54 protein-coding genes and 3 pseudogenes (1 of these 57 only partly in view) are annotated in these 56,535 nt (G+C 56.9%); 32 read left to right on the plus strand and 25 right to left on the minus strand.

From position 1 onward, the window contains the following. From ACIOYV_RS00280 to ACIOYV_RS00295, 4 genes are all read right to left on the minus strand, one after another. Nucleotides 1–51, minus strand: the 5' end (the start) of a protein-coding gene (locus tag ACIOYV_RS00280) for an MFS transporter (protein WP_401319815.1). 1,329 nt of this gene lie to the left of the window's left edge; only the first 51 of its 1,380 coding nucleotides appear in the window; its start codon is at nucleotides 49–51; its stop codon lies off the left edge, out of view. A 115-nt stretch (nucleotides 52–166) separates the two neighbouring features. Beyond that, entirely contained in the window at nucleotides 167–1,027 is an 861-nt protein-coding gene (locus tag ACIOYV_RS00285; protein WP_163913857.1) for a CAP domain-containing protein, read from the minus strand. Nucleotides 1,028–1,983: 956 nt separating this feature from the next. After that, nucleotides 1,984–3,288 carry an ATP-binding protein gene (locus ACIOYV_RS00290; protein ID WP_401319819.1) on the minus strand — a complete coding sequence of 435 codons (1,305 nt, stop codon included), beginning with the start codon at nucleotides 3,286–3,288 and terminating at the stop codon, nucleotides 1,984–1,986. Continuing rightward, complete coding sequence (locus ACIOYV_RS00295) at nucleotides 3,285–4,025, minus strand: response regulator (RefSeq protein WP_054055184.1); 741 nt, start codon at nucleotides 4,023–4,025, stop codon at nucleotides 3,285–3,287. Before ACIOYV_RS00295 ends, ACIOYV_RS00290 begins: the two co-directional genes overlap by 4 nt. Nucleotides 4,026–4,322: 297 nt before the next feature. Here ACIOYV_RS00295 and ACIOYV_RS00300 point away from each other — a divergent pair, with 297 nt between their 5' ends. The 3 genes from ACIOYV_RS00300 (at nucleotide 4,323) to ACIOYV_RS00310 (ending at nucleotide 6,263) form a co-directional block, all read left to right on the plus strand. Continuing rightward, complete coding sequence (locus ACIOYV_RS00300) at nucleotides 4,323–4,586, plus strand: DUF2790 domain-containing protein (protein WP_401319822.1); 264 nt, start codon at nucleotides 4,323–4,325, stop codon at nucleotides 4,584–4,586. Between the two features lie 39 nt (nucleotides 4,587–4,625). Beyond that, complete coding sequence (locus ACIOYV_RS00305; protein WP_401319825.1) at nucleotides 4,626–4,880, plus strand: hypothetical protein; 255 nt, start codon at nucleotides 4,626–4,628, stop codon at nucleotides 4,878–4,880. Between the two features lie 171 nt (nucleotides 4,881–5,051). Next, on the plus strand, nucleotides 5,052–6,263 hold the full coding sequence (locus tag ACIOYV_RS00310; RefSeq protein ID WP_401319828.1) for a cytochrome c biogenesis protein DipZ: 1,212 nt from the start codon (nucleotides 5,052–5,054) through the stop codon (nucleotides 6,261–6,263). A gap of 18 nt (nucleotides 6,264–6,281) precedes the next feature. Here ACIOYV_RS00310 and ACIOYV_RS00315 read toward each other — a convergent pair whose 3' ends face one another. Together ACIOYV_RS00315 and ACIOYV_RS00320 are read right to left on the minus strand one after the other, a co-directional pair. After that, entirely contained in the window at nucleotides 6,282–6,740 is a 459-nt protein-coding gene (locus ACIOYV_RS00315; protein ID WP_401319830.1) for a GNAT family N-acetyltransferase, read from the minus strand. Between the two features lie 41 nt (nucleotides 6,741–6,781). Next, the gene (locus tag ACIOYV_RS00320; protein WP_401319833.1) at nucleotides 6,782–7,771 is read right to left on the minus strand and encodes an AraC family transcriptional regulator; all 990 of its coding nucleotides are present in this window, start codon (nucleotides 7,769–7,771) and stop codon (nucleotides 6,782–6,784) included. Nucleotides 7,772–7,951: 180 nt separating this feature from the next. On the opposite strand from ACIOYV_RS00320, the gene ACIOYV_RS00325 reads away from it, so the two are divergent. Both ACIOYV_RS00325 and ACIOYV_RS00330 read left to right on the plus strand, forming a co-directional pair. Then, nucleotides 7,952–8,242 (plus strand): DUF4242 domain-containing protein, encoded by a 291-nt coding sequence (locus ACIOYV_RS00325; RefSeq protein WP_054614168.1) that lies wholly within the window; start codon nucleotides 7,952–7,954, stop codon nucleotides 8,240–8,242. Nucleotides 8,243–8,275: 33 nt separating this feature from the next. After that, on the plus strand, nucleotides 8,276–9,088 hold the full coding sequence (locus ACIOYV_RS00330) for a class I SAM-dependent methyltransferase (protein ID WP_401319836.1): 813 nt from the start codon (nucleotides 8,276–8,278) through the stop codon (nucleotides 9,086–9,088). 327 nt (nucleotides 9,089–9,415) lie between these two features. Here ACIOYV_RS00330 and ACIOYV_RS00335 read toward each other — a convergent pair. Then, nucleotides 9,416–9,847 (minus strand): annotated as a pseudogene (locus ACIOYV_RS00335) (GNAT family acetyltransferase); the annotation flags it as partial. A 159-nt stretch (nucleotides 9,848–10,006) separates the two neighbouring features. Here ACIOYV_RS00335 and ACIOYV_RS00340 point away from each other — a divergent pair. Beyond that, a complete protein-coding gene (locus tag ACIOYV_RS00340; RefSeq protein ID WP_401319838.1) occupies nucleotides 10,007–10,606 on the plus strand; it encodes a SagB/ThcOx family dehydrogenase in 600 nt (199 codons plus the stop codon). Nucleotides 10,607–10,643: 37 nt separating this feature from the next. Here ACIOYV_RS00340 and ACIOYV_RS00345 read toward each other — a convergent pair whose 3' ends face one another. From ACIOYV_RS00345 to ACIOYV_RS00360, 4 genes are all read right to left on the minus strand, one after another. After that, the gene (locus ACIOYV_RS00345; RefSeq protein WP_401319840.1) at nucleotides 10,644–11,102 is read right to left on the minus strand and encodes a GNAT family N-acetyltransferase; all 459 of its coding nucleotides are present in this window, start codon (nucleotides 11,100–11,102) and stop codon (nucleotides 10,644–10,646) included. A gap of 159 nt (nucleotides 11,103–11,261) precedes the next feature. Next, entirely contained in the window at nucleotides 11,262–11,648 is a 387-nt protein-coding gene (locus ACIOYV_RS00350) for a DUF488 domain-containing protein (protein ID WP_163913869.1), read from the minus strand. A gap of 6 nt (nucleotides 11,649–11,654) precedes the next feature. Continuing rightward, nucleotides 11,655–12,377, minus strand: coding sequence for a phosphatidylcholine synthase (pcsA, locus tag ACIOYV_RS00355; RefSeq protein WP_054055209.1), 723 nt, complete (start codon nucleotides 12,375–12,377; stop codon nucleotides 11,655–11,657). Nucleotides 12,378–12,695: 318 nt separating this feature from the next. After that, nucleotides 12,696–13,061 (minus strand): VOC family protein, encoded by a 366-nt coding sequence (locus tag ACIOYV_RS00360; RefSeq protein WP_401319842.1) that lies wholly within the window; start codon nucleotides 13,059–13,061, stop codon nucleotides 12,696–12,698. 177 nt (nucleotides 13,062–13,238) lie between these two features. Between ACIOYV_RS00360 and ACIOYV_RS00365 the strand changes: the two genes are divergently transcribed. The 3 genes from ACIOYV_RS00365 (at nucleotide 13,239) to ACIOYV_RS00375 (ending at nucleotide 16,092) form a co-directional block, all read left to right on the plus strand. Further along, nucleotides 13,239–13,964: a tellurite resistance TerB family protein gene (locus ACIOYV_RS00365; protein ID WP_163913873.1), complete on the plus strand. Its 726-nt coding sequence runs from the start codon at nucleotides 13,239–13,241 to the stop codon at nucleotides 13,962–13,964. Between the two features lie 506 nt (nucleotides 13,965–14,470). Then, nucleotides 14,471–15,598 (plus strand): saccharopine dehydrogenase family protein, encoded by a 1,128-nt coding sequence (locus tag ACIOYV_RS00370; protein WP_401319843.1) that lies wholly within the window; start codon nucleotides 14,471–14,473, stop codon nucleotides 15,596–15,598. Nucleotides 15,599–15,600: 2 nt separating this feature from the next. Beyond that, on the plus strand, nucleotides 15,601–16,092 hold the full coding sequence (locus ACIOYV_RS00375; RefSeq protein ID WP_401319846.1) for a DUF2269 family protein: 492 nt from the start codon (nucleotides 15,601–15,603) through the stop codon (nucleotides 16,090–16,092). Between the two features lie 435 nt (nucleotides 16,093–16,527). On the opposite strand, the gene ACIOYV_RS00380 is transcribed toward ACIOYV_RS00375, so the two are convergent. From ACIOYV_RS00380 to ACIOYV_RS00395, 4 genes are all read right to left on the minus strand, one after another. Continuing rightward, nucleotides 16,528–17,202, minus strand: a complete 675-nt coding sequence (locus ACIOYV_RS00380) for a DUF3313 domain-containing protein (protein ID WP_401319848.1) — start codon at nucleotides 17,200–17,202, stop codon at nucleotides 16,528–16,530. 122 nt (nucleotides 17,203–17,324) lie between these two features. Continuing rightward, nucleotides 17,325–17,603 (minus strand): DUF3303 domain-containing protein, encoded by a 279-nt coding sequence (locus ACIOYV_RS00385; protein ID WP_401319851.1) that lies wholly within the window; start codon nucleotides 17,601–17,603, stop codon nucleotides 17,325–17,327. 221 nt (nucleotides 17,604–17,824) lie between these two features. After that, nucleotides 17,825–18,226 carry a hypothetical protein gene (locus tag ACIOYV_RS00390; RefSeq protein WP_054055226.1) on the minus strand — a complete coding sequence of 134 codons (402 nt, stop codon included), beginning with the start codon at nucleotides 18,224–18,226 and terminating at the stop codon, nucleotides 17,825–17,827. Between the two features lie 112 nt (nucleotides 18,227–18,338). Further along, nucleotides 18,339–18,653 (minus strand): DUF2388 domain-containing protein, encoded by a 315-nt coding sequence (locus tag ACIOYV_RS00395; protein ID WP_054055228.1) that lies wholly within the window; start codon nucleotides 18,651–18,653, stop codon nucleotides 18,339–18,341. Between the two features lie 223 nt (nucleotides 18,654–18,876). Between ACIOYV_RS00395 and ACIOYV_RS00400 the strand changes: the two are divergent. The 3 genes and pseudogenes from ACIOYV_RS00400 to ACIOYV_RS00410 all read left to right on the plus strand — a co-directional run. Then, a pseudogene (locus tag ACIOYV_RS00400) lies at nucleotides 18,877–19,632 on the plus strand (MCP four helix bundle domain-containing protein); the annotation flags it as partial. Between the two features lie 132 nt (nucleotides 19,633–19,764). Next, on the plus strand, nucleotides 19,765–20,490 hold the full coding sequence (locus ACIOYV_RS00405; RefSeq protein ID WP_401322515.1) for a methyl-accepting chemotaxis protein: 726 nt from the start codon (nucleotides 19,765–19,767) through the stop codon (nucleotides 20,488–20,490). Nucleotides 20,491–20,556: 66 nt separating this feature from the next. Further along, nucleotides 20,557–21,222, plus strand: coding sequence for a polysaccharide lyase family 7 protein (locus ACIOYV_RS00410; protein ID WP_054055232.1), 666 nt, complete (start codon nucleotides 20,557–20,559; stop codon nucleotides 21,220–21,222). 135 nt (nucleotides 21,223–21,357) lie between these two features. On the opposite strand, the gene ACIOYV_RS00415 is transcribed toward ACIOYV_RS00410, so the two are convergent. After that, on the minus strand, nucleotides 21,358–21,789 hold the full coding sequence (locus tag ACIOYV_RS00415) for a nuclear transport factor 2 family protein (RefSeq protein WP_163913887.1): 432 nt from the start codon (nucleotides 21,787–21,789) through the stop codon (nucleotides 21,358–21,360). A 182-nt stretch (nucleotides 21,790–21,971) separates the two neighbouring features. Here ACIOYV_RS00415 and ACIOYV_RS00420 point away from each other — a divergent pair, with 182 nt between their 5' ends. Genes ACIOYV_RS00420 through ACIOYV_RS00430 form a run of 3 tightly spaced genes read left to right on the plus strand, consistent with a single transcriptional unit; the run spans nucleotide 21,972 to nucleotide 23,356 of the window. Beyond that, nucleotides 21,972–22,193 carry a hypothetical protein gene (locus ACIOYV_RS00420; protein ID WP_163913889.1) on the plus strand — a complete coding sequence of 74 codons (222 nt, stop codon included), beginning with the start codon at nucleotides 21,972–21,974 and terminating at the stop codon, nucleotides 22,191–22,193. A 12-nt stretch (nucleotides 22,194–22,205) separates the two neighbouring features. Then, the gene (locus tag ACIOYV_RS00425; RefSeq protein WP_401319855.1) at nucleotides 22,206–22,637 is read left to right on the plus strand and encodes a DNA methylase; all 432 of its coding nucleotides are present in this window, start codon (nucleotides 22,206–22,208) and stop codon (nucleotides 22,635–22,637) included. A gap of 53 nt (nucleotides 22,638–22,690) precedes the next feature. After that, nucleotides 22,691–23,356, plus strand: a complete 666-nt coding sequence (locus tag ACIOYV_RS00430) for a DUF72 domain-containing protein (RefSeq protein ID WP_401322518.1) — start codon at nucleotides 22,691–22,693, stop codon at nucleotides 23,354–23,356. 146 nt (nucleotides 23,357–23,502) lie between these two features. On the opposite strand, the gene ACIOYV_RS00435 is transcribed toward ACIOYV_RS00430, so the two are convergent. Beyond that, nucleotides 23,503–23,964 carry a lysozyme inhibitor LprI family protein gene (locus ACIOYV_RS00435; RefSeq protein ID WP_401319857.1) on the minus strand — a complete coding sequence of 154 codons (462 nt, stop codon included), beginning with the start codon at nucleotides 23,962–23,964 and terminating at the stop codon, nucleotides 23,503–23,505. Nucleotides 23,965–24,568: 604 nt separating this feature from the next. Here ACIOYV_RS00435 and mqo point away from each other — a divergent pair. The 5 genes from mqo to ACIOYV_RS00460 all read left to right on the plus strand — a co-directional run bounded on the left by mqo (nucleotide 24,569) and on the right by ACIOYV_RS00460 (nucleotide 30,112). Continuing rightward, nucleotides 24,569–26,221, plus strand: coding sequence for a malate dehydrogenase (quinone) (gene mqo, locus ACIOYV_RS00440; RefSeq protein ID WP_401319859.1), 1,653 nt, complete (start codon nucleotides 24,569–24,571; stop codon nucleotides 26,219–26,221). A 253-nt stretch (nucleotides 26,222–26,474) separates the two neighbouring features. Continuing rightward, nucleotides 26,475–27,014: an adenylate kinase gene (locus ACIOYV_RS00445; RefSeq protein WP_401322520.1), complete on the plus strand. Its 540-nt coding sequence runs from the start codon at nucleotides 26,475–26,477 to the stop codon at nucleotides 27,012–27,014. 46 nt (nucleotides 27,015–27,060) lie between these two features. Further along, entirely contained in the window at nucleotides 27,061–27,501 is a 441-nt protein-coding gene (locus tag ACIOYV_RS00450; RefSeq protein ID WP_401319861.1) for an NUDIX domain-containing protein, read from the plus strand. 280 nt (nucleotides 27,502–27,781) lie between these two features. Further along, entirely contained in the window at nucleotides 27,782–29,191 is a 1,410-nt protein-coding gene (locus ACIOYV_RS00455) for a DUF1254 domain-containing protein (protein WP_401319862.1), read from the plus strand. A 204-nt stretch (nucleotides 29,192–29,395) separates the two neighbouring features. Further along, nucleotides 29,396–30,112, plus strand: coding sequence for a class I SAM-dependent methyltransferase (locus tag ACIOYV_RS00460; RefSeq protein ID WP_401319865.1), 717 nt, complete (start codon nucleotides 29,396–29,398; stop codon nucleotides 30,110–30,112). Between the two features lie 326 nt (nucleotides 30,113–30,438). Here the strand turns inward: ACIOYV_RS00460 and ACIOYV_RS00465 are convergent, their stop codons facing one another. The 5 genes from ACIOYV_RS00465 to ACIOYV_RS00485 all read right to left on the minus strand — a co-directional run bounded on the left by ACIOYV_RS00465 (nucleotide 30,439) and on the right by ACIOYV_RS00485 (nucleotide 36,985). After that, a complete protein-coding gene (locus ACIOYV_RS00465) occupies nucleotides 30,439–31,188 on the minus strand; it encodes a substrate-binding periplasmic protein (RefSeq protein ID WP_401319867.1) in 750 nt (249 codons plus the stop codon). A 389-nt stretch (nucleotides 31,189–31,577) separates the two neighbouring features. After that, nucleotides 31,578–34,598 (minus strand): EAL domain-containing protein, encoded by a 3,021-nt coding sequence (locus ACIOYV_RS00470; RefSeq protein ID WP_401319870.1) that lies wholly within the window; start codon nucleotides 34,596–34,598, stop codon nucleotides 31,578–31,580. Then, nucleotides 34,586–35,605 carry a substrate-binding domain-containing protein gene (locus tag ACIOYV_RS00475; protein ID WP_401322523.1) on the minus strand — a complete coding sequence of 340 codons (1,020 nt, stop codon included), beginning with the start codon at nucleotides 35,603–35,605 and terminating at the stop codon, nucleotides 34,586–34,588. Before ACIOYV_RS00475 ends, ACIOYV_RS00470 begins: the two co-directional genes overlap by 13 nt. A 454-nt stretch (nucleotides 35,606–36,059) precedes the next feature. Then, a complete protein-coding gene (locus ACIOYV_RS00480; protein WP_401319871.1) occupies nucleotides 36,060–36,680 on the minus strand; it encodes a hypothetical protein in 621 nt (206 codons plus the stop codon). A 17-nt stretch (nucleotides 36,681–36,697) separates the two neighbouring features. After that, complete coding sequence (locus ACIOYV_RS00485; RefSeq protein ID WP_401322526.1) at nucleotides 36,698–36,985, minus strand: hypothetical protein; 288 nt, start codon at nucleotides 36,983–36,985, stop codon at nucleotides 36,698–36,700. Between the two features lie 170 nt (nucleotides 36,986–37,155). Between ACIOYV_RS00485 and ACIOYV_RS00490 the strand changes: the two are divergent. From ACIOYV_RS00490 to ACIOYV_RS00515, 6 genes and pseudogenes are all read left to right on the plus strand, one after another. Continuing rightward, nucleotides 37,156–37,674 (plus strand): annotated as a pseudogene (locus ACIOYV_RS00490) (malate:quinone oxidoreductase); the annotation flags it as partial. Between the two features lie 592 nt (nucleotides 37,675–38,266). Then, the gene (locus tag ACIOYV_RS00495) at nucleotides 38,267–41,176 is read left to right on the plus strand and encodes a TrlF family AAA-like ATPase (protein ID WP_401319873.1); all 2,910 of its coding nucleotides are present in this window, start codon (nucleotides 38,267–38,269) and stop codon (nucleotides 41,174–41,176) included. Nucleotides 41,177–41,220: 44 nt separating this feature from the next. Then, on the plus strand, nucleotides 41,221–41,622 hold the full coding sequence (locus ACIOYV_RS00500) for a hypothetical protein (RefSeq protein ID WP_401319875.1): 402 nt from the start codon (nucleotides 41,221–41,223) through the stop codon (nucleotides 41,620–41,622). 311 nt (nucleotides 41,623–41,933) lie between these two features. Further along, on the plus strand, nucleotides 41,934–42,245 hold the full coding sequence (locus tag ACIOYV_RS00505; RefSeq protein ID WP_401319878.1) for a DUF6124 family protein: 312 nt from the start codon (nucleotides 41,934–41,936) through the stop codon (nucleotides 42,243–42,245). A gap of 213 nt (nucleotides 42,246–42,458) precedes the next feature. Next, on the plus strand, nucleotides 42,459–43,331 hold the full coding sequence (locus ACIOYV_RS00510) for a helix-turn-helix domain-containing protein (protein ID WP_401319880.1): 873 nt from the start codon (nucleotides 42,459–42,461) through the stop codon (nucleotides 43,329–43,331). A gap of 148 nt (nucleotides 43,332–43,479) precedes the next feature. After that, nucleotides 43,480–44,757, plus strand: coding sequence for a DUF1479 domain-containing protein (locus ACIOYV_RS00515; protein WP_401319882.1), 1,278 nt, complete (start codon nucleotides 43,480–43,482; stop codon nucleotides 44,755–44,757). 160 nt (nucleotides 44,758–44,917) lie between these two features. Here the strand turns inward: ACIOYV_RS00515 and ACIOYV_RS00520 are convergent, their stop codons facing one another. Then, nucleotides 44,918–45,166: a hypothetical protein gene (locus ACIOYV_RS00520; RefSeq protein WP_290029171.1), complete on the minus strand. Its 249-nt coding sequence runs from the start codon at nucleotides 45,164–45,166 to the stop codon at nucleotides 44,918–44,920. Nucleotides 45,167–45,469: 303 nt separating this feature from the next. Here ACIOYV_RS00520 and ACIOYV_RS00525 point away from each other — a divergent pair, with 303 nt between their 5' ends. The 6 genes from ACIOYV_RS00525 to katG all read left to right on the plus strand — a co-directional run bounded on the left by ACIOYV_RS00525 (nucleotide 45,470) and on the right by katG (nucleotide 54,670). Continuing rightward, entirely contained in the window at nucleotides 45,470–47,200 is a 1,731-nt protein-coding gene (locus ACIOYV_RS00525; protein ID WP_401319884.1) for a PAS domain-containing sensor histidine kinase, read from the plus strand. Continuing rightward, entirely contained in the window at nucleotides 47,185–47,574 is a 390-nt protein-coding gene (locus ACIOYV_RS00530) for a response regulator (protein WP_054055281.1), read from the plus strand. The genes ACIOYV_RS00525 and ACIOYV_RS00530 overlap by 16 nt, the downstream gene beginning before the upstream one ends. Nucleotides 47,575–47,583: 9 nt before the next feature. Further along, nucleotides 47,584–49,698 carry an EAL domain-containing protein gene (locus ACIOYV_RS00535; protein ID WP_401319887.1) on the plus strand — a complete coding sequence of 705 codons (2,115 nt, stop codon included), beginning with the start codon at nucleotides 47,584–47,586 and terminating at the stop codon, nucleotides 49,696–49,698. Nucleotides 49,699–49,914: 216 nt separating this feature from the next. Continuing rightward, a complete protein-coding gene (locus ACIOYV_RS00540; RefSeq protein ID WP_401319890.1) occupies nucleotides 49,915–50,982 on the plus strand; it encodes an NAD(P)-dependent alcohol dehydrogenase in 1,068 nt (355 codons plus the stop codon). A 194-nt stretch (nucleotides 50,983–51,176) separates the two neighbouring features. Continuing rightward, nucleotides 51,177–52,028, plus strand: a complete 852-nt coding sequence (locus tag ACIOYV_RS00545) for a TylF/MycF/NovP-related O-methyltransferase (protein ID WP_401319893.1) — start codon at nucleotides 51,177–51,179, stop codon at nucleotides 52,026–52,028. 386 nt (nucleotides 52,029–52,414) lie between these two features. Next, nucleotides 52,415–54,670 (plus strand): catalase/peroxidase HPI, encoded by a 2,256-nt coding sequence (gene katG / locus ACIOYV_RS00550; protein ID WP_265039394.1) that lies wholly within the window; start codon nucleotides 52,415–52,417, stop codon nucleotides 54,668–54,670. Between the two features lie 551 nt (nucleotides 54,671–55,221). Here the strand turns inward: katG and ACIOYV_RS00555 are convergent. Then, nucleotides 55,222–55,428 (minus strand): hypothetical protein, encoded by a 207-nt coding sequence (locus ACIOYV_RS00555; RefSeq protein WP_265039392.1) that lies wholly within the window; start codon nucleotides 55,426–55,428, stop codon nucleotides 55,222–55,224. Between the two features lie 61 nt (nucleotides 55,429–55,489). Then, nucleotides 55,490–56,512, minus strand: a complete 1,023-nt coding sequence (locus ACIOYV_RS00560; RefSeq protein ID WP_401319896.1) for an AbrB family transcriptional regulator — start codon at nucleotides 56,510–56,512, stop codon at nucleotides 55,490–55,492. Nucleotides 56,513–56,535 lie beyond the last annotated feature (23 nt).

Raw genomic sequence — 56,535 nt, forward strand, 5'->3', positions numbered from 1 at the left:
GGTGAGTTTGCCGGGGGCGGCGGTCGGGAGCTGCGAGGCAGGCTGAGTCATACGGCGCGACCGCCCAAGGCAAGGAGTGAAAGACGGATCATGCTGATTCCCCGTGTGCAGGCGTTGCGCAAGGACCTCACTCTACCTAAATCCGTGGACGGTTCGCGAGCCTGACTTACTTCGCGCCGAACAGCATCGTCCAGTACACGCCCTCGTCGCTGCGTGCATCGGTGGCGAAGGCTGCGCCGACCTGGGTGAACATCGGGTTCATCAGGTTGGCGCAGTGCCCGGGGCTGGCGAGCCATCCGGCCATCGCCTTGCTCGGTGAACTCTGGCCAGCGGCGATGTTTTCGCCGATCTGCCGACCACGGAAACCCGCAGCCCTGGCGCGGTCCGCCGGCATTTCACCGTCGGGGTCCTGATGCGCGAAGTAGTTGCCGTAGGCCATGTCTTTGCTGTGACCTTGCGCGGCGGCGCCCAACGCGGCGTTCCAGCTCAATGGCCGGGCGGCGGCGAAGCGTCGGCCGCCACACATCCGCGACTTTGCCCGTGCTGCGTTGACTTCGGCCAGCAACGTTTTGCTGGCTGATCGGACATCGCTGACCTGATTGTCGAGCACCGGCCGCGCCAGCACGATTTGCCATTCGCTGCGGGCGCGACTGATGCCGATGTCGGCGTACTGCGCATCGAGCAGCGCGCCGCAGTAGTTGTCCTGCAACTCATCGAAGGCGTCCTCGGCATCCCGCGCGCCGACCAGGCGGATCGTGCGCACGGTCACCGCTTGATAACCGTTCTGCTTCAAACCCTCGCGCAAGGCACCGCCATAACCGAGCGGCAGCGCGAGGTTCGACTTCAGCACCAAGGGCTTCAAGCCCTGGACCGGACGTGTCGAACAGCCCCGAGGGTGGGCGCGGTAATTGTTGATCTCCGACACCAGTTGTCGTTCCTCACTGGCGTGGGCGGGCGTGGCGAACAGGGGAAATAACGGAACAAGACAGAGCGAAACAACGCGAAAAGACAAGGCGATCTGGCGCATGAGGCGAACGGCTCTGATGAGATGACGACGGTACTGACGACCATGGGGCCGAGAGAGCGCTAGTCGTTGGGCGGACGAGCGCATTTCAGGGCAGGTCTAAGACTGCGGTTTTCAAATCTGGTTCATGGGAGGGGAAGGCAAATTTTGGGTGTGGCTGGACCGCCGCAGATCCCCTGTGGGAGCGGGCTTGAACGCGATAGCGGAGTGTCAGTTGACATGCATTTTGGATGTGCCGGCCTCTTCGCGGGCAAGCCTCGCTCCTACAGGGGTGAGTGTCGATCAGGAATGTTGTGCCTGCCGCAGATCTCCTGTGGGAGCGGGCTTGCTCGCGAAGACGGAGTGTCAGCCGACATCCATTTTGAATGTGCTGGCCTCTTCGCGGGCAAGCCTCGCTCCTACAGGGGTGAGTGTCGATCAGGAATGTTGTGTCTGCCGCAGATCCCCTGTGGGAGCGGGCTTGCTCGCGAAGGCGGTGTGTCAGTCGACATCCATTTTGAATGTGCCGGCCTCTTCGCGGGCAAGCCTCGCTCCTACAGGGGTGAGTGTCGATCAGGAATGTTGTGCCTGCCGCAGATTCCTTGTGGGAGCGGGCTTGCTCGCGAAGGCGGTGTGTCAGTCGACATGCATTTTGGATGTGCCGGCCTCTTCGCGGGCAAGCCTCGCTCCTACAGGGGTGAGTGTCGATCAGGAATGTTGTGCATGCCGCAGATCCCTTGTGGGAGCGAGCTTGCTCGCGATAGCGGAGTGTCAGCCGGCATCCATTTTGGATGTGCTGGCCTCTTCGCGAGCAAGCCTTGCTCCTACAGTTGATCGGGGTCGATCAGTAGTGTTGTGCCCGCTGCAGATTCCCTGTGGGAGCGAGCCTGCTCGCGAAGGCGGTGTGTCAGTCGACCTCCATTTTGAATGTGCTGGCCTCATTGCGAGCAAGCTCGGCTCCCACAGGGGAGCTGCGGGGTTTATTTGCTTGCGGGCAACCGCAGTTCTGCGCACAAGCCGCCGCCTTCTCGGTTGCTCAGGGTCAGTGAGCCGCCAATCGCCAGGGCCAGTTGCTGGGCAATGGCCAACCCTAACCCGGTGCCGCCAGTGCTGCGGTTGCGTGAGTTTTCCACGCGGTAGAACGGCTCCATCACCTGCGCCAGTTCGTCCTCGGCAATCCCCGGCCCACGGTCCATGACTTTCACCGACAAGCTGCCATCGACCTTTTTTGCCACCTGCAACTCCGCAGCCCCGGCGAATTTCAGGGCGTTGTCCGTCAAGTTCACCAGCACCCGGCGCAACGCGTGAGGGCGGGTGTCGATCACGGCTGAGGTCTTGCCACTCAATTGCACGTCTTTGCCCATGTCCTGATAGTCGAACACCAGGCTGTCGAGAAACGAATCCACATCCGTACGCCGGCTCTCTTCGGTCGCGCCATGCACGCTGCGGGCATACGCCACGCCTTCGCGCACCAGATGCTCCATCTCGCCGAGGTCATTCCACAGTTTGTCTTTCTCGCTGGAATCGTCCATGAATTCCGCCCGCAGTTTCATGCGCGTGATCGGGGTTTGCAGGTCATGGGAAATCGCCGCCAGTAGTTGCATGCGTTCCTTGAGATACGCCGCGATCCGCGCCTGCATGGCATTGAACGCCATGGCGGCATGGGCGACTTCGGTCGGGCCTTTTTCGTCCAGCAGCACCGCGTGGGTGTTGGGGTCGAGGGTTTCCACGGCCACGGCGAGGCGGGTGAGGGGACGGATGGCGATGCGCACGGCCAGCCAGGTGCAGGCGAGCATCAGCGCCAATTGGCCCAACAGTACGATCGGCAACCACGGCGACAACGGCACCATCGCCGGCCGCACATCGATGGTCACCGGGCTGCCGTCCGCCAGTTTCAGGTGCACCTGAAAGTGTTTCTGCGGCCCGGGGATATCGGTCACGGTCATCGGATAATCCATGCCAATGGCGTCTTTGATCGAGGTCACGGCGATCGGCGTATCACGCATGGCCGTGCCCGGTGAACCTTCGTCCAGCAGATAGCGATAATTGCGTCGTTCCAGCTGTTTCAGCCAACCCGCACGTTCTTCCGCCGGCAAGCGGTCAAGAATGGCAATCGACGTCGAGACGTCGGTTTCCAGATTGCCGAGCATGGTGTTTTTCGAACTTTCGTAACGCTCGTAGTACTGAGCGCCGAAGGACAGTGCCTGGGCGAGAATCAGGCCAACCAGAAAGATCAGCGACAGCCGTGACGCCAGGGTGCGCGGCCAACGCATCGAGAGGTTCATGACGACGCCCCGATCACTTCCACCGGCAGGGAAAACACATAACCTTCGCTGCGCACGGTCTTGATATAGGCCGGCTCGCGCGCATCGTCGAGCAAGCGTTGGCGCAAGCGGCTCACCAGCAAATCGATGGAACGGTCGAACAAATCGGCATCGCGACCCTGGGTCAGGTTCAGCAACTGATCGCGGTTGAGCACCCGTTGCGGATGATCGAGAAACACCCGCAGCAAGCGGTATTCCGCGCCACTCAGGGCGACCATGGTGCCGTCGCTGTCGAGCAGGTGCCGGGCCGACGTGTCCAGGCGCCAGCGCCCGAAGGCCAGCAGCCGACCGCTTTCGGTGACCACCAGGTTCGGCGGCAGCATGCGGGTACGGCGCAGCACGGCGTTGATTCGCGCCAGCAATTCACGGGCGGCGAACGGTTTGACCAGGTAATCGTCGGCGCCCATTTCCAGGCCGATGATGCGGTCGGTTTCGTCGTTGCGTGCGGTGAGCATCAGCACTGGCGTGGCTTTGTGTTTACCGGCGCGTAACTCGCGGCAGAGCATCAGCCCATCGTCGCCGGGCATCATGATGTCGAGCACGATCAGGTCCACCGGCGTCGACTCCAGGAACGAGCGCATCTGCCGCCCATCCGCCACGACCGTGGTGCGCAGGCCATTCTTCTTCAAGTAGTTGCCTACCAGCTCTCGAATCTCGCGGTCATCGTCCACGATGAGAATGTGATCGACGTGTTCCATGGGGCCAAGCCTCTATCTATAGGGAATGTTGCGCAGTCTATCGAGCCTTTGCCCGTTCGCCTGCCGCCCTTTGTATTCCAGTGTATCTGGCGTATCGACGGATACACGCAGACGCAAAAACGTGAAATTTCCGGGGATTTGTATCGCTGTGTATCGGGCGGCGGCTTTGATACGTAACGATTTACTCAGGCCTTTTCCCGACACAGACGGGATACCTCCCGAGCTTCTAATGGGTTCCATCGAGGCAAACCAACCCGCCTCGGCCCAACCAATCATTGAAGCCTTGAGGGAACCACCATGAACACCAAAGCCGTCTACGCCGCTTGCCTGTTTGCCGCCCTGAACATCTGCACGTTGTCGGCCCGTGCTGAAGCCGATGTCACCCCGAAAACCTACACCTACGGCACGCATTTGGACATCCAGAAAGTCGTGTCGCTGACACAGGACGCTGGCCCTTCCTGCGGGATTGTGAATGCCCGGCTGACTTACCTGGACTCCCAGGGCAAAACCCAGGCCCTGGACTACAGCAAGTTTTCCGATGACTGCCACGAAGGCAACTGAGCCTTTCTCCCGATCCCCATTTGAAACAGGAAGAACACCATGATCAACGTGACTCGCTATTTGACCGCCATTGCCTTCTCCGTTGCCGGCGCGGCTGCGCATGCCAACGCTGCGGTTGAACAGGATAGCTGTGGCAGTGCCACGTGCTTCCAACTGACGCCGGTGGCGCACAAGGACAGCAACGCGTTCCTGGCCGAGGATGGTTACAGCCGCACGCCGCAGGGGCAGATGGTGGCGGAGAACGGCTCTGACCGGACGCCACAAGGGCAGTTGCTGGATAACCAGACGGCCTGATGCCAGGCCGCGATTTTTTGTACACCCATGTCCCCTGTGGGAGCGAGCCTGCTCGCGAAGGCGGAGTGTCAGCTGACATTGATGCCGGATGTGCCGGCCTCTTCGCGAGCAGGCTCGCTCCCACAGGGGATGTGTGGTGGCCGCCCAATCCAATTTTTCCAAGGTGATCCCATGTTCCTCATCGCATTCCTCGGCGGTATTTTGACCGTCCTCAGCCCCTGCATCCTCCCGGTCGTGCCGTTCCTGTTCGCCGGCGTCGAGCGCACCCGCTCTTCGATCCTGCTCACCCTCGGCGGCATGGTCCTGACCTTCGCCCTGATCTCCAGCCTGGCCGTGGTCAGCAGCGAATGGGTGGTCCAGGCCAACAACACCGGTCGGCATGTGGCGCTGATCGTCATGGCGCTGTTCGCCCTGTCGCTGATCTCCGCCCGTGTCGGCGGCTGGCTGGCGCGTCCATTCGTGCTGCTGGGCAATCGCCTCGACCCCAACACCCGCAAAATGTCCGGCCCGTTGAGTTCGCTCATGACCGGCGTCGCTACCGGTTTGCTCTGGGCACCGTGCGCCGGGCCGATCCTCGGCGTGATCCTCACCGGCGCCATGCTGCAAGGCGCCAACGCGCAAACCAGCCTGCTGCTGGTGGCCTACGGTTTGGGCAGTGCGTTGTCGCTGGGTACCTTGATCTTCGCCGGTCGCGGCTTGGTCAATCGCCTGAAAGCGTCGATCCCGGTCACCGGTTGGCTGCGTCGGGTTGCCGGTGTGGCAGTGCTGGGTGCGGCGGCAGTGATTTCCACCGGCGCCGACAAAACTCTGCTGGCCGGCACCTCGTCGGAAGGCGTCAGCACCCTTGAGAAAGGCGTGTTGGAAACCGTGCCGAAAGTGGTCGATTACTTCGTCAGCAAGGTCAAGGCCGACACGTCCATGGACAACGCCGAAGGCCCGATGCCTTCGCTCAACGGCGCGGTGGAATGGCTGAACTCGCCGGCCCTGACCAACGAGTCCCTGAAAGGCAAAGTGGTGCTGGTCGACTTCTGGACCTACGACTGCATCAACTGCCAGCACACCTTGCCGTACGTGAAGGACTGGGCGAAGAAATACGAGAAGGACGGCCTGGTGGTAATCGGCGTCCACACCCCTGAATACGGCTTCGAACGCATCATCGACAACGTCAAGGATCAGGTGAAAAAACTCGGCATCACCTACCCGGTGGCCATCGACAACAACTACGCGATCTGGCGCAACTTCGACAACCAATACTGGCCAGCGCACTACCTGATCGACGCCAAGGGGCAGGTGCGTTACACCCACTTTGGTGAAGGTCGCTACGACACCCAGGAACAGATGATCCAGCAGTTGCTGCAAGAGGCCAAAGCCCCCGCGGCCTGACCCCTCGACATCAATGGCTCACAGGTCTCGCACCATGAGCCATTGTTCTTTGTGCCACGCCCGAAAACTTTCCAGCAGCGTCCAGCCACGCTTGGCGTAGTAGTCGCGCTTGTCCTGGGTATGCAGGTAGATTCGCGCCACACCATTGGCTTTGGCGTGATCGCAAATCCCCTCGATCAACTGTTCCGCCAAGCCCTTGCCCCGCGCTTCGGGGCTGACGAACACACACGCCAGCCAAGGGCCGAGGTCCGGTCGATGCGCCAGATCAGACCTGGCCAGCGCTGCGCCGCCCAACAGGTGATCGCCATCCAGCGCAATCAGGCATTTCCAGTCGTCATTGGTTTGGCCGACCGCGAACTCCCGTTGCCAGTCGGCCAGCAGTTGCTCGGCGTATTCGTAGTGGAATTGCCGATGAATCCACGCGGCGAAGGTGTCGCTGTGCTGCGGGTGATGGGCGAGCCAGTCCAGGCGGGGCATGTCCGATTCCTTTCAACGGTGGGCGGACATAAAAGCCGATTTCAGGGCGCGCAGGCAATCCCCGATTTGCTTTCTGTGGCGGCTTGCCCGCGTCGCCACGCCGCTGGCGGCGCACCGAACTCACGACGAAATGCGCGGCTGAACGCGGTATCGGTTTGGTAACCGACTTCCTCGGCAATCCGCGCCAATGAAGTGTTGCTGCGGCGTAACAGATTGGCTGCCAGCAACATCCGCCATTGGGTCAGGTACTGCATTGGCGAACTGCCGACCAATTGCTGGAAGCGCTCTGCCAACACCGACCTTGAAGTACTGGCGGTGCGCGCCAGTTCTTCCAGGGTCCAGCAATGACTGGGCTTGGTGTGCAGCGCATTCAGCGCGGCACCGACAATCCGGTCGCTGACGCCTGCCAGCCAACCGGTGCGACCTTCGCCGTGTTCGTTCATGTACAGGCGCAGCACTTCGATGAACAGCACCTCGGCCAGTTTCGCCAGCACGCCTTCGCCGCCCGGCCGTGGCGAGCGCGCCTCGGCCAGTGCGTAGCGCACCGAAGATTCCAGCCACATACCGGTATTCGAGCCGCGCACATTGACCCGGATCACTGGCGGCAACCCGGTCAGCAGCATCCCCGCCAGCCGCGTATCGCACGCCAGATAACCGCACACCAGCCGCGTGACGGCTCCGCCTCCGCCATAACTCAGCTGCCGTGGACGTCGCGCCAGCACCACGTCCAGACGCGCGCCGGTGGCGGGTTTAAGTCCGGGTTCAGAGCACATGCGATGCGCATCGCCCTGGGGGAACACCACCACATCACCGGCATTCAGCAGCAGCGGCGGATCATCGCCGAGTTCGACGTAACACTCGCCTTCGGTGACCAGGTGAAAGATCACCACCCGCTCGGCGCCCGGCTCAAGAAACGGCGCGGCCGAGTCGGCGCTGGGCGACTGATAACACCAGGGCGCGGTGAACCGGGCATTGATGAAAATCGCGCCGATCAGGCGCACGACACGCAGGGTTTGGGAGAGGGCGTCCATGGTGATTGCTCATTTTGGGCGAGTAGTCTGATTGTGAGCCGGTTGTCGCGCGGCGTGAAACCTCCGGACGATCGGACAGTGTTGGCCGACGATCGGGCAGGACGCAGGCCCGCGCTGGCGCGATAGTTGAACCACAGGGTCACTGCCGGCCTTGTACTGATAAGAAGAAGAGAGGTTGCCATGCCGAAGTTCGTCATAGAGCGAGAAATCCCAGGCGCCGGAGCACTGTCGGATCGGGATCTGAAAGCCATTTCGCAGAAGTCCTGCCGTGTATTGCGCGAGTTGGGCCCCGAGGTGCAATGGCTGCAGAGTTACGTCACCGGCGACAAGATCTACTGCGTGTACATCGCGCCGAACGAAGAGCTCATCCGGGAACATGCCAGGCAGGGCGGTTTCCCGGCGAACAGCGTGTCGCAGGTCAGAGGCATCATTGATCCCACCACGGCGGAAGAGTCGTCCGTCAGAGCCTGATTTCTGTTCAAACCCGCGAGGGAGCCACACCTCATGAGTACACCCATTGATCTTACTGCCCTGAAAAACCGTCAGATGGCCGCATGGGCCAGTGGCGACTACGCCGTGATCGGCACCACGTTGCAGATCGTCGGCGAGGAGCTGGCCGAAGCCTGCGACCTGCGTTGCGACGAACTGGTGCTGGACGTCGCCGCCGGCAATGGCAATGTCACGCTGGCCGCTGCCCGTCGCGGCTGCAAAGTCACTTCCACCGACTATGTGGCAGCGCTGCTCGAACGCGGTGAAGACCGCGCACGGGCCGAGCGGCTGGAGGTGATTTTCCAGGTGGCCGACGCCGAAGCGCTACCGTTTGACGACGCCAGTTACGACGCGGTGCTCTCGACCTTCGGCGTGATGTTCGCGCCGGATCAGGCCAAGGCCGCTTCGGAACTGGCGCGGGTGGTCCGCCCCGGCGGCCGCATCGGCCTTGCCAACTGGACGCCGGAAGGCTTTGTCGGCCAGATGTTCAAGACCCTCGGCCAACACCTGCCGCCACCACCCGGCGCACAACCGCCGTCGAACTGGGGCAATGAGGCCTGGTTGCACACGCACTTCGACGAACACGACTTCCAGACCCAGGTCACGCGCCGCACCTTCAACTTCCGGTATCGCTCGGCCGCGCACTTCATCGACACCTTCCGCAGCTGGTACGGACCGGTGCACAAAGCCTTCGCGGCACTGCCGGCGGACGGCGCCGCAGCACTGGAAAAGGACTTCACCGCACTGCTGAACAGGATGAACCGGGCAGGGGAAGGGTCGCTGGTGGTACCGAGTGAGTACCTGGAAGTGGTCATCACCCGGCGTTGAAGACTGGCAACACAATCCCCCTGTGGGAGCGAGCCTGCTCGCGAAAGCGCCGGTTCAGTCGATATTGATGTTGGCTGACACACCGCCATCGCGAGCAAGCTCGCTCCCACATTTGGTCCGGGGCCAGCCGCAGATTTTTGTGCAACATACCAATCCCCTGTGGGAGCGAGCTTGCTCGCGAAAGCGCCGGTTCAGCCGGTATTGATGTTGGCTGACACACCGCCTTCGCGAGCAGGCTCGCTCCCACATTTGGTCTGCGTTAGCTGCGGATTTTTGTGCAACACACCAATCCCCTGTGGGAGCGGGCTTGCTCGCGATGGCGGACTCTCAGGCGCTGGGGATGTTGGCTTCCAACTTCTTCCCCATGCTAATTCGCGGCTCTACCCCATAACCCAGCGACTCATAAAAGCTCTTCACTTGCTCATTGGTGCTGACGATCTGCAGATTGATTTTCATGCAGCCGTGAGCCGTCAGGGCCTGTTCGGCATGGCGAACCAGTCTGGCGCCCAGGCCTTGCCGGCGTTGCGCCGGATGCACAGCCACCGAGTAAAGCCAGCCGCGATGGCCGTCGTATCCCGCCATCACCGTGCCCACGACCACCTCTCCATCCAGCGCCACAAAAAACAACCCATCAGCGACAGCCCGTTTCTTGTCGATCACCAGGCTTGGGGTGTTGTGCGCGGTCTCGTAGCCGAACGCGGTTTCCCAGAGTTCGATAACCGAGGCGCGATGGTGTTCATGGGTGTAATCAACAATCGGGAACATGGCGAATCCTTTCACTGTGAGGGGGCCGACGCTATCGTCATGGGAGGTGTTCTGTCCACCCGACCACTCGGCGAAATAAATCTGGCTCAACAACAGCTACATACCGGATGAACTGCTTTAATCGAAGTTCTGAAAAATCAGGACGCAGCCGCAATGGACGCTCCAACCGCAACAACGCTGCAGAACCTGCTTGCCCGCCGACGCAGCGTTCGGCGCTACACCGACGAAGCGGTCCCATTGAGCGCCTTGCTTAACATCCTGTCTGCCGGACAGGGCCGCACCTCTGCAGAGGGAAAACGTGCCGCGCCCTCGGCCCATGCTCTGTATCCGCTAACGCTGGGCGTCATTGTTCGTCGGGTTGAAGGTTTGCAACCGGGCTTCTACGCATTCGAACCCGAGTCGGCACAGCTCAAGCTGTCGGGTCCGGGCCTTGAGGCCGGAGTCCTGAACGACGCCGCACTGGGCGACGAAACCTGGCTGGAGGACGTCGCTGTCGTGGTGGCGATTATCGGCAACCGGGAATTGGCACTCCAGCATTTTGCTGAACAACAAACCGATGGACTGCGGGGCGCGCGTTATATCGATTTTGAAGCGGGCGCGGTCGCGCAGAACATGTACCTGGCGGTGACGGCCGAGGGGCTGGGATCAGTGGTGGTGATGGGGTTCGACGATGCCGCGATGAAAAGTGCGCTGGAACTGGATGAATCCAGTCACCCGGTGGCGCTTTTTTGCGTGGGCCGGTCGGCAGACTGATCGGCTCCCGGAGTTGTTCTGCGGTGTACTTCTAAATTCAGTCCGGGCTCAAACGCTGCGCCATGATGATCGTGCGTTCGACACCGTGGAACTCATCGCGGATTTTTTGAAAACCCAACTTCAGGTAAAAACCTTCAGCGGTGATGGAAGAGGGCACGCGCAGGATTTTGATGTTGGCGTCGTTGGCGATGGATTGCAGGGTTGTCATCAACTGTCGGCCGATTCCGCTTCCTTGATGATCGGGGGCGACGAACACGCTGCGAATGATGTCGTGATCGAGGCTGGCGGTGGCCACAACTTGATGGTCAAGGGTCGCCACGAAGACTTGGCGTTGGCTCAGCAAGAGAAGGATGGATTCGGTAGAGAAGCTTGTTTCTACCTGAGCAATGATCTCGGCCGAATAGTCTTGGGCATTGGATTGGCGCAGGGACTGGATGATGACCTGGCTTATGGCGGCTGCGTCTTGCGGGTTGGCGGGGCGGATCTCGGTGTTCATTTGGCTACATTCCTTTGTGGCGAATCTCCCGGTCTGGCGCAATCAAATGTGGGAGCGGGCTTGCTCGCGAATGCGGTGGTTCAGTCGAGATTGATGTTGGCTGACACACCGTCTTCGCGAGCAAGCTTGCTCCCACAGGGGATTTGGGGTGTCAGGGAGTTAGATTATCTCGGCGCCGCGCGCTTGCAGCAACTCACGCAAAACCGAGCGGTGACAATGCGCCTCATCCTCGCAATAACACCCCACCGCCAGTGACGTTTGGTGCGACAACGCCGCCAACAAATCCAGCAGTTGGCTTGGCGCAGGGTGATTCATTTCAGCCTTGAATTTGCGCTTGAACGCGTCCCAGGCCTTGGCATCTTCAGCCGCTTTCGCCTCGGCGACCAGTTCCGGGCTGGGGGACAGTAGCGGCTGCCAGACATCATAAAAATCACGGCTGGCGAACTCGGCTTTCGGTACGCCCCGAGGCGGGCGGCGCACCGTGCCCAAACGCAGGCCTTCGTCGGGCCCTCGCGGTGAGCCCAACCGCACGATGTGGATGGCCATGCCGGTTTACTTGTGTCGCGAGCCGTCAAACCATTCCATCGCCGTGCGCCAGATGCAGATGCCCAGGAAGTACGCCGACATCAGCAGCCAAAGCCCCATCACCATCGGGTTGATCACCGGGTGGTTGACCACCAGCGACAAGCTGCACAGCAGCCAGATGGCGGTCACAGCAATATTGATAGGCATGAACTTGCGTACGCGGAACGGGTGAAGGAATTTCATCCGGGTCACGGTCAGCAGGGCCAGGCCGATCACGGTCAGCAGTGTGATCCACGGCGACGGGCTAATGATGTACAGGCACAGCGCGACGACGTTCCAGGCAGCGGGGAAACCCTGAAAGTAGTTGTCCTTGCTTTTCATGTTGACGTTGCAGAAGCAGAACAGCGACGAGACCAGGATCAGCGACACGGTCAGCAGCAGCGTGTAGTCCGGCAACGGAATGTAGCGGTAGATGAACAGCGCCGGGATGAACACGTAGGTCAGGTAATCGATGACCAGATCGAGGATCGAGCCGTCGAAACTCGGCAGCACCGATTGCACATTGACCTTGCGCGCCAGTGCACCGTCCAGGCCATCGACGATCAGGGCCACGCCCAGCCACAGTAAGCAATGAGTGGCCTGATTCTCCAGCAGCGCGAGGGTGGCCAGGAAGGCAGTGACCACGCCAGTGGCAGTAAAACCATGGGCGCCCCATGCTTTGAGCCTGGCGATGTGTAGGGTCGATATCACGGGAGCGTTCTCCAAAATGTGAAGCAGGCCAGTCAGCACCCTTCTATTGGGGGCGTCGGCAAACCGGGTCGGGTTGCAGGTATCGACCGGGAAACCGGGGTTAAGGTTCACCATCTATGAATCTTAGCTGTCCCGTAAGAAATTACTTCGGAGAAATTTGCATGGCTGATGACTGTATTCAGGTCTTCAGGCGCCCGAATCCTTGTGGCAGCGAGCTTGCTCGCGATGACGGTCGTGCATTCAACACGTGTACTGCCTGTCAGTGCGCTATCGCGAGCAAGCTCGCTCCCACAGGGGATGTGCAGTGCCAGGAATTGCTCAGCGGGGGAAGAACACTCGCAGCCGATGCTCATCCGGGTCAAGCGCAACGAACGTGCGGCCGAAATCCAGTTCAGTGGGTGTTTGCAGAATGCTCAAGCCCAGGCTCGACCATTGGTTGAACAGCGCGTCGACCTGTTCGGCGGACTCCACCGGAAACGCCAGCTCCATGCCACCGCCGGTCATTCCCGCCGCCGGTTCAGCGGTGTGCCGCGACCAGAGGCCCAGTTTATAGCCGTCCTCCAGCACGAACAGGGCGAAAGTCGGGGTTTCTTCCACCGGTTTCAGTCCCAGCAGGAATTCATAGAACCGGGCGCTGACGGCGGGATTTTCGACGAAAAGCAACAGATAGCGAGGCGTGATCATGGGACTGCTCCGTGGTAAGTCGTTGCAGCATAAAAGCAGGCACTGTCAGTTTCTGTCAGGAGCGTGTTGCAGCCGTTCACGTCAGCCAAACGGTGCTGGCGCAATTGCCGGCGGGGACTATTGTTGCCTGACTGCGTCAAGCTTATTTGAACAGCGTCTATTGATGAGGACGTCGACATGAACACTAGCGATTTGCTCGAACAACTTCTGCGGGCCGGGCAGGGCTCGATGACGCAACAGGGCGGCGGCGCTTCGCCATCGCAGGGAGGCTTGGGCGGTCTCGGCGGATTGCTCGGCGGCCTGTTGGGCGGTGGCGCCGGTTCCAGTGCCGGCGGTGGCGGGTTGGGTGGTTTGCTCGGTGGCTTGCTGGGCGGCGGCTCTGCGCTGGGCGGCTCGACCCGGACTCGATCTTCCGGCGGCACCAACTATGCGGCGCTGGCCTCCCTCGGGATGATGGCATTCCAGGCCTATCAAGCCTGGCAACGCAACCAGGCCTCGGCCCCGCAACAAGCCCCTCGCACCGTGGATTTGCTGTCCGGCCCGGAAGTCGAAGACCACAGCCACGCGGTGCTGCGCGCCTTGATCGCCGCTGCCAAGGCTGACGGCCGGATTGATGACAGCGAGAAACAGATGATCAGCACCGAAATCGGCCGCCACACCGATGACCCGCAATTGCAGCAATGGCTCGACGAAGAAGTCGCCCGCCCGCTGGACCCCGCCGACGTGGCGAAGTCCGCCACCGACCCGGCCATCGCTGCGGAAATGTACCTGGCCAGCGTGATGGTGGTGGACGATCAGCAAGACGCCGAGCGCAATTACCTGGATGAACTGGCGGCTGCGCTGAATATTGATCCGCAGTTGCAGGTGCATCTGGAGCAGCAGGCCAAGGGTGGGGTGGCTTAGGTGTCCGGTCTTGAGTGATGCGTTGACTATCAGGCCGCCTTCGCGAGCAAGCTCGCTCCCACAATGGATCTCCAGTGAATGCGGGTTTTGTGTCCGACGACGATCCCCTGTGGGAGCCGGGCTTGCCCGCGAAGAGGCCGGCACATTCAATACAGATGTCGGCTGACACACCGCCTTCGCGAGCAAGCCCGCTCCCACAGTAGATCTGCAGTGAATGCGGGTTTTGTGTCCGACAACGATCCCCTGTAGGAGCCGGGCTTGCCCGCGAAGAGGCCGGCACATTCAATACAGATGTCGGCTGACACACCGCCTTCGCGAGCAGGCTCGCTCCCACAGGGGATCTGCAGTGAATGCTGGTTTTGTGTCCGACGACGATCCCCTGTGGGAGCGAGCCTGCTCGCGAAGAACGATGACGCGCACTGTCTGCCGAGAAAACCATCCCTGCCTGTTCATTCAATCCCTTAGAATCGCGCCTCGGTCGCAAAGATGATTCAGGGAAGCAACACATGACACTCAAGGTATTGGTGATCGGCGGCTACGGGAACTTCGGCAGTATCGTCTGCCGGCATTTGGCGGTGATGCCGGGCATTGATCTGGTGATCTCCGGGCGTGACTCTCGCAAGTTGGCGGCGCAGGTCGAGGCATTGATAACCCTGTCAGGCAGACGCTGCGAAGGCTGGTGCGGCGATGCCATGGGCGCCGGTTTCAGGGCTGCTCTGGATTCCCTGGGTGTTCAACTTGTGGTTCATACCGGCGGCCCGTTTCAGGGGCAATCCTATGCAGTGGCCGAGGCCTGCATCGACGCGGGGGTGAATTACTGCGACCTGGCGGACTGCCGCACTTTCGTCAACGCCATCGCCGTGCTGGATGAGCGGGCCAGAAGGGCGGGCGTGGCGGTGCTCAGCGGTTGCAGTTCGGTGCCGACGCTATCGTCCGCCATCATTGATCAGCATCGCTCGCGGTTCAGACGCATTGATTCAATCGAACACGGCATTTCCTCCTCGGCAAAGATGCCGGGGCTGTCCACCATTGCCGGCGTGCTGGCCTACGCTGGCAAACCGATCAAGCAACTGAAGAATGGTCAGGTGCACGAAGTGCCCGGCTGGATGGACCTGACGTTGCGCAAGATGCCGCAGATGGGCACGCGGGTGCTGGCCAATGTTGACGTGCCCGACATGGACATCTTCGCCAGCCGCTACGGCGCCCACACTCTGCGGTTCCGGGCCGGTTCGGGCCTCAAACTCGGTGGCGTGGCCAACTATCTGCTGGCTCAGGCCCTGCGCATAGGGTTGGTTCGCGACTACGCAACCTGGGCCGCCCGGTTGCACCGTTGGGGAACCTGGTTTGAAGGCTTTGGCGATGGCAAAAGTGCGATGTACATCGATGTCCATGGGCTTGGCCTGGATGACAAGCCGCTGTCGATGACCGTGCAACTCACCGCGTTCAATGACAAAGGCCCGCAGATCCCGAGCTGCGCCGCCGTCGCCCTGGCGGCGAAGATGCTCCAGGGTTACGTGCCCGAACCCGGTGCCCGGCCTTGTGTCGGTGAAATCAGCGTCGACGAATACATGACCGCCATCAACGACCCGGACAATTTGCAGATGTCCGTGATGTTTTCTGACGGGCAGGGCTGAACATGCTCTACCTCGGCCTCAAATACGCCCACGTTATCGCCGCGATATTCCTGTTCGGCTTCGGCATGGGCTCCTACCTGTATCTGATCGCCGCCAGTCGCACCGCCAATCCGCTGGTGATCGCTCACGTGGCGCGGATGGTCGTGCGATTTGACACCTGGATCACCACGCTGGCCGGGTTCATTCAAATCCTTACCGGGTATGGATTGGTCAAGCTCAGCGGGCTGCCACTGACCACCGAATGGGTGCTGACGGCGCTGGTGATCTTCCTCTGCACCGGGGCGCTGTGGCTGCCGGTACTGGTGCTGCAAAAGCGTTTGCAGGTGCTGGCGTTGAGCGCGGTGGAAACGGGGCAGGGGCTGGCTGACGAGTATGCAGTTGTTTACCGGAAGTGGTTCTGGATGGGTGTGCTGGGGTTTCTCGGGATGTTTGTGATTGTGCTGATCATGGTCACCCGCATGACACCAGGGCAGTGGGTGGCGATGTTGGGGTAGTGGGGTGACAGATCAATTTTCCTGTTCTGATACACCGCTTTCGCGAGCAAGCTCGCTCCCACAATGGATCTTCAGTGGATGCGGGTTTTGTGTCCGACGAAGATCCCCTGTAGGAGCCGGGCTTGCCCGCGAAGAGGCCGGCACATTGAATACAGATGTTGGCTGACACACCGCCTTCGCGAGCAAGCTCGCTCCCACAATGGATCTTCAGTGGATGCGGGTTTTGTGTCCGACGACGATCCCGTGTGGGAGCCGGACTTGCCCGCGAAGAGGCCGGCACATTCAATATTGAGGTTGGCTGACACACCGCTTTCGCGAGCAGGCTCGCTCCCACAGTAAATCTCCGGTGGATACGGATTTTTGTGTATGACCGCGAATCACTGTGGGAGCGAGCCTGCTCGCGAAGAACGATAACGCGGTCGATCTGGCTGTTTCCTACCGGATAAACGCCTGCAAATCCGCCGTCAACTTGCTGATCGCGGCTTTGAAGTCATCGGTGGTGATCTTCTCGCTCGAGTTCTTCAGCTGTTCACCAAACACCTTGCGCACTACTTTGGCCATGATCTGGTTGTTGCTGGCATCCACCAGTTCCGCTTCAAGGAACAGCGTAGTGTCCTGGCTACGATGGCCGGAAGCTGCGCTGACCCCACCAACCACGGCCGCGACCGGCACTACTTCATACCATTGCATGCCCTCGTTGGACGCGGTGACACCGGTGATCGCGGCCCGCACAACCAACGTTTTCGAGCCCGCCGGAGCCTTTTTGGCGCTCGGCACGACGCGGTATTTCTGGCCGAGCACACCTTTGGCGCTGTTGGTCATGTAGGTCTGCAATTCTTCCAGAGTGCGCTGGTCGACACGCTCGTTGGGCTTTGGCTTCGGATACAGTTCAAGCTTCATGAAAGCCACGGTGTCGTAGGCGTTGGGGTTCCATGACGGGCTGACCCAGCGCATAGCTTTCTCGCCGCTGGGGGTGGTCACTTCCTGGAGGTTGTTGTAGTTGGGCAAGAAGCCGGAATACTGCTCCCGCTCGGTGACTTTCGAAGTACAACCGCCCAGCAGCAGGCCGGTCAGTGCGGCGCCGATCAACACGTTTCGGGACAGGTTCATGGTGGTGGGTGCTCCGTGGGGGTAGTCGTTATTTTTTGATAACGGTAGTTCAAAAACGCCGGAGCATCGGGGCGAGAAGGTTGATACATCGGGGCGGCGAGCAACGTTCGCCGCCCCGATGACTAATGCTTGCCGACCGACGCCAACAGCGGCGCCATTTGCTCGTCGGTCAGTGCCGCGTGGACGTCCATGTTCATCAGGTCGTTCCACTCCAACACCCATTTCTGGATGGCGACCGGGTCACTGGCGTCAGCAATGCCAAAACCGCTGGATGCGCCGATCGCGTGCCAGCGCCCGAGCATTTTCACGCCTGTGGGCGGGGCGCCTCCGGTCTTGAGGAATCGTTCGATTGCGGCGTTTCGGTTCTGCGGACTGATGGTCCAACTGACGATGAATAACATCTGCCACCTCCTGTCACGGACTGGCACCTGTTTGCGGATTGCGCACCTGGCTGGCGCCGGGGCCGGGTTCACGCGTGTGTTTGCAGGGCCGTCCAGGCTGGCTACAAACCATTGCTCCCACGATCAGGCATAGCAGCGGCACGTACCCGGCGTACGACCGCTGATCTTGTTTCGATGGGTTTAGAGCGAATATCCAGGCCAGTGATACGCGGGTGAAACAATCAGGCATCACGCAACAAGTCATTGGCGTTAAGCAACTCGTAGGCGATCTCCGGACGCTTTTCCAGGCTGCGACGAATCGCTGCGGGGATGGCGGCGCGGGTCTTGCGGCATAGGCCGGGCAGTTCCTCGATCTGAATGCCGATACCGCGCATCGTCCGTACTTCGTTGAAGCTCGGCACCAGTTCCAGGCGAATGCCCAATTGGTCAAACATCCGAACTTGCAGGCGTTCAAGGTCCGCGAGGCTTTGCAGGTTTTCCAGACGATCCAGCAGGCGTTTTTCTTCCTGACGGGTCAGGAACAGGATGCGCACGTCCGCGCCGGGTGTTTCCAGCAACGGGTCACGCCCGCAGATGCAGGCGCCGGGAGGGCAGGGAGAGCGGATTGGGGCCGAGGTCGTCATGGGCCAATCATAGAGGCCCATGAGCGGTTTTGCCCATAGCGTTTGCGCGCGGCCCAAGGGCAGGCATCCATTCAAGCCTGCCCCTGTTATTCACGCGGATAAACGTAGGTGTTTAGTGAGCCGCTGGCCCTTCGTACTGAGCAAGAATAGCGTTGGCCAGTTCTTCGTCGGTGGCGTTGAGTCCAGGGTTGTCCTGGCGGATCTGTTGCAACACCGCCTCCATGTAGACCCCGCGAATCGCGCCGTTACTGGCGACAAATGCAGACACGTCATCCCGGGCTGGAATTACCATTTTGTGATCTTTGAAGGTGGAATACAGCGAAGCGGAAACCCCTGCCGAGGTCGCGACATCCTTGCCGCTCACGGCCAGGGCTGACCCGATGGGCAGGCACAATATCAGAGAAGTAATGAGTAGCATGCGGCGCATGGCGTCGTCCTCCAACAGCGTAAAGCGAAAAGGAAGTAACACATTACTTAGGAGGTGCGGCGAGGCTCAGGAGTTCAATGCTGCGCGCATAACCGCCGAAATGGGCGGGTACGCCGCTGGTCTTAAACCAACGCCCGGATGGAAATAGGCTTAAATAACCACAGGATGGGGTCGATAACCTCTTCAGAGCTGCCTTTCGCTACGTCCACAAGGGGAACTACAAGTGTCCATAAAACTGCGTTTACTTCTCTTGATGGGGACTGGCCTGCTCACTGCGTTGATCATGAGCCTGGTCGGTTATGTGGGAAACGCTCAGATGGCCCGGGCCGTCAACGACAGCGAGGTCAGCACGGCGGCGCTGCGTAATCACCTTGAAGCCGACATGATGCACGACGCACTGCGCTCCGACGTGTTGTCGGCGATGCTGGTCGGGCTGGGTAAAAGCACCAGCACCAAGGCTGAGGTGCGCAGTTCCATCGAGGAACATGCGGCGCGTTTTCGCGAGGTGGTCGGGGAGAACCTCAAGCTGCCGGTCAACGACACCATCATGGCGGGCCTGAACAAGGTCAAGCCGAGCCTCGACACCTACATCAGCACAGCCGAACGCATCGTTGGGCTGGCGCTGGAAAATCCGGACGCGGCGCAGCAGCAGTTGGGCTCGTTCAACACCGTGTTCACGCAGCTGGAAGGCGATATGTCGGCGCTGAGCGAGCTGATCGAAACCAACACCCAACAGGCCAGCCAAGCCACTCAGCAAGCGATCAGCCGCGCCGACATTGCCCTCGGCAGCGTCCTCGTCGCCAGCCTGTTGCTCCTGCTGGCCCAGGGCCGCTGGGTGATCCTGAGCATCCTCGGCCCGTTGCGCTCGGCCAGCCGCATCGCTGACAGCATCGCTCACGGCAACCTGAGCGAAACGATCATCGAGCCGACCGGCCACGACGAAGCCAGTACGTTGATCCGCACACTGGCGACCATGCAACGCGATCTGCGCGGCATGATCGAGGTAGTGCGCAGCAACGCCCATGGCGTCAGCGGCATGAGCCAGCAATTGAGCAACGGCTGCCACGAAGTCGCCGGCAGCAGCCAGCAGCAAAGCGTCGCCGCCAGCACCATGGCCGCCGCTGCCAGCGAAATGACCGCCAGCATCGAGGAAATCACCCGTCATGCCGATCGTGCGCTGAACATGGCCAACCAGGCTGAAGAACTGGCCAAGGATGGCGGCCGGGTGATTCATCAGGTGGTCAACGACATGGACGGCATCGCGCGCTCGGCGCAACAGTCGGCCCAAGTGATCCGAACGCTGGACAAGGAATCCGAAGGGATTTTCAGCATCATCCAGGTGATCAAGGGCATCGCCGACCAGACCAACCTGCTGGCGCTCAACGCGGCGATCGAGGCCGCACGCGCCGGGGAACAGGGCCGCGGCTTTGCCGTGGTGGCCGACGAAGTTCGCAGCCTGGCGGGGCGCACCAGCGCCTCAACCCAGGAAATCGCCGCGATGGTCGCGCGCATCCAGCAAAGCACCCGCGAGGCCGTGACCAGCATGGAGGCCGGCGTGGCCCAGGTCGACAAAGGCATGGCGGTGACCGCCGATGTCGAGCGCGCCATTCGTGAAATCCTCGAAGCTACGCTGAACACCACGCAACTGGTCAACGACATCAGTCGCACCATCGGCGAACAGAGCCTGGCCAGCAACGAAATCGCCCATCAGGTGGAAATGATTGCCGGCATGTCCGAGGACAACAGCAAGGTGATCGGGCGCACGGCTACGACCACGGATGAGTTGTCGTCGCTGGCGGGGCAGTTGTCGCAGTCGGTGGATCGCTTCAGACTTTAAGAACTTTCCTTGTGGGCCATCGGGCTTAAGTGCTGTAGGGTCCGGTCGCCCCCAAGGAGAGTTGTAATGATTGATCTGGCCACCTGGAACCTGACGATCCCTGTCGGGACGCCTGCCAAAGTCATCGATACGCCGCGATTGGTGGATGGCTATACCGATTCATATTTTCGCTCCGGCGATAACCTTTTTTTCTGGGCGCCGGTTACCGGCTCCAGCACCTCAAAGTCCGAGTTCCCCCGCAGCGAACTGCGCGAAACCCTGAGCGACGGGACGTTGCGCAACTGGACTTATCCCGAAGCCGATCACCGACTCAAAGCCGTGTTGAAGGTCAATCAAGTACCTTCGACGGGCAGGATCGTGATTGGGCAAATCCATATCTACCAAGCCAAAGGCCCGCTGCTGAAAGTCGAATACCAGTACGACGCAGCCACGAAGAAAGGCAACGTGATTGCCAACTATCGGCTGAAACCGGGCAGTGAAGACATCACCATCGTGATTGCCCGGGACATTGCGCTGGGCAAGCCATTCTCTTACGAAGTTCGCTTCAGTTCGGCCGGTTATCTGAATGTCAGTTCCCAGGGGTATAGCTGGGGCAAGCAAATCAGTTCGAGCTGGAAGAACAAGCAGCTGTACTTCAAGGCCGGGGTGTATGCGCTGGACAATGCGGGTTACAAAAATGAAGGAGGGCAGGTGACGTTCAGTCAGCTGGATGTGGCGCATACCCGGCCCTGAGGGACGACTGAGGTGACTGGGCGGGCCTCTTCGCGAGCAGGCTCGCTCCCACATTAAATCTGTGGCGTGCACAAATCCCCTGTGGGAGCGAGCCTGCTCGCGAAGGCTTTAGATCAGACAACCATTAACCTACAGTCAGATACGGAAAGCCTGACGCCCAATCAACAGCCACTTCCCACCCTGTTTCTGCCAAATCTGAAAGTTCTCGATCTCGGTCGGCACCACTTCCGTGCCTTTCAGCGCCTGCGCCGAGAAGTGGTTGCGCACCAGCGCCGTATCGCCCAGCAGGGTGATGGTCTGCTTCTGCATCTCGAGGGTCTTGAATGCGCTTTTGCCGGTTTCGATATCGGCAATAAATTCTTTCTTGTCCTGGACCTTGCCGCTGGAGTGCCCATAGCTCAGCTTCTCGGCCGTGAGCTTTTGCAGTTCGGGAATGTCCTTGTGCAGCATGGCTTGGGTCAGGTGATCGACCGCTTGGGCCACGTCTTTCTCGGCGGTTGCGGGGGCGGCGGCTACGTAGCCGCTGAACAGGCACAGAAAACCGATCACTAATTTGGCTTTTTGCATGGGTGTTTCCTTGTTGTTGTGGGTGGTCGAGACTGATTGATTTGTCAGTCGTCGTACAACTTAGCAGATATTTTGCGGATAAGGCATAGCGTGTTTCGGGGTCTTATCGCCATTTGTCGGGCGCGAGGAACGGGCCTTCAGCTCGGTGCTTCCAAGGGGAAACAACCCGAGGAAGCCTGACCATGAACGACGAAGCGAAACGGGAAGCCTTGGCCACCTGGTACAAACTGCTGCGACACCCCGACATCCGCATGGACAGCGAAGAGCACTACGACGAACTGCTAAAAGCCGCCGATGAGATGGAACGCACCGGGTTGATCAACGCCGCCGAGTGGCGCGTGCTGGTGCGCGAGGCAGGGGTTGCCTTTGCCAATTCGATTCAAGGCGTCGGTGGTGGAACCTAGGAGGGGTGAGCCATGAGCAAATCGATTAGTGCCCGGGATCTGGGCATTGAACTGAAAAACGCTGATGAAAGCGCCTTGTTCAAATGGTTTGTGGCGAGTTTTTTGATGGGCAAGCGCATCCAGGCAGACATCGCCGCGCAGGCTTATCGCGTGATCGTTGAAAAGCACACGCGTGACACGGCGCGCAAATTGGCGGCGTGTACCCACCGCGAGCTGGTGATGATGCTCGGTGAAGCCCATTACGTGCGCTACGACGAAACAACTGCCGAACGTTTACGCGGTCTGGGCAAAAAACTCGGCGAGGAATACGCCGGCAAAATCGGCCACATCCACAGCGCCAGTGAAGATCGCCAGGCCTTCGAAAAACGCCTCGGCGAGTTCGAAGGCGTCGGGCCGAAAACCATCGAAATCTTTATGCGCGATGCGGCGGCGGTACTCTATTGAAACCGCTCTACATCGGCACCGCCGGCTGGAGCGTGCCACGGGAATATGCGGCGATGTTTCCCGACTCCGGCACGCATTTGCAACGCTATGCGGCGCCACTGACGGCGGTGGAAATCAACAGCTCGTTCTACCGCCCGCATCAGCCCCGGACCTATCTTCGCTGGGCGCAATCCGTGCCGGCGACGTTTCGGTTTTCGGTGAAGATGCCCAAGCTCATCACCCATGTTCAGCGCCTGCAGAACTGCGAAGCGCTGCTCGACGAGTTTCTGTCCCAATGCCTGCAATTGGGGGACAAGTTGGGCTGTTTGTTGATTCAATTGCCGCCCTCGCTGGCCTATGACCCAGCGCTGGCCGCCGAGTTTTTCCGCATCCTGCGCCAACGTTATCTCGGTTCCGCCGTGCTGGAACCTCGCCATGAAACCTGGCGCGCGGCCAGCGGTTTACTGATCGAGCACCGGATCGGGCGGGTCGCGGCCGATCCATCGACAATCACCGGTGGCACCACACCGGGCGGATGGTCCGGGGTGCGTTATTGGCGGCTGCATGGATCGCCGCGGATTTATTACAGTGACTACGACATGGGTCGATTGCAGGTGCTGGCGGAGAAGATTCAACTGTCGGCACAGGCGGGGGCCGAGACCTGGTGCATCTTCGATAACACCGCGAGCGGTTTTGCATTGGGGAATGCGCTGAGTTTGCGGGCGCTTTCAGGGCTCTGACTTTGAGGGTGCTTGTGCTGGCCTCTTCGCGAGCAAGCTCGCTCCCACAGTTGATCGCATTCCAATGTGAGAGGGCCTCAGCGACACCCACAAATCCCTGTGGGAGCGAGCTTGCTCGCGATGGCGGCCGTCCAGACACCGTTTATTCAAGGCGAACCAACAAACCCGTTCAAGTACTCGACCCGCTTTTGCGTCTGCTCCAGGAGGCAAGCCGTATGGATCGTGCCAAATCCACTGCCGCCAATTGATTCATACGTCTCGAAGTCGCAGCTGGCATCTCGTAAGGCAATCCAGGCCAGTTGGGCTTTTTTCAGAATCAGGTCCTGGGATGGGTGGTTTGTGGCTAAGCCATTGTCTTTGTACCGCGCAATTAAGGTTTTGTAGGCCGTATTCAATGCGTGGTCTGAGGCTTTGAGCTGTCGCTGCAGGCAATCGAACATCTGGCCTTCCGTGGCGGCAGTGGCGCAGGTGCTGCTGGCTTGTGCGGTTGTGCTGAGCGCGAGCAACAAGGCTGGTACGAGAATAAATGAGCGGTATAGGGGATGTTGTCTGTTACGGGCAATCGTAATTCGCTCAGCGTGGGTGTCCAGGGGGAGAAGTCCATCCATGGTTCATCGTTCTCAGGTGTAGGAGGGCGCCACTTTAACGTTCTGGTGCGAGGCTTGGCGAGAGGCTGAACTTAAGGTTTCTGGATGCTTGTGCTGGCCCCTTCGCGAGCAAGCCCGCTCCCACAGTTGATCGCATTCCCATGTAGGAGCGAGCCTGCTCGCGAAGGCGCCAACCGAGACCCACCTGAAATCTGCTGTGTACACAACTCCCCTGTGGGAGCGGGCTTGCTCGCGAAGAGGCCCGCCCAGACACCGCAAATCCAACAGCCCTCAGCCCCAAACCCGGACCACCAAGTCGCGAACAGACGCGCGGGTTTGCCATGTCGTGATATTCTTCGCCCCAACTTGCTTTGACCATTCAGTTCGCACGTCCCCGAGACGCGCAAACAGGATCAATGTCGCTCAAGTAGCTGAAGCCAATAATGATAAAAAGTCAGTTCAGTAGGGACATATAAACTGAGGTCGATGGAGACACGTCGGCCTTGTGTGCCCACCCTCCAATCCTGATGTACGGGAACCCGCGACATGCTGCCTGCATGCCGTGAACCAAGGGCCCTGGCGTTGGGAGGGAAGGGCGGATGGCGTTTTATCATAGGTGCTACAGATGCTTAAGAAACTCAACACGGCCCTGCTGGGGCTGGCTTTGTCGATGGGGATCACGTCCGTTCACGCGGAAGAGGCAAAGAAAGTCGATGTGCTGCTGATTGGCGGCGGCATCATGAGCGCGACCCTGGGTGTGTGGCTCAATGAGTTGCAACCGGACTGGTCCATGGAAATGGTCGAGCGCCTCGACGGCGTCGCCCAGGAAAGCTCCAACGGCTGGAACAACGCCGGTACTGGTCACTCCGCCCTGGCTGAGCTGAACTACACCCCGGAAGACGAGAACGGCAAAGTGTCGATCCCGAAAGCTGTTGAAATCAACGAAGCTTTCCAGATCTCCCGCCAGTTCTGGTCGTGGCAGGTTCAGCAAGGCGTCCTGAAGAACCCGCGTTCGTTCATCAACTCCACACCGCACATGAGCTTCGTGTGGGGCGATGACAACATCAAGTTCCTGAAAAAACGCTACGAAGCCCTGCAAGCGAGCCCGCTGTTCGCCGGCATGCAGTACTCCGAAGACCCGGCTGTGATCAAGAAGTGGGTTCCGCTGATGATGGAAGGGCGCGACCCGAACCAGAAAATCGCGGCCACCTGGACCCCGATCGGCACCGACGTGAACTTCGGCGAAATCACCCGCCAGTTCGTTGCGCACCTGCAAGCCACACCGAAGTTCGACTTGAAACTGTCTAGCGAAGTGCAAGACATCACCAAGAACGAAGACGGCACCTGGCGCGTCAGCTACAAAAACCTGAAAGACGGCACCAAAACCGAAACCGACGCCAAGTTCGTGTTCATCGGCGCGGGCGGCGGTGCACTGCACCTGCTGCAGAAGTCCGGCATTCCTGAAGCCAAGGAATACGCAGGCTTCCCGGTTGGCGGCTCGTTCCTCGTGACCGAAAACCCGACCATCGCCGAGCAACACCTGGCCAAGGCCTACGGCAAAGCTTCCGTTGGCGCACCGCCAATGTCGGTTCCGCACCTCGACACCCGTGTCCTGGACGGCAAGCGCGTCATCCTGTTTGGCCCATTCGCGACCTTCAGCACCAAGTTCCTCAAAGAAGGCTCGTACCTGGACCTGCTGACCAGCACCACCACCCACAACATCTGGCCGATGACCAAAGTCGGCATCAAGGAATACCCACTGGTTGAGTACCTTGCAGGCCAACTCATGCTGTCCGACGAAGACCGCATGAACGCCCTGAAAGAATACTTCCCGAACGCCAAAGCCGAAGACTGGCGTCTGTGGCAAGCCGGCCAACGCGTGCAAATCATCAAGCGTGATGAAGCTGCCGGTGGCGTGCTGAAGTTGGGTACCGAGATCGTAGCGTCGGCTGACGGTTCGATCGCTGGCCTGCTGGGCGCCTCCCCAGGCGCATCGACTGCTGCGCCGATCATGCTGACCGTGCTGCAAAAGGTCTTCAAGGATCAGGTTGCTTCCCCGGCCTGGCAGGAAAAGTTGCATCAGATCGTGCCAAGCTATGGCACTCAACTGAACAACGATCCAGCCAAAGTGGCTGAGGAGTGGGCTTACACTGCAAAAGTGTTGCAGCTGACTCCGCCACCGGCGATCCCGCAGTTGACCGCTCCGGCTGCTGCTCCGGCGCCTGCTGATGCTGGCAAGGCTCCGAAGGCTAATGCCGCTAGTGATATGGCTCTGTAACTAAAAGCCTTATCGGAAAAAGCCCACTGAACCGGCGACGGTCAGTGGGCTTTTTTGTGGCCGGGATTTGGCTCTCATGGGGCACTCGATATTTGAAGTCGACACGTAGCCTGTGGCGAGGGAGCTTGCAAGCTACCCGAACGGGTGCTAATCGCTCAGAAACGGTCATTTACAGCCCAGAAAAAAGTGAGCCCCAGGCGACTTTCGGCTATCTTGCTCGCCTCGAAATCGACTTGTATTCATGGAGGAAAAATTGCGGATTTACATTACAGGTGCTTCGTGTGCGGGCGTGACCACCTTGGGTCAAAACCTCGCAAGTCTGCTCGACATACGACATGTCGATGTCGATGATTTTTTCTGGATGCCCACGAACCCTCCTTTTACGACCAAGCGACCTGTCAGTGAACGCGTGTCACTGATGCAGCAAAAACTCGGTGACGAAAACTGGGTGCTGACCGGTTCTGCTATTGGTTGGGGAGATGCGCTGATTAGCCATGCCGATCTGATTGTTTTCGTTGTAACAGCAACGCCCGTTCGCCTTGAGCGGCTGGCCGCGCGAGAAAAACAGCGCTTTGGAGACCGCATAGCACCCGGTGGTGACATGCATGAGATACACGTGGCCTTTCGTGAATGGGCCTCGCAGTACGACAATCCGAACTTTTCAGGACGCAACCGAGCGTGGCATGAGGCGTGGTTATCAGGGCAAACCGCTCCGGTGTTACGGATTGACGGGATGAACAGTGCTGAAAAGATGGCTGCGGATGTCATTCATGCGGTGTCGCGAGAGTCGTAATAGCTAAGACCGTGATGTTTGCTTCACTGCCGATAAGGAAATCGCCATGTCGCCGAACAAGGCTTGCCCCCTCGTCCTGTCCAGTATTCCTGGCACGCACATACTTTTGTTCCGACATCCTCTAGCAGGCGTACAACTCGTCAAAGGGACAATCGAGGCAGGTGAAACACCTGCCCAGGCCGCATTGCGTGAGTTGGGTGAGGAGTCCGGAATAGACGCCGCCTCGGTCGTCAGCGATCTAGGCTGTTGGGACGCTGAGCATCTTAATCAGATATGGACATTTCAACTGTGTGACACGCAAGCACCGTTGCCGGAACAATGGACTCACCAAACGCAAGATGACCATGGTCATGCCTTCAGTTTTTTTTGGGCTCCGCTCGATGACTTGCCGTATACCGATTGTCATCCGGTCTTCAGTCGAGCATTACGGTACCTGACTACCCTGCTGGCAGCGCAGGGTTATGTATTGGCTCATGACAAAGCATAACTATGCCTGGTGGCAAACGGCGAAATGCTGATACTTGAGAGCCCGGTGCCGCTTTCGCGATGACGGTGAGTGCCATCTATTTGGAAGGAAATCTGTCATCACTCGCCTGTTGCATCGGCTGGCGAGTGAGAGAAACCTTTCAATAGCGAGTGAATGCTTATTGCCGATAGATGCGTTTCACGGTGGGCCGGTATCGACCCAACGCGGATGGTGGGAGCACATGCCAATCCGTAAACATCGCCTATCATCTAAACACCAAACGTTACTGTAAGGGGGGAGGATGAAATCGCGCCTTGTAAATGCCGTCGCGGTGATGTTCGCGGCCTTTAACGTGTATGCAGTTTCTATCATGGCCGAAGATTTCAGCGCCGAACAATTGGCTCATCGCACCGTTGAACGACGTGCTGTCGAAGCGGCGATCTGGGGCATGCCGATGGTCAGCGTCGATGCAATGCGCGAAGCTTTGTTCCGTGATGCTAAGGCCAATTACAACGACATCCTTTATTGGTCCAGGGCCTCCGACTGGAAATTCCAATTCACCACCCCAAATGCCTCAACACATTACGTTTATTTCAACTTCAATCTCAAGGACGGACCCGTCGTGCTGGACGTTCCTCCCACCGTTGGCGCTGGACTATTCGGTTCTTTGGTTGATGCTTGGGAAGTCCCCGTCTCGGACGTTGGTCCTGCTGGCGATGACAAAGGGAAGGGCGGTAAATACGTACTCGTCCCGCCAGGCTTTAAGCAGACTATTCCTGCCGGTTATTTTCCAATCCAGTTTGAAACGGTAAATGGTTACGCATTGCTACGCGCCATTCCAGCCAGTGCTTCCGAAGCGGATCAGGTCAAGGCCATCGATTTGGTGAAGCAGCTTCATCTCTATCCGTTATCTCAGGCATCAAATCCACCCAAGCAAACATACATCGATATGTCGGGCAAGCTCTTGGACGGAGTCGTGGCGTTCGATGACTCGTTTTATCAGCGCCTGGCGCGGATGGTGAATGAAGAGCCGATTATGCCTCGTGATCTGGCCATGATGGGCCAGCTTCGGTCGTTGGGGATAGAGAAGGGCAAGACCTTCATGCCGAACGAAGAAACCAGGGCGATATTGAAAAGGGCCGCTGATGAAGTGCATCAAGGCTTCAAACTCGCCTCGCTTTCGGGAGAGCCTTGGTGGCCCGGCACGCAATGGAGGCTGCCGGAGAGTGTCGGACCCAAAACCGGCTTCAGATTTCAGACTGACGATGCGCTATTTGTAGACGAACGCGGAATGATCTTTTTCTTGGCTTTTGCGGCCCCCAAAAAGCTCGGTGCCGCCACCTTTTATGTTGTAGGAGGGCACGATTCCGAGGGGCAACTGTTGCAAGGAGGTAAGACATACCGATTGCATGTGCCTGCTAATGTACCTGCCAAACAATACTGGGCAGTCACCGCGTATGACTTGGACACGGCCATGCTGATCCGTGAGATGCCTAGTCCCGGTCTCGACTCCTACAACCAGAAGATGCATCGCAACACCGACGGTTCCGTCGACATTTACTTTGGGCCCAAAGCGCCAGTTGGAAAGGAAGAAAACTGGATCCCCACTAAACCGGGAGCAGACTGGTTCACGATGTTCCGCTTCTACGGCCCAGACAGGGCGCTTTTTGATAAGAGCTGGAAAATGCTCGATATCGAAACCGTCAAATGACGGCCCTTTCTACAGCAGCGCGACTGGCCGCTTTTGGCCGATCGATACCCGCCAGGAAGGGCAGCAGTCGACCCATAGCTGACTGTCGTTTGGGCGAACGCTGAGGGGATTGGTATTCCTGGCAGTAATGCAATGTATAAATTTAATGAATTTTTATTATCGCTGTTTATGACCTAAGTTAATTCAAGGACATGGAGAACCGCCTTGAAAACATTAGCACTCAACTCAGCTGAAAAGTTTGATAACACACGGGCCAATGAGTACGGACGACAGAGCCGTATCGCATTGGCAGGTTATGACGCCTGTCAGGACTTGGCGGCGTGCATGCTCGCGGCAAGCCTTGGCAATATGGGATCGGCAAAAATTCTGGTAGTCGGCGCTGGCGGTACGGCGCAGGAGATCATTGCGATGGCCAGGCTTGAGCCGGGCTGGCGCTTCACCGCTGTTGATCCATCTGGACCGATGCTTGAAACCGCGAAACAGCAGTTAGCCGTAAACAACGTGCTAGAAAGAACGGACCTGCATCTTGGGCACGTAGAAGACTTGGCGGCAGAAGAGTCCTACGACGCAGCCACTTTGATCGGTGTACTCCATCATCTCGATGGGGATGATGCCAAAGGACAAATTTTACGATCCATCCGGGCACGTCTGAAACCGGGGGCACCGCTGATTGTCGCAGGCAATCAATATGCCTATGCCAGCCAGCCGTTACTCCTCGCTGCGTGGGGGCAACGCTGGCGGCAGCACGGCGCCAGCCCGGATGAAGTTAAAGTCAAACTTGGGAAAATTCTTCAAGGCGCTGACCCTCCACATTCTGAGGCAGCGGTTCAAAAGCTTTTGCTTGACGCGGGTTTCGGGGACGCTACCCGTTTTTTCAGCAGCTTGTTCTGGGGTGCTTGGTTGACGTGTAAAAAAGGCTGAGTAGAGATATGAAAGGCACCTATTGGCCGAAAACAGTCCTTAGGAACTGCGGGCGCCGGACAAGCATGCGGGTACCACTATGGCCAAGCTACTTCGCAATGATCAGATTCGGTCCGTTGTTCCCAGCGTTCCCAACGGCAGTGTCGACCTGAACCACTCGAGCCCCTCTGACTGCTCACTTTGGTGAAGCATCATCTGCCCCGCAAGCTCCTTTGGCGTGGCCGGGTTGAGCCATTCCCTTGTTCCAAGGCTGATGGCTTATCCTCCGCGTTGAGTGAGAGCAAGGCTGGATAAGTGCAAAGCGGGCTTGCGCTGGTTCCGCGCTTTCATTGCTCGATGGGTTGATTGTATTGATCCTGGATGCGCTCCAGCTCGCCCGAGTGGCGCAGTTGCTCTAGGGCGTGGGCCCAGGAGGCTACCAGTTCGTCGTCACAGTCGCGGCTGAAGGCGATATACAGCGATGAGCGATAGAGCTCGATGGGAATCTGCCGCAGCGTGCCGCGGGCGATGTTCAACTGGCGGCTGTAGTAAGCCACCCCTGCATCGGTGTCGCCTATGATGATATCGGTGCGCCCGGCTAGCAGCATGCGATAGAGCTGCAGGCTCTCGGTTGCAGTTTTTTCGAGGTTGTTGAAGCCCCGCGACTGCAGAGTCTCGGGTATCAGGCCGGCATGTCTTGTCGTAATTTTTGGGGCGTGCAGTAGCTGCTCCAAGGAATTCACCGGCTGCTGCGCATTGGCTAACTGATAGGGGTGAATGGACTCTTCCACGATCGGTCCGACCCACTTGTATAACGGTTCACGCTCTGCCGTGCGAAATAGTGAATACATGATGGTCTTGGGTCGGGTCTTCAATGCACGGGCGCTTCGCATACTGGGCAGCAGCACCACCTCAAAGTCATCCCCGGTCAGCGCCATTATGCCTCGAACGATCTCCGTGGCCATGCCGGTGAGCTGATTGTTCTCTTGGTAGTTGTACGGCGCCCACTCTTCAGTAACGACCTGATACTGCTCGGCCCTGACGGGAGTGCCAAGTAATAGGCAGAGCAGCGCGGCAGTAAGTGTCGAATGTTTCACGTGTTCTGCCTGGTGGGCTCTGCGGTGATCAAGGGTGGATCTGACTAAAAGGACGTAATTAGTATAGACCCTGACACACGTCAAACGCCTGATGCAGTCCCGTATACCGTCACCACGGCGATTGATACATACGAACCAGTACGCATGGCGCAGGTTTCTCAAGAGCGTTTAGAGGATTGCCTCTTATCGGTATCGGTTGGGACACGTAGTGACCGTCCGGTTCTGGCCGATTTTTGCCCGTCACCGCAGGTCGCTTTGCGTCTCCAACTATTAACCGCTCAGTAGTCGATCGAGCAACCTAGTCGTCCGGTTCACCCATAAACCCGAGCTGCCCTAACGCCAGATTTCTCCTTCACCCAACCAAATCAAAACAAACAAGCCAACTCCAATCAACGCCCAGCCATCGGACCGCCTGGACGCTTCACATCGCGCTCCCGACCTACCGCGCCAGAACCCACAATCCGACTCGATTGAGGCAACCGCGGCGTCCGCAGTAACAGACTGATGTCCTCTGCGCTGACCGCTCTGCTGAAAAAGTGGCCCTGAATTTCATCGCAGCCGTTTTCACGCAGGAAGGTTTGCTGTTCTTCGGTTTCGACGCCTTCTGCAATGACTTTCAGGTTCAGTTTGTGCCCCAGCGAGATCACTGCGGTGGCGATGGCTTTGTCGTTCTCGTTGTCGGGCAGATCGCGTACGAAAGACTGGTCGATCTTGAGTCTCGCGATCGGGAAGCTTTTCAAGGCGGCGAGGCTGGAGTAGCCGGTTCCGAAGTCGTCGATCGAGAGACTGATGCCCATTGATTGCAGTTCTTTCATTTTGCTGATGGCTTGCTGAAGGTCTTGCATGATCAGACTTTCGGTCAGCTCCAGCTCAAGGTACATCGGGTCCAGCCCGGTTTCTTGCAAGGCATGCCTCACCCGGTCGATCAGGTTCCTTTCGATGAACTGGCGTGCGGAAATATTCACCGACATGGTAATCGGCGGGCAACCCGCATCCTGCCAAGCCTTGTTCTGCCTGCACGCGGCATGAATCACCCAGTCTCCGATCGGCACGATCAACCCGGTCTCTTCGGCCTGCGGAATGAATTTGATTGGAGAGACCATTCCGAGTTCGGGGTGCTGCCAGCGGATCAGTGCCTCTACGCCGATAATCTGACCTGACTGCAAATCCACCTGCGGCTGGTACAGCAGCAGGAACTCGTTGTGGTTGAGCGCGTTTCGAAGCCCGTCTTGCATGGCGAGCTTGCCTTGAACCTTGTTGTTCATCTCACTCGTATAGAACTGGTAACTGTTGCGCCCCAACTCCTTGGCCCGGTACATGGCCGCGTCCGCGTTGCTGAGTAACGTGTCGGTATCGTTGCCGTCGGCAGGGTAGGTGGCCAGGCCCATGCTGCAGGTGACGTGGAGTGTATGTCCGCTGATTTGAATCGGCCGCAGGATGGCTTCCTGGATTTTGTGCAGGGCGGGAGTCACGCCGTCGATGTCCGAGGGCTGGTCGAACAGGATGATCACAAACTCGTCGCCACCCAGGCGCACAACGGTGTCGGTGCGGCGTACACACTCCAGCATGCGCTGGGCGACGGTTTTCAGCAGTTCGTCGCCAGCACTGTGCCCGAGGCTGTCATTCACCAGTTTGAATTTATCCAGATCGAGAAACACCACCGTCACCAGGCGGTTATAGCGTTGAGCGTAAAGAATTGCCTGCTTGAGGCGGTCTTCGAGCAGCGTGCGATTCGGCAGTCCGGTCAGTGCGTCATGGTCGCCCATGTAGCGAATACGCTTTTCGGTCAGCTGGCGTTCTATGGCGATGCCGGCAAGAGGTGTTGCCATGTTGATCAATCGCGTCTCGCTCGAGCGAGGGCTGCGTACGGTGTTGGAATACAAGGCAAACGTACCCAAGACATTTCGCTCGTGAGACAGAATCGGCGTCGACCAGCAGGCGCGAAACCCATAGGACGCCGCGACTGAACGGTACTCCTCCCACAGCGGATCCAGCTCGATATCCGTGACGATGACCGGTTCTCGTCGATAGACCGCAGTGCCGCATGAACCGACCTTCGGACCGATCGCAATCCCGTCGATGAGTTGGTTATAGGCCTGCGGCAAACTGGGCGCCGCCCCGTGCAGAAGGTGCTTGCCATCCTCATCCAGCACCAGGATCGACACCATCATCCCTTCCAGTTGGGATTCGACCAAATGAGCCAGACTGTCGAGGACTTCTGCTAGCTCGGTGCTCCTGGCGATCAGCTCCAGGACATGTCCTTGTCCGGCGCGGATAATGGCTTCTTGCTCTAATCGACCGTTTTGCACGGCGAGCCGCTTTGTGGCGATGCTCAATTGGACGGTTCTTTTTTCCAGCTGAAGGCGGTCTTGAAGGAATTGATTCACCGCGCGAGCCATGTTGCCGATCTCGTCCTTCCCATGTACCGCCATCATCAAATGCGTTTCGTCCGTGTGCTCCTGACGCAATTGCCGGCTGATTTCATTCAGGCGCATGAGCACATGACGGCCCATGAAAACCCGGGTCACGAACCAGGCGAACACCAGGCTGGCGCCCAGCATGATCAGCACCCATTGCTGGCTATGATTTGAGGCCTCAACCAGGCGCTGCACGGCCTCGCGATAGTCTTCGGTGTAAGCACTGGATTGCGCACGGGCCACCGCGACCAGAACCCCGGCCTCATTCTTCAGTTCCTCATTGAAGCGCTGTATGACGTTTTGCTGATTGATGAGATTCAGGCGAAGGGTGAAGAGATCGGGCGTCTCCAGATCAGCGTCAGGTAACTTGCCTGCCGTGCGTGCCAAGCGCTCATATTGGATTCGCAGCCGTTGCACGTCATCACTGTCGGCAGCCTGCGGCAGATCGAAAAGCAACACCGCCAGTTCCAGGCTGGCCCGCGTCTGGGCCGCGGTTAACCGGGCGGTGTGTTCCTCAACGGTTTGCTCGAAGGTGACCTCTGTTTGCAGCAGGCTTTCCCGCAGTTGCGCAACGATGTTGGCGGTATTGCGGAACATCTGACTCGACTGATACATGTCCAGTATCGCCACGCCACTGTTCGCGGCAGTCAGTTGCTGCACCAGTTGATCAAGGGCTTCAAGCTGATCAACGGTTGCCGCATAGCTTGAACGCAGGGCGTCGGGGGAGCGGGTTGTCAAAAGCTGATCGGTCTGGCGTTCGATCAGCAAGGTGCGCTGCAGCATGTCTTGCCCATTTTGCATGCGGACCAGTCGTTCATCTGTCAGTTGGCGGGTGGCGTTGTTTGAAGTGCGCAACGCGTAGACCGCCGTTGCACCGCCCGCCAGGATCAGCAGCGCCAGCGTCAGAAACGCCAGTGTGAACTGCGCGCGAAGCGATTGTGGCAAAAGCCAGCGTACGAGTCGGGAAGTAACGTCCAATGTCATGGATTCCACTGGTGGCGATAGATGTCTCGATAGCCATTGTCTGGGTCGTACTGGAATTTCTTCCCGCCGTCGAAGGCGATATTGTCGGCATTGACCAAGTGAATCGGCGCGACGAAACCGCTCACCGGCTGACCTGCAAACAGCCGGTTTAATTCATCCATCACTTGCCAGCCATGCAGGTTGAGCGGCTCGGCGACGGTGACGGTCTGGTAGGTTTTCGCCTGTATGCGCAAAAAAGCCGAAGCGCTGCCATCACCGGCAGACAACAGACTGATCCCGTCACTGGGTATTGCGGCGTTGGTCAAAGAGGCAATCGAGTAGTCGAAATAGATATCGTTGATGGCCAGTGCGTGGGTCCAGCGCTTGCCATAGCGCTGCAGCAGCTCCTTGGTGATCGCCGGCATCTTCTCGCTACTTTCGGAGATCGCGACATCGCGCACTTCCAGCAACGTACATTCCCGACAGCCCCGAATGACGTTTTCCATGGCCTTGGCTTTCGCCATGGCGATGCTGTATTTGGAGTCGGTCAGGATGACCACGCCGGCGCGCCCGTTTGATTGTGCGACTGCTGCCATGGCGGTGAGGCGCGCCACTTCGAGCGGGTCGGTCGTGACGTTCATGGCCACCGGCGTACCGTCAATCGGCCCGGGGCGTGCCCCAACGTGCCAGCCAACCACCGGCACATCATTTTTGGCGAAGCGCATCAGCGCCGCATTGTTCTCAAGGGCATCGGAGCCGCACAGGATGAGGCCGTCGGGTTTCGCTGCCAGGGCATCGGAAAAGGCCTTCGCGCGCCCGGCCGATGATCCCGCGCCATCGAATATCTTCAGCGTCCAGCCCATCGCCTTGGCTGCCTCGCGAGCTCCCTGCGCGACACCGACAATTCCACCGTTACGCAAATCTTCTGCGACAAACGCGATGCTCTTGCCTCGCAGGACTTGTGGACCGGATTCAGGGCCGCTCCAGCGAACGGCTTCGAGGGTGGCTCTGGCGACGATTTCCTGCGCCTGGATCACCGTAACCGTGGCGTTTTCGACCCGTGCTGCGATTGGCAGGTTCTGGGCGTATCCGGACGCTGCCGTGAACAGACAGAAAACCGGAATTGAAGCCATCCAGCGTAGCCAGGCCTTGATCAGACTGGTTCGATCACCGTATGTGATGCTGGGTCTAGAGCCGATAGCGCAATCATAGTCCGGCATGGCGTCCCTTTTTGCCAAGAAAGCAGCGTTCTCTATTCAAAAGAATAGTCGGTTCTGCTGTCTTCAGGTCTTTGTGGGCAAGTGCGCGAACTTTAGTCCTGAAGATTCAGGACATGGGGCAGGGTCCATGGCACAAAACAAGGGACGAGGGCCAACTGCATCGTTGACTACATTGAGTGGTTTTACAAGGCTTGCGACTTTGCACAAGCAACAGGCAAAAAAGGACGTGAGAGGCCGAACATTCGCCTGAAAACAGTCACGGGCGTGCTCATTACTCGGCGTACATCAGCTCCAGGCTCTCGATCCACGCATCCGAGGCGTTGAATTTTGCGTAGTACTGCTGTCTTTCCGAACGACTCAATCGAGTGAAAAAGGGCAGAAAGTAACTGTCGTTGTAATACCCCTGAGCACCTTGCATCGCACCGCCCCACCAGGCGGGGTCATAACCCTCAAACGCTATCCACGGCGGTGGCACGGCTAACCTCATTTCCTGAAGACTGCTCAGTAAATCGATGCTATTCGTCACCATACGAATCGTCGTGGCGTTAAATTCCGAGTTCGATTTGAAGTAGATCAGGTACTCGTCTTTTCGAGTATTTGAATAGCGCTTTACGGGCAGGCCATTGAATGGCTTTTCAGCGACGAAACTGAAATCCGATTCGACAAGCGCCTCAAGTCCGGCAAAGTCAGCGTCCGCGATTAAAAAAACACAGTAGTAGGCTGGAATGTCGAGACTCGCCAAAGACACCACCTGCGAAAAATCAGGTAACGGACGGGCAGGGGGAGGCAACGGCTGAGTAAAAACTGACTTCAACTCGGAAAGGGAGTAACCGACGATCTGCTCTTCCGGGCTACGCCTGACGAAGGATTTGATACGTTTGAAAATGCTCATTTGCGGTCCTTGATCCTTCATTTTTTTCTACAAGCTTCAACGTCGTCCTGAGTTGTTAAATTTGTTTTTATTCCGAGTCGGTATTTGCAGTAGTCAACTATTTTTTCTCTTTGTTCTTCAGTAAGAGATTCGATTTTTCGGATTTCACCGTCATTTGCATGGATGTTATAAAACTTGATCTGGAATGTCGGCGTCTTCTTGAAAAACCAGGTTGATTCTACATCTCCGTCTTCCAGCGCGTTGTAATAGCCAATATTTAGGATCAGCAGTAACGCCAACAGAAAGACAAATGAAAGTATTTTGATATTCACTTTTTCCACATTCGGTGCTGGCAGCGGAAGAAAATTGTTTTTAACAGATATTTCATACTGATTTCATCCCGATATTTTCATGTGTAAAAGAGGGGTTTTTATGATCTTAGTGCAAAAGCGCTTTAAAAATAAATCTATAAAAACAAGTCCCTCCCTTTTGTTGTGAAGAATACCCACTGGTTGAGTACCTTGCTGGCCAACTTATGCTGTCCGACGAAGACCGCATGAACGCCCTGAAAGAATACTTCCCGAATGCCAAAGCTGAAGACTGGCGCCTGTGGCAAGCCGGCCAACGCGTGCAAATCATCAAGCGTGATGAAGCTGCTGGTGGTGTGCTGAAGTTGGGTACCGAGATCGTAGCTTCGGCTGACGGTTCGATCGCTGGCCTGCTGGGCGCCTCCCCAGGTGCCTCGACCGCTGCGCCGATCATGCTGACCTTGCTGCAAAAGGTCTTCAAGGATCAGGTTGCTTCCCCGGCCTGGCAGGAAAAGTTGCATCAGATCGTGCCAAGCTATGGCACTCAACTGAACAACGATCCAGCCAAAGTGGCTGAAGAGTGGGCTCACACTGCAAAAGTGTTGCAGCTGACTCCGCCTCCGGCGATCCCGCAGTTGACGGCCCCGGCCCCTGCGGATGCTGGTAAAGCTCCAAAGGCTAATGCCGCTAGTGATATGGCTCTGTAACTATAAGCCTTATCTGAAAAAGTCCACTGAGCCGGTGATGGTCAGTGGGCTTTTTGTGGGCGAGAATTACAACGTATAAGTCGCTATTACGGAACTGCAGATGTTTCATAGTTGGCTAGCTGACGTCGAGGCTGAATAGGTTTTCTAGCATGCTTTTTTCGAGGAGTCTCTAGTAAAGTATTGGGATGTGCAGATTGAGAAAAACGCGTTAAATCAAATAGATACATTCCCAGCCTATTTTATTTTCGTAAGCAAGCTTCTTAATTGAGCCAGATTTTATCCCCAATAGTCTCTATCTACCTGATTTTCATTATGTGAAGGCATTTCGCCATCCAATTGTTGCTGCTAGTATTGGCTAAGAGAAAGTACGTGTTATGAACAAATGTTTTCCAAACCCTTGGTGTGGCTTTTAAGGCTGGTGAGTGGAAATGAATATTCATATGAAAACTCAAATATATGGGTTTTTTCGACAAGCTTTTAAGCAAAGCCGGTGTCAGGTCGTAAATTTAGATAATCTGAAAATAGTACAGGGTTAGTGTTAAAAGCAGCATCGACTGGAATCCGGTGTATTCGTGATATATGAGGGAATTATATGGCTGGGCACAATAGATTTTCCAAAGGCTCCGAATGGCGGAAGTGGGACCTGCATGTTCACACGCCGGCATCAGTCTTAGAAAATAAGTTTGGTGATGATTGGGATGAATATGTAAAAATACTGTTTAAGAAGGCTATTGAATATGAAATTAGGGCAATCGGGATTACAGACTATTTTCTACCTGAGGGATATAAAATCCTAAAAGAACAGTATCTGAATGACCCAGCTAAGATGGCATCTATTTTTTCTTTTGAAGAGATTGAAAAAATAAACAAGATTGCCGTTTTTGTGAATATTGAGTTTAGATTGACCAAGTTGATCATAGGGAAGAATAACGATCTTGCGTGGAATAGGAAAGTAAATTATCACGTGATTTTGTCGGATGAATTAGAAATTGATCTAATCTATTCTGAATTTGTTTCTCAGATTCAGATTTCTTTTGACTCTGCGACTGGCAGTCAAGCGGAAAAGAGACCTCTTACAAAATCTAACCTTGAGAATCTGGGGCGCCGACTTATAGATGAGCATCCTCCATTTTCGAAAAGTGGCACTCCTCTTTTTGTTGGTATGATGAACGCTTCAGTAGATGAAGAGGACTTGATTCGTTTGTTAAAAGGTAACTCGCAATTAAAGGATAAATTTTTACTTGGATTACCTGCCGATGAAGACTTGAGTGATGTTCATTGGAATTCGCAAGGCCACTCGTTGCGCAAAAACTTAATAAAACAAGCGCATTTTATCTTTTCTTCCAATAAAGGAACCATTAATTTCTTGTTGGGGGGTGGCGATAAAGATAGGCAGATAAGGGAGTTTGGTAGTGTCAAACCTTGCTTGTGGGGGTCTGATGCTCATGATTTCGATAAGCTGTATTTGCCGGATGGTGAAAGGCATACTTGGATAAAAGCAGATTTAACTTTTGAAGGGTTGAGGCAAGTTGTTTATGATCCGATATCTAGAGTAAGGATACAGGACTCGAGCCCTCAGCAGAAAAGTAGTTATCAAACTATAGAAAAAGTCAGATTCGTTGATCCGTCTGATAAGATATTTTCCAGTGAGTGGCAATATGTAAATCCAGATTTGACTACTATTATAGGTGGAAAATCCTCTGGAAAATCCCTGCTTCTTTATTATATTGCAAAAGCAGTGAACTCTGTTGAGGTGGCAGAGAAGATTGTTCTCGCTAAAGCAACTTCTTACAAAGATCTTGTAGGAGTTGATTTTGAAGTGCAGTGGTCAAACGGCGAAATTAGCAAGCTTTCGGAACCTACCGACTCAAAACCAATAACCTATATTCCTCAATTGTATATCAATCATTTGGCAGAGGAGGATGGGCGAGAACAGCTAAATGAACTGGTTAAATCAATTCTTTGGCAGAATGAAGATTATAAGATTTTTTCTAAGGTGCAGGAAAAGTTGATACATGATCTGAATGCGGAAATTGATAAACAGGTCAGTAAGATTTTTGAGCTCAGGGGGAAGTTTGCTGAACTCGGAACGGACTTGGCTGGATTTGGGACCCGCCTTTCCATTGAAGAAGAAATAAAAAGTCTTACCTCGACCATTCAGCTCCTAAGAGAGAAATCTGGTTTTACACCTGAGCAGGAAAGAGTGTTTTTAAGATTGACGAGGCGAAAAAAGACCTTCGAAAGTCGAGAGGCCGCTATTAAGTCAGCAGTTTTATGTTCTGATCAAGTTCTTGATTCTGTCTCAGTTCGTTCGGCGTCGATGATGACCTCGTTTCGAGATGCTATTGTTGCTGATGTCGATATGTCCCCGGACTCAACCTTTTTGAATGGTTTGTTTGATAGTCTTAATGCTCATGTCCTCGACAGCCTGAAAGACTTTGAAAGTGAAGTCAAACATCGAATGAGTAATAAACCTAAACTGATTCAGGTTTTAAAAGCAAAAATAGCAGCAGTTGATGTTGAATTGCTTCCGTTGATGCAAAAAGTGAAAGATCAAAGTGAGCTTGATTTGTGCAATAACAAGCTGAGAGCTGAAGAGCTAAAACTAAAGGCTGTCGCGGAAATAGAGTCTAAACGAAACGCACTTAAACTTGAGGGGGGGCAGGTTCGAGGAGAACTGCATGACAAGTTTAAAGAGTTGGTGAATAAGTATAAAGAATATGCTTCGGAAGTAGAGAAGCCTGAATATCAGCCTGAAGAAGGCATTAGAATTTATGCTGAGGTTGGTTTTGCAGGTGAGAAATTCTCTGAATTTACTAAGCTGTTCGATGGTCGAGGGAATCTTTCGAACTTGGTAGGGGCGTTAGTTGATGTCAAGGGGGACTATCAATTTGATGTCGAACACTATTCTGATTGGATTGTTGATGTCGATAAAAGGTTGTTGCGTCCTAATGCTGATATACCTGCTAGACGTAAAGGTGTAAGTGAGTCGGATGTTACAAGGCGGCTTTTTAGCGACTGTTTGTATATAGGTTATGTTGTAAGGTATCGTGAAGATGAAATTGCTAAAATGTCTCCGGGTAAAAGAGGATTGGTTTTGTTGAATTTAATCCTTCATCTTAGTAATGCGTCTCACCCTATATTGATCGATCAGCCTGAAGATAACTTAGATAATAGAACTATCTATGATCAGCTTAATTGTTTTATTAGGGAGCGCAAAGCTAAAAGGCAAATTATTATGGTGACGCACAATGCTAATTTGGTCGTCGCTGCGGACTCCGAATGTATAGTTGTTGCGAATCAAGCCGGACAGCAAGCAAATCTTGAGAATGAAAAGTTTAAGTTTGAATACTGCAGCGGAAGTTTGGAGTTGTCTTATGAGGATCTAATGTTAAGTGGAATGTTGAAGCGGAAGGGTATAAGGCAGCATGTGTGTGAAATTCTTGAGGGCGGGGTAATAGCTTTCAAAGAACGAGAGCTTAAATACGGTTTTCGAACCTAATTTAGGTTAGGTGATTTCCCCGGTTTCTTTTTTATGAGGTAGTCATGGCTATTTATGCAATTGGGGCGTACTACGATGAAGACGTTAGCGTTAAATTTATTTCACAAGCTATTGCAGGTCCAGGTTGGGGTGTCGAAAAGGCACCGGAACTCCATCAATTCGTTCGTTCGTTAAAGGTGGGTGATGTTGTTTATATTAAGTCAGTGCCACCTTCGAGCCCTGATATAATCGTCAAGGGGGTCGGGTTTGTTGTCGATGATGAGATCGTTTTAGATAGCTCTGTTGTTTCAATTGGCAGGAATATTAAATGGTTGGTGGTCAAACATTTTCGAATACCAAAGCCAGCTGAAAAAAATAATGTTCGATTGAACACTATGTATGAAGAGTTTCATCCGCTGGTGCAGTCTGAAATACTAAAAAAACTTTTTAATAATTGCGATAAATGATTAGTCATTTTTAAATCGTGATGGTTTGATCGTACGGATCCGTCCTACCTAGCGTCGGACTTGCACTTCCCAACCTACCTCGCTAACCTCCCACCCGTCGCTGCCAATTCAGCGAACGGGTGTGGTAGCCCGGATACTTCATAGACCCAGAACGCCTCAGGGCGTTTTTTTGTGCTGGCTGCTTTGTGGCGGCTGTGCATGGGAGGCTTCGGCCTGCCGGGTTCCTATGACCGGTCTACCACCCTGTGTACAGCCGTCTCCCAGTTTGCGTGGTAGCAATAGGGAGAGGCTCACTTCATAGGAGCTTCACAATGATAAAAGACACTCCGAATCCCCCAGGTTCAAACGACCAAACTGACGGTGATCCGACATCCGAACCCCGCGACCCCGCCATGTCCGAACGCCGTCGCAACCCCTTATTCACCACCGTCCCCAATGCGAAGGACGAAACCCTCTTGGTCCACGCCAGCGAAACCCTCGCCTCAGCAAGTGTAATGGCCAGCGAACTCGCCTTCATCCTCTCCGGTCCCAAACGCAATCTAGCCTTGGGCATCGAACAAATGATCGCCCTCGCAGAGCTGTCTGTGAATCGCGTGCTGGATAACGTCGATCCACAGGAGTAGGTGAGGGCATCACTTTTTCCCTGTGCAATAAAAAGCCCGCTGCCCCAATTACGGTCAACGGGCTTTTTAGTAACACGGGATTTGGCTCTCATGGGTCGCTCGATATTTGAAGTCGGCGACTCCCGCGCCTGATCAGCGGCGGGGGGCTTCCTGGCAGTGGTTGGTGATACGATCGTGGCGTGTTGGTCGGCTAAAAAAGCAGAATAAATCGCCATGAAAGCCAGTTTCGAGAAAGTGCCTACCCAAGCAAACGCGTCCTGGACGCTGCTAAACAGGAGGCTTGCCGACGCCATTCCTTTTGAATGGCACCATCATCCCGAGTATGAGCTGACGCTCACCTTGAACAGCCGTGGTCATCGCTACATCAGCAGCGATGTGGCTCCATACGATGACGGAGATCTCGTTTTGGTAGGGCCCAATGTTCCCCACAGCTGGTCGTCAGCTGAGTTGATTCGGCCAGGTCAACCGCATATCGCTCTGGTGATCTGGTTTTCAGAGGCGTGGGCTGAATCGCTGGTGAACCTCTTCCCGGAGATGGCATCGATTCGTTCGCTACTCATCGCCGCTCAAAACGCGCTGACGTTCAGTGAGCGAGCATCTCGCCAGGTCCGGCCGATGATCGAGGCCATGGTCAATCAGCAGCCCCCCGAGCGCCTGGTTACTCTTCTCGTCGTGCTTAACACATTGTCATGCGACGCCGACGCCATCAGAATCCTTCCCGCACAGCCATCGAATGGCAGGGTAAGCATCGTTGAGGATGATCGCATTCACCGGGTGCTGGAGTTTCTGCACTCCAATTATGCCCGCCCGTTGAGTATTCCAGCGTTGGCAGAGATGGCATGCGTGAGTGTGTCGGCATTCCACCGGATGTTTCGCAAGCACACCCGTTGTACTGCGCTGGATTACATCGTGCGTTTGCGGATTGGTTATGCGTGTGCCCTGTTGATGCAGGGTAATTCGACTGTTTCGCTCATCGCCGAGCAAGTTGGCTATTCCTCTCAGGCGTTGTTCAACCGTCAATTCAAAGCGCTCAAGGGGCTGACACCGTCGGAGTTTCGGCGGCAGCATGGTCACCTTTTCCAATAGTCCGGGTCGGTAGATCACAGTCTGATGCTCCACTCCTGTCCGAACATGACGCCACAATAGTATTGGAATTTGCGCCTAACCCGACTGCCGCTCCCGTGGCAGGAGGTGCTTCCATACCTGTATGAAAAACAAAAACTACAGGTCTGCCATGAGTAAGTATCAAGCCTTTGAATCCGCTGCACTCCCAGAGAATTATCAGGACAGCATCGTCAAGATGAAGCGCACGCTACGTGCCCAGATTGGTGATGTTGAAGCGTTATTTGCCCAAGTCAGCGATTTCATCTGCGCCGAGATCGCATCGATCAAAGAACAGGAGGCAAGGACTGGCTCGGGATGGCCAATACTTGAATTTGATGACATCGCAAAAGGAAAGGTGAGTGCGGACCAGATAGCGCAGATCAAGCGCCGAGGCTGCGTGGTCATCAGAAACCACTTCCCCCGAGATCAAGTACTGGCGTGGGATAAAGGACTTCTGGATTACCTGGACAAGAATGAATTCGACAGTGTTTATCGCGGTCCGGCTGACCAGTTCTTTGGCAGCCTGGAGGCGTCTCGTCCCGAGATCTTTCCCATCTATTGGTCTCGTTCCCAGATGCAACTGCGTCAAGACGAGAGGATGGGCAAGGCCCAGTCGTTCTTGAATCGTTTGTGGAAGACAAACTCCCACGGCCAATCCTGGTTCAACCCCGATGTCAACGCACTCTATCCTGACCGCGTCCGTCGCCGCCCGCCGGGAACCCATTCCAAAGGACTGGGCCCCCATACCGACTCAGGCGCACTGGAGCGTTGGCTGCATCCGGCTTATCTGAAGGTGTTCGACAAAATCTATAGCAACGAATTTGAGTCCTATGATCCATGGGATGCTGCCTTCCGCACGGAAGTCGATGAGTATGCCTACAAGGATACGGTCAAGTGCTCGGCGTTCCGCACCTTCCAGGGGTGGACCGCGCTCTCGGACATGAAGGCCGATCAAGGTGTTTTGCACACCTTGCCTATTCCTGAAGCCATGGCCTATATGCTTTTGCGGCCCTTGCTCGATGATGTGCCTGAGGACGAATTGTGCGGCGTCGCACCGGGCAAAGTTCTTCCGGTTTCGCAAAAGTGGCATTCGCTATTGGTGGAAGGTCTTACACCGATCCCTGACATTCAGGCAGGCGACTCTGTCTGGTGGCATTGCGATGTGATTCATAGCGTCGCACCAGTCGACGATCAGCAAGGCTGGGGCAACGTCATGTATGTGCCTGCGGCACCCATGTGCCCTAAAAATCTGCGTTACGCCCAGGATGTTTTCCGCGCATTCGAGAAGGGAGCTTCTCCCGATGACTTCCCCCGTGAAGATTATGAAATGTCATGGAAGGACCGGTTTACCCAAGACAACCTGAACGCCATTGGCCGTGCGGGACTGGGGTTGGACGACCCCAAATGACCATAGCTGGCGCAACCTCCTTCCCCAAGCCGTTGCGGATACCATGAAGAACGACGGGCGCTGCGTTGCAGTGCCCGTCAACATCCATCGGATCAATTGACTGTGGATCAACTCCGCCGTATTAAAACAGAGGGCGTAATGCCCTGGCAGAGGGCGGATGTCATTTTTTCTTTTTAGCAGGCTTGTCTGCCTTCTCTGATTTCTTGGCCTTTTCAGGCTTGCTGTCAGCTTTTTTTGCCGATTTCTTTGGTTCGGCGTCTTTTTTCTTGTCTTTCTTTTCGGAAGATTTAGAAAGAGCCGAGGCCGCCGCTGATTTCTTGGCCGGCGATGCCTTTTTGTCCTTCAAATCCTTGCTGGCTTTCGATGCTTCGCCTTTGCTTTTCTTCTCGTCTTTAGCCACGTTAACCACCTCTCGGAGCATGCCGGTATTGGCACATGGCCTGTGGGATTGTCCACAAGCTAATCATTAGGCGAGTGCGTTCAGGAGCGGTTCAAATTTTTTGATGCGTCGAGACAGGTCGGGGGGAGGGGATGGGCTGAGTCATCAAAGCCCGTGAACTGAAAGACTGACGAAAGCTTCCCTGCGTAACCTCCGTGCAGTACCTCTGCTATCGTGTAAAAACCTCTGGTCGCTCATTTGGGCGATTTCCGTAAGCTCGCTTTACGGCACCGTCATCACGGTCAGATTCGCGAGTTAACGGGAAACGAATCAATGGACACGCCGCCGGTAGATCGTCCTTCCACCGAACCCCAGTCTCGCGCCGAGAAGCTTGCCGAGTTTCGTCGACAACAAACCTTGCTCAAGACCGGCGCCCTTCAAGACGCCATCTTTAACAGTGCCTACTTTTCCAGTATCGCCACCGACGAAAAAGGCGTCATTCAGATCTTCAATGTCGGCGCCGAACGCATGCTCGGTTATCTGTCGGAAGACGTGATCAACAAAATCACCCCGGCCGACATTTCCGATGCCGACGAATTGGTTACCCGCGCCGCGGCGCTCAGCCTTGAGCTCAAGACACCGATCACGCCAGGGTTCGAAGCGCTGGTATTCAAGGCGTCCCGAGGTATTGAAGATATCTATGAGCTGACCTACATCCGCAAGGATGGCAGCCGGCTGTCGGCGATGGTGTCGGTCACCTCGTTGCGCGACAGCACTGAAACCATCATCGGCTATCTGCTGATCGGCACCGATAACACCGCGCGCAAGCAGGAAGAAGCCGCGCAGGCGTTGCTGGATCAGCGTCTGCGCGACCAGCAGTTTTATACGCGCTCATTGATCGAGTCGAACATCGATGCCCTGATGATGACCAATCCCCAGGGCATCATTACCGACGTCAACAAACAAATGATGGCGTTGACGGGGCGGACCCGGGACGAATTGATTGGCGCGCCGTGCAAGAATTTTTTCACCGACCCGGCCCGTGCTGACGCGGCGATCAAGCGCGTACTCAGTGAAAACAAAGTCAGCGATTACGAGCTCACCGTGCGCGCCTACGATGGCACCGAAACTGTCGTTTCCTATAACGCGGCGACCTTTCATGATCGCGATCGCAAGCTGCAAGGCGTGTTCGCCGCCGCCCGGGATGTGACGGAGCGCAAGCGCTTCGATCGCACGCTGGAAGAGAAGAATATCGAGCTTGAACACGCCAGCCACATGAAGTCCGAATTCCTCGCCACCATGTCCCATGAGCTGCGCACGCCGCTGAACGCCATCATCGGTTTTTCCGAAGCGCTCAAGGACGGCATGGTCGGTGATATGACCGATACCCAGCGTGAGTACATCGGCGATATCTTCACCAGTGGCCAGCACTTGCTGTCGCTCATCAATGACATCCTCGACCTGTCCAAGGTCGAAGCCGGGATGATGGAGCTGGAGCTGGAGCCGGTCGAACTGCAAAGCCTGCTGAGCAACAGTTTGTTGATCGTGCGCGAGAAGGCCGCACTGCAACGCATCCAGTTGAAGCTCGAAACCGATACCGAGCTTGGCACCTTCGAACTCGATCTGCGCAAGACCAAACAGATCATCTACAACCTGTTGGCCAATGCCGTGAAATTCAGTGCACCGGGCGACGTGGTGACCGTGGCGGTGCGCCAGGTCGAAAGGGCTCAAGTGGGCACGATCGAGGGAGACTGGCCAGCGTACGGCTTCCAGCTCGCGGACAGCGACTATGAGGAATTTCTGGAGCTGAGTGTCAGCGACACCGGCATCGGCATCGCCCAGAGCGATATGGACAAGTTATTCAGGGCCTTCAGTCAGATCGATAGCAGTCTGGCGCGTAAATTCGAGGGCACCGGTCTAGGCTTGGCAATGGTCAAGCAACTGACTGAACTCCATGGCGGCAGTGTCGCCGTGGCCAGTCGTGAAGGCACGGGCGCCCGATTTGTGGCGTGGTTGCCTATCCGTCGTTCCCCCAGTGTGGAGGCGCCGTGGCTGAAATCCTGATCGTCGAAGACAACGCCGCCAACATGCGTCTGGCCCGGCTGCTGCTCACCAGTGCCGGGCACAGTGTCGTGTGCGCGACCGATGCGGAAACCGGCCTGAAACTGGCGCGCGAGCGGCAGCCGGCGCTGATTCTCATGGACATTCAGTTGCCGGGAATGGACGGCCTGAAGGCCACCTCGCTGCTCAAGAGCGATGCGCTGACAGCGGCGATCCCGGTGATCGCGCTCACCGCCATGGCCATGAAGGAAGACGAGGAAAAAACCCGCCTGGCGGGCTGCAATGCCTACATCATCAAGCCGTTACGCTACAAAGAGCTCTACCGGGTCATCGATACGTTGCTGCAAAACAATCTGCCTCAACAGCCCTCTACTTGAGCTCTTTCCATGTCCGACATTGCCGCTACTTTATTGATCGTCGACGATGAACCGCATGTCTGCAAATTGCTGCAGATCCTGTTGCAGAACCAGGGGTATCAGACGTTAACGGCGGGTTCGGGCGAAGAAGCCCTGCTCATGGTCGCGCAGCAACCGCCGGACTTGATCCTGCTCGATATCATGATGCCGGGCATGGATGGTTTCGAAGTCGCCCGCCAGCTGAAAACGGACAAAGCCACCTCGAACATCCCGATCATCATGCTGTCCGCCCTCGGCGAGCACAGTGCGCGGATTTCCGGGCTGGAAGCGGGCGCCGAAGATTTCCTCAGCAAACCGGTGGAGAGCGCCGAGTTGTGGCTGCGGGTGCGCAACCTGCTGAGGCTCAAGGCGTTTGGCGATTACCTGAAAAGCCACAGTCTGATGCTGGAAGAGCAACTGCAACAGCGCACCATCGACCTCGAGCGTTTTCGTTCGGCGATGGACGCGTCGGGTGACGCGATTTTCCTGATCAACCGCAGCACCATGCGGCTGATCGAGTTCAACCGCCGTGCCTGCCAAGTGCTTGGCTACACCCCGCAAGAGCTCCTGTGCAAGACACCGGCCGATCTCAGTGACGACTCCACCGAAGAGCTGGAGGATTTGTACGACCAGATCATCGCCGGCCGAGGCCCCATCGAAGCCACGGAAACGCAGATCCGCTGCAAGGACGGCAGTTTCCTGCCGGTAGAAATCCACCGCCAAGCCTTTAAGACCGGGGATGACTGGATCATCGTCGGCATCGCGCGGGACATCACGCAGCGCAAGGAAAACGATCAGCGCATGCTGAAAATGGCCCATTACGACACGTTGACCGGGCTGCCCAATCGCAAACTATTCTTCACCACCTTGCAAATGGGGCTGACCCAGGCGTCGCTCAGTCATTGGCAACTGGCGGTGGTGACCGTCGACCTGGACGACTTCAGCAGCGTCAACGAAACCTGGGGCCACCTGCTGGGCGATCGAATGCTGGCGGAGTTGGGCCAGCGACTGACCAACTGCCTGAATGTGAGTGACACACTGGGGCGCATGGACGGTGACGAATTTGCGTTGATCCTGATGATTCGCGAGGGCCAGGTGGACCCGCTGCAAACCGTCGAGCGCATACGCGAAACACTGCGCGAGCCTTTTCAGCTCGGTGGTCAATCAACCGCGATGACCGCCAGCATTGGCATTGCCCTGTACCCGGATGACGGGGACGACGCACACGGGTTGATCAAGCACGCGAACACCGCCATGCACCGGGCGAAGAAGATTGGCCGGGATACTTATCGGTTCTACACGGCGCAAATGAATGAAGAGGCCTCGGCGCGACAATCGATGGAAACCGCGTTGCGTGAGGCCGTGAAGCAGCAGGCGTTCGAGCTGTTTTACCAACCCAAGATCGGCCTGGCCGACGGCCGCGTGTGCGGGCTGGAAGCCCTGTTGCGCTGGCCACGTCCGGGGCAGGCGAATGTCTCGCCGGCGGTGTTCGTACCGATACTGGAAAGCCTCGGGCTGATTACCCAGGTCGGCAACTGGGTGATTACCCGTGTGTGCAAGCAAATCGCCGATTGGCAAGGCGCCGGGAAAGGGGCTTTCCAGGTGGCGGTTAACGTTTCCGGCCAACAGATCATCGAAGGTGATCTGATCGCCAGCATCCGCCAGGCCCTGATCGATCATCAGATCGAACCCCACTGGCTTGAGATCGAGCTGACGGAAAGCTCGCTGATGGAGAACACGGCGCACACCATCGCCAGCTTGCAGACCCTGCAACAACTGGGGGTCAAAGTGTCCATCGACGACTTTGGCACCGGCTATTCAAGCCTCGCGTACCTGCGGCGGTTTCCGATCGACAAACTCAAGATCGACATCGCCTTCATCCGAGAAGTGACGAGTAACCCCCAGGACGCGGCCATTGCCAGGACCATCATCGAATTGGCCCACAGCCTCAACCTGCAAGTGGTCGCCGAAGGGGTGGAGACCCCCGAACAACTGGCGTTCCTGACGGCCAACGGTTGTGATCAGGTGCAAGGCTATCTGTTCAGCCGGCCACTGCCCGTCACGGAGTTGGAGTCTTTTCTGCAGGGGCAGCAGTGCTTCACCTGATCTGATCCATATCAGCGGGATCAGGCAAGAATTCAGCAGAATGCAACCATCGCTCCGGCCCACCCAAGTCGTACCCTGTACGCACCACGGCGCCATTTAGCCGCCAAGTCCCCCAGACGGTTGACGCTCAATCGACCGCTCCTGTCATCCACTTGAACGATTCAGCAACTACGCTACTCCTCTTGTATTCAACATCCGACTCAAAAGGCGATCGCAATGACCAAGACTTACAGCTATGCCGCGCAAGGCGCCAAGGACTCGCTCAAGCCTTTCACCTTCGAACGTCGCGCTCCGGGCGCTGATGATGTGCAGATTGATATCCTCTATTGCGGCGTCTGCCATTCCGACCTGCACACCGTAAAAAACGAGTGGCACAACACGATGTATCCGTCGGTGCCGGGCCATGAAATTGTGGGTCGTGTCACCGCCGTTGGCGCGAACGTCAGCAAGTTTAAAGTCGGTGATCTGGCTGGCGTTGGCTGCATGGTCGACAGTTGTCAGAGCTGCGCATCGTGCGCGGAAGGTGAAGAGCAATATTGTGAAAGTGGCTTCACCGGCACTTACAACGGCCCGGTGTTTGGCGGCGAGAACACCTTCGGCGGTTACTCGGACAATATCGTGGTGAAGGAGAAGTTCGTTCTGCGCATCTCCCACGGTGACGCCAATCTGGCTGCTGTCGCGCCGCTGCTCTGCGCCGGCATCACCACGTATTCGCCGCTGCACCACTGGAAGGTTGGTCCTGGCAAGAAAGTCGGCGTGGTCGGTCTCGGCGGTCTGGGGCATATGGCGGTGAAGATTGCGCATGCCATGGGCGCGCATGTGGTGTTGTTCACCACGTCGCCGAACAAGCGTGAAGACGGTTTGCGTCTGGGCGCCGATGAAGTGGTGGTGTCGAAGAATCCGGATGAGATGGCCAAGTTTGCCAACACCCTGGATTTCATCCTCAACACCGTTGCTGCGCCACATGATCTGGACGCGTTCCTTGGCCTGCTCAAGCGCGATGGCACGATGACGCTGGTCGGCGCGCCGGACAGTCCGCATCCATCGCCGTCGGTGTTCAACCTGATCTTCAAGCGCCGCAGCCTGGCCGGTTCGTTGATTGGCGGGATTCAGGAAACCCAGGACATGCTGGATTTCTGCGCCAAGCACGGGATTGTTTCGGATATCGAGATGATCAACATTCAGGACATCAACGAAGCCTATGGCCGGATGTTGAAGGGCGATGTGAAGTATCGGTTTGTGATTGATATGAGCAGCCTCAAGAAAGAAGCGAATGCTGCCTGATTGAGGGTTAATCAACCCTGCTTGAAATAAGGAAAAAACCCGCTGGAGCCATCACGGTCCAGCGGTTTTTTTTATGGATTTTCTGAATGGATGGTGGCGCGTGGCTACTGTAGTATCGGCCCGCTGAGCCTGTCGACGATGAAATGGTGTTGCACGGGCTAATGGAGCTACTTAATGGCTGACAAGGATATGGAATGAGTTTGCCAATTGATTTTTCTGCTGAGCAATACCTTGTTTTACACCCTGACGTGCGATTGGCCGGCATCGATCCTGCCGTTCATTATGTGAACTGGGGCCAGGGAGAAGGGCGTCCTTATAAACCCAGTCCTGATCCGCTTCTTTCCAAAGTCAGGGGTGAATTCCATTTCGATGGATTGAGGACCGTGCACAATCACGACTTCATGAGCGACCCACGTTACATCACAGCTTATGACCGTGGCGTTCAGGCCTCCGGCACTGACTATCAATGGTATTGGCGTGTTCACATGGGGCTGTGGGCGGCACGTACCGCCGCGAATCGCCCAGGTGATTTTGTCGAGTGTGGCGTCAATTACGGTTTTCTAAGTTCAGCGATCATGGCGGATCTGGACTGGGACTACACCGGCAAAACGTTTTATCTGCTGGACACTTACTCGGGTATCGACGATCGGTTTTTGTCCGCCGAAGAGAAAACGGGCGGTGTTTCGGGTAAAAGCCAGAAGTGGGTCGGCGACGGCACTTACACCTCGAATATTGATGCGGTCAGGGCCAACTTCTCGGAATGGTCGAATGTGAGGATCATTCAGGGCTCGATCCCTGACACGCTGACTCAGATTGAGTCGACCCAGATTGCTTACTTGCACATCGATATGAATTGCATGTTGCCTGAAGTCGCGGCCCTTGAATTTTTATGGGATCGCCTGGTGCCGGGCGCGATCGTTTTGCTGGATGACTACGCGTTCTTTGGCTATCAACCGCAAAAGGACGGGATGGACGAGTGGGCTGCAAACAGGAACATTGCGATCGCCAGTCTGCCGACGGGGCAGGGGCTTTTGATCAAGCCATGACGGCATCACCGTTGCGCTATGGAAACCCTGTAGCGCGACGGGATCGATGACCCGCGCATCCCCTATCCCGACGTACAAAAGATTCTCCCTATCACGCCCTAACACTGCGCCTATTAGCAGTCCCCTCCAGACGGTCTAGTCTTACCGTTGCGCCAGCGCATGCTGGCCGCTTAATACCCTGATAACGAGATAAGAAAGAGTCACAGGCTTGCCGTGGGCCCGCGTGCTGGCGAATCGATCGCCCATTTCTGGAATTCCCGTGTGGCCATATGGGGTAGTTGATCGAACTGCCTGGCCCAGCAGCCTATGTCCTTGATTTCACTCATTGCTATTGCAGGCCCGTCGGGCCGGGTAGCTGGATGAACACGACCAAAGGTAGCTCTTACATGGCAACTGAATCGAAATGCCCGTTCAATCACGCCGCTGGCGGTGGCACGACGAACCGCGACTGGTGGCCGAATCAACTGAACCTGAAGATCCTGCACCAGCACTCGTCCCTGTCCGATCCCCTGGACGAGGGCTTCAACTATGCCGAGGCGTTTAAAAAACTGGATTTTGCGGCGGTCAAAGCGGACTTGAATGCGCTGATGACCGACTCGCAAGACTGGTGGCCGGCGGACTTCGGTCACTACGGGCCGTTCTTTATTCGTATGGCCTGGCACGCGGCCGGTACGTATCGCACCGGTGATGGGCGCGGCGGGGCGGGTTCGGGTCAGCAACGCTTTGCGCCGCTCAACAGTTGGCCGGACAACGTCAGCCTCGACAAGGCGCGGCGGCTGCTGTGGCCGATCAAGCAGAAGTATGGCCAGAACATTTCCTGGGCGGACCTGATTGTCCTCACCGGCAACGTGGCGCTGGAGTCCATGGGCTTCAAGACTTTTGGTTTCTCTGGTGGTCGTCCCGATGTTTGGGAGCCGGACGAAGACGTGTACTGGGGTTCCGAAACCAAGTGGCTCGGCGGCGACACCCGCTACGACAAGGCAAATCCTCCCGTGGAAGCGCCGGGCGACGGTCCTCTGGTAGCCGAGCCGGGGAAAAACGAGGAGAGCCGTACCGACCACGGCCGCAACCTTGAGAACCCGTTGGCCGCTGTGCAAATGGGCCTGATCTACGTCAACCCTGAAGGCCCGGAAGGCGAGCCCGACCCGGTCAAGTCTGCCTTGGACATCCGCGAGACTTTCGGCCGCATGGCCATGAACGATGAAGAAACCGTGGCGTTGATCGCCGGCGGCCACGCCTTCGGCAAGACCCACGGCGCCGGACCTGCCGACAATGTCGGTGCAGAGCCGGAAGCGGCAGGACTTGAACAACAGGGCTTCGGCTGGAAGAACAGTTTCGGCACCGGCAAAGGGCCGGACACCATCACCAGCGGCCTGGAAGTGACCTGGACCACCACGCCAACCAAGTGGAGCAACAACTACCTGGAAAACCTGTTCGGCTTCGAGTGGGAACTGACCAAAAGCCCGGCAGGCGCGCACCAGTGGACCCCGAAAAACGGTGCTGGCGCTGGCATCATTCCAGATGCTTTCGATCCGTCGAAACGGCGTAACCCCACCATGCTGACCTCGGACCTGGCGCTGCGCTTCGACCCGATCTACGAGCCGATCTCCCGACGCTTCCTTGAGAACCCGGACCAACTCGCCGACGCGTTCGCCCGCGCCTGGTTCAAGCTGATTCACCGCGACATGGGGCCGCTGTCACGCTACCTCGGCCCGGAAATGCCCGCCGAAGAATTGCTCTGGCAGGATCCGATTCCGGACCTCGACCACGAGGTGGTCAACGACAGCGATATCGCTGCACTCAAGAGTAAAGTGCTTGCCTCGGGGCTGAGCGTTTCGCAACTGGTCTCGACCGCTTGGGCCGCGGCTTCGACTTTCCGTGGCTCCGACAAACGCGGTGGTGCCAACGGTGGACGCCTGCGTCTGGAACCGCAGAAGTCCTGGCAAGCCAACCAGCCGGATCAATTGGCCAACGTGCTGGGGAAACTTGAAGGCATCCAGCGCGAGTTCAGCAACGGCGGCAAGAAAATCTCCCTGGCCGACCTGATCGTGCTGGCCGGCAGCGCTGGCGTTGAGCAAGCGGCGAAAAACGCGGGCCACAACGTGACAGTGCCGTTTACCCCGGGGCGGATGGACGCGTCGCAAGAGCAAACCGACGTCGAATCGTTCGGCTTCCTCGAACCGATCGCCGACGGCTTCCGCAACTACCTCAAAACCCGCTACAGCGTACCGGCCGAGCACCTGTTGATCGACAAGGCCCAGCAACTGACCCTCACCGCGCCAGAACTGACTGCATTGATCGGCGGGCTGCGAGTGCTCAACACCAACGTCGGCCAAACCAGGCACGGCGTCTTCACCCAACGACCAGAAGCGCTGACCAACGACTTCTTCACCAACCTGCTGGACATGGGGGTGGAGTGGAAACCGACGTCGGATGCGCAGGAGCAGTTCGAAGGACGGGATCGCAAAACCGGCGCAGTTAAGTGGACGGCGACCCGGGTTGACCTGGTCTTCGGCTCACACGCGCAGTTGCGGGCGTTGGCCGAGGTGTATGCCAGCAGCGATGCGAAGGAGCGGTTTGTTAAGGACTTTGTCGCGGCATGGGTCAAGGTGATGAACCTTGATCGGTTTGATTTGAAGTGATCTAAGCAGCAAACAGCCCGCTGAACCGGTAACGGTCAGCGGGCTTTTTTTTGCCCTGCATTTACACAAACCCCGTAGGAGCGAGGCTTGCCCGCGAAAGCGATATGTCAGTCAACATCAATGTTGGATGTACCGCCGCCTTCGCGAGCAAGCATCGCTCCTACACGGAATGCGGTCATCTGATCCGTATTTTCCAGCGTCATCTGCCTCTGTAACCAGATCAGCCCGAGTCCCACAATGCCTCACCGGCCCGGCCGCCTGAAGTGAACACACTTCACTGCGCCTGTTGCGCCGCAAACTCAAGTGGTAGGAGGCCTTATGGCTAAGATGGCGATTTTCCTGGGTGGGTTTCTGGTGCTGACTATCTTGATTGGCGTCCTTGCCACGATTTCTCCGACGTGAAGAAAACCCTGTGGCGAGGGAGCTTGCTCCCGCTGGGGCGCGAAGCGCCCCCTTCAGGCGCTGCGGTGTGCCAGAAATAACCGAGTCACCGAATGGGGGCCGCTACGCAACCCAGCGGGAGCAGGCTCCCTCGCCACAGGTGGCTTCCTCTAGTTGCCATCCGCAACCTTGCGTTCAATCTCATCAACCTTCTTCTGCAGCTCCTCCGCATCCTGCTCTTTAACCCGAGTCGAGGAGGGTGTAATCACCTCATCCACGCCTCGAGTATCGTCATCTCGATCCTCAAGATCGCGTTCCACCACATTCACCGGTTTGCCGGATGCATCGGTGGGCGTTGCTTTCGATTCATCGTTCATTTCGCATACCTCCATTGACCGTAATCATTGGAGGCACCGTTAGGCCCAGAGTTCGAGATTTCTACAGTTCACTCTCGCGCCAGCGCCGCGCCTGTACCAGCACTGCCGGAGCAAAGTGCAGCATCACCATGCGTACCAGGTGATGGGTCAGGATGAACACCACATTCAGCCCGCCGCTGAAGGCGACGATGGCGATGGTTTCGATGGCGCCGGGCATGTAGGCCAGCCACAACGACAACGGGTCGCTGCCCAGTACTCGTGAGGCGAGGACTGCAAACGCGGCGGCGATGAGCACCATCAGCGAGACGGACATCACGCCGGAGCGTCCATGGCGGACCAGATCCGCCAGGGAGATATCCTTGAATTTGGAACCGATCAGCGTGCCGAGGATGACGGTGGCAAAGTTGACGCTCCAGGGCGGCATCTGGAAGTCCGGCAGGAAACCCATCTTGACGTAGACGCCGGTGGCGACGATAGCGGTGAGCATGAACGGTGCCGGAACGCCGATGCGCAGGAGCACGCGACCGATGCCGATGCACAAGGCGATCAGCGACAGAACGATCACCACGGTGCCCGTAAGCAACGGCGAGGCTTCGGCGATCACCAGGTTGGTTTGTGCGGGGATGAGAAAACTGACCAGCACGGTAATCGACAGCAACCGCACCAGGTGCACGACGATCACTTTGCCGGACGCCCGTTCGGACTCCAGCAAATCGAACACCGCCGCGAGGGCGCCGGGGTAGACGGCCAGCAGCGAGTCCTTGAGGTTCCAGCCAGACACCCGGAACAGCCAGAAACCGGCCACGCTGATCTGCACGGCCAGGCACACAAACAGAAAGCCCAGGCTCGGCAGCAGCGCGGCGGCGGTGTGGCTATCCCACGCCTTGAACATCAGGCCGGTGGCGATTCCGAGCACGACTTGTACATAGCCGAGGCCCAAAGGCACGGTCGGCGCAAAGTGCAGGTTGCTGGCGATCAGTGCGCTCGTGAGGATTGAACCGAGCAACAGGCCGTGGGGCACGCCGGCGTATTGCAACGCCGCACCTACCCCTGTGGCGATGAGCAAACACAGTAGGGTTTTCATGAGTCTTCCTTGATTCTAGTTGT

This window comes from Pseudomonas sp. NPDC087342 (assembly GCF_044744265.1).
Taxonomy (GTDB): Bacteria; Pseudomonadota; Gammaproteobacteria; order Pseudomonadales; family Pseudomonadaceae; genus Aquipseudomonas; species Aquipseudomonas nunensis.

Coding starts and splice junctions, on each gene's coding strand:
- ACIOYV_RS00285 (WP_163913857.1), bottom strand. CDS start 1,027: ATGCGCCAGATCGCCTTGTCTTTTCGCGTTGTTTCGCTCTGTCTTGTT.
- ACIOYV_RS00290 (WP_401319819.1), bottom strand. CDS start 3,288: ATGAACCTCTCGATGCGTTGGCCGCGCACCCTGGCGTCACGGCTGTCG.
- ACIOYV_RS00295 (WP_054055184.1), bottom strand. CDS start 4,025: ATGGAACACGTCGATCACATTCTCATCGTGGACGATGACCGCGAGATT.
- ACIOYV_RS00300 (WP_401319822.1), top strand. CDS start 4,323: ATGAACACCAAAGCCGTCTACGCCGCTTGCCTGTTTGCCGCCCTGAAC.
- ACIOYV_RS00305 (WP_401319825.1), top strand. CDS start 4,626: ATGATCAACGTGACTCGCTATTTGACCGCCATTGCCTTCTCCGTTGCC.
- ACIOYV_RS00310 (WP_401319828.1), top strand. CDS start 5,052: ATGTTCCTCATCGCATTCCTCGGCGGTATTTTGACCGTCCTCAGCCCC.
- ACIOYV_RS00315 (WP_401319830.1), bottom strand. CDS start 6,740: ATGCCCCGCCTGGACTGGCTCGCCCATCACCCGCAGCACAGCGACACC.
- ACIOYV_RS00320 (WP_401319833.1), bottom strand. CDS start 7,771: ATGGACGCCCTCTCCCAAACCCTGCGTGTCGTGCGCCTGATCGGCGCG.
- ACIOYV_RS00325 (WP_054614168.1), top strand. CDS start 7,952: ATGCCGAAGTTCGTCATAGAGCGAGAAATCCCAGGCGCCGGAGCACTG.
- ACIOYV_RS00330 (WP_401319836.1), top strand. CDS start 8,276: ATGAGTACACCCATTGATCTTACTGCCCTGAAAAACCGTCAGATGGCC.
- ACIOYV_RS00340 (WP_401319838.1), top strand. CDS start 10,007: ATGGACGCTCCAACCGCAACAACGCTGCAGAACCTGCTTGCCCGCCGA.
- ACIOYV_RS00345 (WP_401319840.1), bottom strand. CDS start 11,102: ATGAACACCGAGATCCGCCCCGCCAACCCGCAAGACGCAGCCGCCATA.
- ACIOYV_RS00350 (WP_163913869.1), bottom strand. CDS start 11,648: ATGGCCATCCACATCGTGCGGTTGGGCTCACCGCGAGGGCCCGACGAA.
- ACIOYV_RS00360 (WP_401319842.1), bottom strand. CDS start 13,061: ATGATCACGCCTCGCTATCTGTTGCTTTTCGTCGAAAATCCCGCCGTC.
- ACIOYV_RS00365 (WP_163913873.1), top strand. CDS start 13,239: ATGAACACTAGCGATTTGCTCGAACAACTTCTGCGGGCCGGGCAGGGC.
- ACIOYV_RS00370 (WP_401319843.1), top strand. CDS start 14,471: ATGACACTCAAGGTATTGGTGATCGGCGGCTACGGGAACTTCGGCAGT.
- ACIOYV_RS00375 (WP_401319846.1), top strand. CDS start 15,601: ATGCTCTACCTCGGCCTCAAATACGCCCACGTTATCGCCGCGATATTC.
- ACIOYV_RS00380 (WP_401319848.1), bottom strand. CDS start 17,202: ATGAACCTGTCCCGAAACGTGTTGATCGGCGCCGCACTGACCGGCCTG.
- ACIOYV_RS00385 (WP_401319851.1), bottom strand. CDS start 17,603: ATGTTATTCATCGTCAGTTGGACCATCAGTCCGCAGAACCGAAACGCC.
- ACIOYV_RS00390 (WP_054055226.1), bottom strand. CDS start 18,226: ATGACGACCTCGGCCCCAATCCGCTCTCCCTGCCCTCCCGGCGCCTGC.
- ACIOYV_RS00395 (WP_054055228.1), bottom strand. CDS start 18,653: ATGCGCCGCATGCTACTCATTACTTCTCTGATATTGTGCCTGCCCATC.
- ACIOYV_RS00405 (WP_401322515.1), top strand. CDS start 19,765: ATGGCCGCCGCTGCCAGCGAAATGACCGCCAGCATCGAGGAAATCACC.
- ACIOYV_RS00410 (WP_054055232.1), top strand. CDS start 20,557: ATGATTGATCTGGCCACCTGGAACCTGACGATCCCTGTCGGGACGCCT.
- ACIOYV_RS00415 (WP_163913887.1), bottom strand. CDS start 21,789: ATGCAAAAAGCCAAATTAGTGATCGGTTTTCTGTGCCTGTTCAGCGGC.
- ACIOYV_RS00420 (WP_163913889.1), top strand. CDS start 21,972: ATGAACGACGAAGCGAAACGGGAAGCCTTGGCCACCTGGTACAAACTG.
- ACIOYV_RS00425 (WP_401319855.1), top strand. CDS start 22,206: ATGAGCAAATCGATTAGTGCCCGGGATCTGGGCATTGAACTGAAAAAC.
- ACIOYV_RS00430 (WP_401322518.1), top strand. CDS start 22,691: ATGTTTCCCGACTCCGGCACGCATTTGCAACGCTATGCGGCGCCACTG.
- ACIOYV_RS00435 (WP_401319857.1), bottom strand. CDS start 23,964: ATGGATGGACTTCTCCCCCTGGACACCCACGCTGAGCGAATTACGATT.
- mqo (WP_401319859.1), top strand. CDS start 24,569: ATGCTTAAGAAACTCAACACGGCCCTGCTGGGGCTGGCTTTGTCGATG.
- ACIOYV_RS00450 (WP_401319861.1), top strand. CDS start 27,061: ATGTCGCCGAACAAGGCTTGCCCCCTCGTCCTGTCCAGTATTCCTGGC.
- ACIOYV_RS00455 (WP_401319862.1), top strand. CDS start 27,782: ATGAAATCGCGCCTTGTAAATGCCGTCGCGGTGATGTTCGCGGCCTTT.
- ACIOYV_RS00480 (WP_401319871.1), bottom strand. CDS start 36,680: ATGAGCATTTTCAAACGTATCAAATCCTTCGTCAGGCGTAGCCCGGAA.
- ACIOYV_RS00495 (WP_401319873.1), top strand. CDS start 38,267: ATGGCTGGGCACAATAGATTTTCCAAAGGCTCCGAATGGCGGAAGTGG.
- ACIOYV_RS00500 (WP_401319875.1), top strand. CDS start 41,221: ATGGCTATTTATGCAATTGGGGCGTACTACGATGAAGACGTTAGCGTT.
- ACIOYV_RS00505 (WP_401319878.1), top strand. CDS start 41,934: ATGATAAAAGACACTCCGAATCCCCCAGGTTCAAACGACCAAACTGAC.
- ACIOYV_RS00510 (WP_401319880.1), top strand. CDS start 42,459: ATGAAAGCCAGTTTCGAGAAAGTGCCTACCCAAGCAAACGCGTCCTGG.
- ACIOYV_RS00515 (WP_401319882.1), top strand. CDS start 43,480: ATGAGTAAGTATCAAGCCTTTGAATCCGCTGCACTCCCAGAGAATTAT.
- ACIOYV_RS00525 (WP_401319884.1), top strand. CDS start 45,470: ATGGACACGCCGCCGGTAGATCGTCCTTCCACCGAACCCCAGTCTCGC.
- ACIOYV_RS00535 (WP_401319887.1), top strand. CDS start 47,584: ATGTCCGACATTGCCGCTACTTTATTGATCGTCGACGATGAACCGCAT.
- ACIOYV_RS00540 (WP_401319890.1), top strand. CDS start 49,915: ATGACCAAGACTTACAGCTATGCCGCGCAAGGCGCCAAGGACTCGCTC.
- ACIOYV_RS00545 (WP_401319893.1), top strand. CDS start 51,177: ATGAGTTTGCCAATTGATTTTTCTGCTGAGCAATACCTTGTTTTACAC.
- katG (WP_265039394.1), top strand. CDS start 52,415: ATGGCAACTGAATCGAAATGCCCGTTCAATCACGCCGCTGGCGGTGGC.
- ACIOYV_RS00555 (WP_265039392.1), bottom strand. CDS start 55,428: ATGAACGATGAATCGAAAGCAACGCCCACCGATGCATCCGGCAAACCG.
- ACIOYV_RS00560 (WP_401319896.1), bottom strand. CDS start 56,512: ATGAAAACCCTACTGTGTTTGCTCATCGCCACAGGGGTAGGTGCGGCG.